This is a genomic window from Hyphomicrobium sp., from assembly GCF_003987855.1.
GTDB lineage: Bacteria > Pseudomonadota > Alphaproteobacteria > Rhizobiales > Hyphomicrobiaceae > Hyphomicrobium_B.
The window spans coordinates 115,781-173,451 of sequence record NZ_RXIZ01000013.1; the positions used below are offsets into that span (position 1 = coordinate 115,781).

A 57,671-nucleotide genomic window follows, 5' to 3' on the forward strand; every position below is an offset into this window, starting at 1 on the left:
TTCCGCGCGAAATATCCCATCGATCTCCTTTTCCATTTTCAGCCCGCCAAGGAACGGACCTTCACGCTTCGGACATCCGATCGTCGTGCAGCGCTTGAACGAGTCAGGGTCGAAAGCGTCAAGTTCGACCAGGAGATGGAAGAAGCCCGCCGCCGACGAGATGCTGCTCCGAAAACGTCTCTAAGCAATCTTGAGATCGATCGCCTATGCGCAATCTTCCGGCACCGACTGTTGGACGAAGATGCCGACCTTCGTTTCGGGGGCGCTGGGGACGAAGGTCTGTATCTGGCTGTGAGCAAACAAGTTGAAGCTGACGGCGGACTGGCCGTGTTCAGCGATGCCGAGGTCCGACGGTCGCCCGGAATGTCCGATCGCGAATTCCACAAGGCGGATGAGACGATCGAAACGCTCAGGCTGGAATTAAAGCCTGCGCTAGCCCGCGGAGACTCAAGGGCGGTCGCCGATGAAGTCGACGCGTTGCTGGAAGAGCAGGGCATTAGACTCGACACCGCGTCAGAAACCTATCGCACGCTCTCCGCTGCCATCCTTAAAGCTTATGTTGGGGCTCTTGAGGACCTTACTCGTCGCCATGCGGGCGATGTGGTCGAGACACCGCCCGAGCCATTGCCGCTTCTGGCAACCTCTTACACAACCCACAAAGACAACCCGCCGCTCTCAGAAGTCTTCGAGATGTACAAGAAGGAGAAGCAGCGGCAACTGTCGGTCAAGACGATCCAGGATTTCACTCCGAACATTCGCCGATTCGTCGAGCTTCACGGTGATTTAGGAATCAAAGATATCAATCGCGATCACATCCGATCGTTTAAAGAGGCAATGCTTCAAGTGCCCTCCAGACCCACATGGGAAGTGCGGGCTCTGACGTTGCCTCTAATTCTAGAACGAACGCGGGATGATGCGGACATCAAGCGATTAAGTCCCACAACGGTCAACGAGAAGGCGTTGGCGACGCTGAGCGCTGTCATCGGGTGGGCCGACGACCAGGGCTTGAGAGACGGTAATCCTGCGCTTGGCTTGAAGATCAAGTCTGGGAAGTTCAGCCGTAAACGCCGCGCTATCTACTCGATCGATGATCTCAACGCCATCTTTCGCCTTCCTGTCTTTTTAAATGGGGAACGTCCTAAGGGTGGGGCCGGCGAAGCGGCCAAGTGGCTTCCATTGCTTGCCTTGTATACTGGAGCACGCCTGGAAGAACTTGGGCAGCTTCGCGTACGAGATGTCAAACGATCTGCCGAGGGGATTTGGTTTTTGGACTTAATCACACTCGAGGAAGATCAACGATTGAAATCCGATGCTTCGCGCAGACGAGTTCCGATACATCGGCAGCTGATTGAACTAGGCTTCATCGACTACGCCGGAGAACAAAGAGAAGCTGGCGCGACGCTGGAGAATTGACAAAGCCAAGCTTTCAGGCTCGAGCAAGGGAGATCGGTCGTCAGATCATGTACTCTCAGCTTATCGAAGATAACGATCCTGACGCAGTTGAAAAATCTGAGAAGAGAGCGCTCGGGCACGGCAATCGCGCAATGTTGCTAGTCTTTCCCTACAATGTGCCAACCCAAACTATTACCGTCATACGCGAGGCAGGCATTGTCGACGGTGTGGCATGGCAACCTCTTTTGCGTCGACGAAAAAAGCTGTGAACCTCCATAGCTTGCTGCAGCGGAGCTGTCGCTCGAGGGTTATTTGCAAACGATATTGGGTGTCGGACCATGCCACTTTGTAATGGGTACGCCTCCTTGGCAGCTTATGGTCCTATCGTTTGCAGGACCACCTCTACTATCGAGTACATCAAATAGACCCGTCATGCCGGTCAGTGCCTACGGAGCTGCCTTTCGGGCCCGTCTGGACAATTCGAATCGTCGAGAATTCGGCGCCGACGCTGGTCTAGTTATTGGCGTCGTCTCGAAGTTCAATTCTCCGAGATCGAATTCGCTTGGTTTTGGTACACCTGACAGGTACACACTTCACAGGTGAGAGAGCAAAATATCCATAAGTTTGTGCGCCCTAACCGAGACAACCACGAGTCCTCTTCTGGGCAGCGGTAATTGTTCATAGCAATTCGCTCGACCCGTTTGTTCCATGTTACTGTGAAGGCCTCTCAGAGATAGAAGGTCATGAATGCAAAACGCAGTCGCGAAGCACTCGTGAGAAAGGAAAAGGATGTTAGAGGGAGCATTCACATGGTTGGCAGCTCTGTCGGCCGTGGGTGCGTCATTTCTTTGGTGGCACGCAAGTCGGGTGATGGTTCCTGCGCCGAAAGAAACGCAGGGCGTGGGAGCGCTGCTCGGCGGGCATCTGATTTCCGTGCTCGATGGTAAGCGCATCGATTTGCACGCAACGTTAGATCTACAATCTAAATGGAACGCGAGAGCAGCGAAATCTGCCGCTCTGTCTGCCATTTTCACCGGCTTTTCTCTTATTTGTAAGGCGCGGGGATGGTAGTGCCGCTCAATGCGGCCGATGATTGATCTTACACGCGAGAGTGTTTGTCTTTCGGCAATGGCTAGGTCCGGACGTCCCAAGCATTTAGACGGCCTATCGCTTCAAACATGTTTTCAACTCCTTGGTGGAGTGGGTCAGTCTTCAGCAGTCGTCGCTCCGCCCAAGTGATCCAGTCGGCCACTGTAAGCCCTGCGACCTGACGCTCCCAATCTATACATTTTGCTTTGATCGAATCTAGAAATGCCCTGAGGTGTTCGGCTTCACGACTTTGTTGTGAAAACTCCACAAACTTGCGCCATCTGTTCGCGTCGAGAGCTATTGCCTGCCGCTCTTCATGGCGTCTGATCTCGTCCAACTTCCATTGTCGCTGCTGTTCCTCCTGCTCTCGTCGCTGCTCAACAAGAAGAGGTACCGCCGCGGCGAATGTTGCGACGATATCCGGCAGCAAAACCTCCATTCTCTTTTTTTGGGTCTCGGCCCATTCCCTGCGAAGGTTTCGAGGCAAGTGTTTAATCGAAAATGCGAGGGTCCCGGTGGGTACGAGTTCCTGTCGCCAACCATTCGTCGAAAGCCATCGTTCGTTTTTATCCATTTGTCGCCGGACTTGCTTTTGCTTTTCTCGAAGCTGAAAGCGAATGGTTTCGCTTTGGACTGTCCAGATGAGTTCTTTTCGGTCTTCTCTAATCTCCCCTCCTTGCTTTTCGAGAACTTTGAACAACGTGTCCAATATTCGGTGTCGCCGTTTGTCGGTGTCGCTCCATTCGCCGGGATCGAGGAATTTTCTCCGGTGTGGATCTCGCTCTTGTCGCGCCCGCAGCCTTTTGCCTTCGTGCCTCTCTAACCAGTTTGCGATTACGGGATGGGGTCGGGAAAGCCGATCGGGAATAAGAATTGATGCCGTAGCTACCCGTGCCGTCTCGGCTAATACCTTGATGTCTTGCGAGAGTACTGTCGGTTTCGGAGCTTTAGGCGTCGGCGTAACGATGACGCTGAGTGGCGGCCGGTAGATATTTCGGTGGTTCCGAGCTTGTGAATTTTGGATTCACTGGAGCGACCGGTTCGGCGGGCAATTCACAGCAAGTACAGATCACCCATCTGGACGCGGTTACGGGCGCCGGCACTCATAGCCAATATGGGCTATTGTCTTCGATTGGCGATCGACCATTCGTTGATCAGACCGCATCTCATCTCGTAACCGCTAGCGGAAGTGCTGTCTTCGACACACATACCGGAATAACCACGCTGACCTCGGCGAGCAAATCGCAAGCGGGTGCGGTTTTTTCGGATGGCTTTATCGACCTAAAAGGCGATTTCAATCTCGGCTTCAGCTTCATGGCTGGTACAAAGGATTCGGGAGGCGAGGGACTGGCGTTCGTGTTGCAAAATGACCCTCTAGGAGCCCACTCGCGAGGGAGTGGTGGTGCATCGCTCGGCGCTGGAGGTATCGCGAATGGTCTTGGGATCGCGATAGACACCAAGCAGAGTGCGGGGGACATCAAAGCGGACCACACCAACTTCTTCGACACCGATGTTGGTACGAGCGCCGGCCGGATTTCCCCTCAAGTGTCCCTTCCAAATCTGGAAGACGGAAAATGGCATACCGCAATTGTTTCTTGGAATGCACAGAGCGAAACATTATCGTATTGGATCGATGGGAATGCAGGTGGCACTCTAACCGGAGATCTGGCAAACCAGTACTTTGGAAACTCTGAACTCGTCCATTTTGGGTTCACGGGAGCGACGAGCGCGAGTACCAACCTCCAACAAGTCAAAGTGACAGACTTTCACGGCACTCTGCTTAGTCCGGTCTATGCCGCCGACGGTCATATTCAATTTGACCCGTTAGCACATATTTAAGCCGAGAAATCTTGTGGCAGGCGCTAATTGCCCCCGCCGTTTCGGGCGAGGGTCTCATTACCTGCGCCTGCAACTTTTGCAGCTTATCCTGCAACGGTCATGTTGAACTTACCGACCCGGACCGGAGCCGGTACGATCCCGATCCGACGCGGAAAGCAGCAAAGTCTCGTAATTCAGGTCAACAAATATCAACGCCGTCCGCATCAGCGAGCGGATCATCAGGAACCCAAGATCCTGGCGAGATCGCCGTATCGCCGACCGGCACACCCGAGCCCGTCGATCAGATCGGAAGCTCCGTCACCGTTATCACGTCAAAACAAATTGAAGCACAGCAGCGGCGCACATTGCCCGATGTTTTGAAGATGGTGCCCGGCCTCAATGTCGTCCAGACAGGAGGTCCCGGCGGCCAAACGTCGGTCTTCATGCGCGGTACCAATTCCAATCACACAAAGGTGCTGATCGACGGCATCGACGTTAGCGACCCAAGCACGCCCAATCGTACTTTCGATTTTGGCCAGATGCTCGCGATGGACCTCGAGCGGGTGGAAGTTCTGCGCGGGCCGCAGAGCGGTCTCTACGGCGCCGATGCTTTGGGCGGCGTCATTCTTATCTACACCAAGCGGGGCAACGGTCCGCCGAAAGTCAACACGATGGTTGAGGGCGGTTCTTTCGGCACCTTTAATCAGGCGGCGAGCGTCAGTGGTGGGACGGATCGATACAATTACTACGTCAATATCTCGCATTTTCGCGCCGACGATATTCCGGTGACCCCGAAAGATCTTCTCCAGCCCGGCGAACCCAGGTTTGCCAATCGATATGACAATTGGACGTACTCTTCCAAGGTGGGTGTTGATGTCACCAAAGACGTCACCGTCAACCTCGTCGCGCGCTACACAGACGGCACGATACACTTCACCGGCGATTCCTATGACCCTTTCACGCACAGCTCGTTTCCAAGTCCCTATCAATCTGGCGCCGACGTCGACGATTTTTATTCGCGGAGCGAAGTGGTCTGGCGCTCACTTGGCGGCAATCTCACCAACTATTTCGGGATCAATTATTCCAATTCCCAGACGGACAACATCGATCATGTCGCCGGGAACTCTTATTATCAGGGTGATCGCGTTAAATACGATTGGCGTAGCGTCCTAAAAATAGCGCCGGGCTATGCGCTTGTCACAGGTGCGGAGCATCAGAATGAACAGTTGAACGGCCCTGACGTCTTCGCGGGAGAATGGAACAATGGCGTTTATTCTGAGCTCCAAGCAGAGGTTATTCATAACCTATTCGTCGCTACCAACGTCCGGTACGACGACAATGAAAACTTCGGGGGGCATACGACGTGGCGCGTTGCTCCTACGTATTTGATCGAAGCAACGGGAACCAAGATTAAGGGAAGCATCGGAACCGGCTTCAAGGCGCCGAGCCTCAGTCAAAGATTCCAGGATTATCCCGCCTTCTTCTTTTATGGGAATCCCGATCTTAAGCCCGAGGAAAACACCGGCTACGATGTTGGCTTCGAGCAGCAGATCTTTGGCGGCTGCGCTCAATTCGGTGCCACGTATTTTCGCAATGATCTCACGGATCTCATAGAGACCACCTACGATCCCACCACGTTCATCTCAACGTACGCCAACGTTGGTAAAGCAAAGACTGACGGTGTCGAAGCCTTTGTCGCTGCGGACCTTACGACAGACCTGCGCATGCGCGCCGATTACACCTACACCCAGGCGACCAATGAAGACAGCGGCGGATGGCTACTCAGGCGCCCGCATAACAAAGCGAGCGTAGCCCTCGATTGGACGCCGACAGACAAACTTCTCGTCACAGGCTCCGTCCTCTACTACGGCGATTCTCTCGACATCGATCGCGCGACGTTCGCAGACGAAATCCTGCCGAGCTTCACAGTCGTCAACGTCGCCGCCGACTATAAGCTGACCGATCGGCTCAGCGTCTACGGTCGCATCGATAACCTCTTCAATGAACACTACGAGATTCCCGACGGCTTCTTGGCGACCGGAATCGGCGCCTACGCCGGCATAAGATTTACAAACTAGAGGCTTCTCTGGCGGACGAGACGCGGTTGCATTCCGAACCACCTCCCGTCTGCAATGTGTTCGTCCGCCAGGGATCGTGCAACGCTATAAGGAGAAAGAGATGTCTTTTAAAACGAAGGTTGAAACGACTGCTAACGCTCGGATGGCAACGGGCATTTGGATTGCTTTGGTCGCAACGCTGAGCGTAGCAGGAAGTCTTGCGTTTGCCTGTGCTGCGCCGCTCGCGGCGATTGCCGCGCTGGCGGGAGCAAAGATGGACAGGACATCAGGCGTCGTCCTCGTATCTCTGGCGTGGCTGACAAATCAAATCGTCGGATTTACGCTGCTTGGATATCCGCAGACCGCAGATGCGTTTGCATGGGGTGCAGCAATCGGCGCAGCGTCGGTGGTCGCATTCCTTGCTGTGAAGAGCGTCACTGCTTCGCTGAGTTCTGGACCTGTCGGTCTTGTGGTGTCGTTGGCGGCATCGTTTACAGCGTATGAACTTTGCCTTGCCCTTGCTGGCGTTCTACTCGCGGGCTCGGCTGAGGCGTTTTCCCTCGATGTTATCGCTCGTGTCCTCGCCGTAAATTTCATCGCATTTATCGGCCTGCTCGCTCTCCATCATCTTGCTACCGCCCTTCTTGCGGGCGCAACGCCTGCCGAAGGCACGACGCGATGACGGCCATGCGCGGCTCCCCTACACAAGACGCCGATAGGATTGCGAGACAGCCGGTTGGGAGGTTTGAGTAGCTTTGCTGCACGAGTGATCGAGCCTTCAGCCAGAACGACGTGGAGCGTGGCCAGCAAGTTAATGTCGAAATTGCTGAGCTTCATAAGTGCTGCTCATTCGACAAGTTTACGAAAACCAATTTCGTGCAAAGAATGCAGTCTGGTCAATCCTCCGTCGGGAGTGCTCCGTTCGCATGCGTTTGTGCATTCAAGAGTCGCAACACTTTGATCGCCTCTGCGTTATCTCCGAAAGATGGCTGCTCACCTGCGTGGAAAACACACAAGCCGTATGAAAAACGTCTGATGCCGACCCCGATGAAGTCGTTCGACGGTATTCCCACGCTTGCCTTTGGACAGGACCGATCCATCGGGTACACCGATCCTGAGCGGATGTCGGAGGCATTGTCGCCCGGCGGTTCGCAGGTGATGAAGCATCGTGCATTCCGACCCGACGGCGCCTTTGGCGCCCGGACGGCAGTCCTAAAGACCCGAAGCTCGAGATCGGCCAGTACTCGGGCGACTTCACCGACACCGGTCTGCGCGGCCGTTTCAACTGGAAGTTCTGAGGTTGGTCGGCACCGAGCGTTCAGGCGCTGCCCCCGCATGATCCAGCGCCATGCCGAGGTTGCGCATCTCGATCAGGGGGCTGCACCCCGGCAGACGCAGTAGTGGTCGCCTCCCTGGCAGGGGTCCAACCTTGAAGCAGCTTCAGGGTATTGAGAAGTTAACCAAACCGATAGAATCATTTTTCCGCGACCTTTCACATTGTTTTTAAGCATGACCTTTTGAGACGTCAGCGCTAGCCTTGTTAAACAAGGAACGTATTCTCGAGGGTGATCATGAAAACGAAGATCGCAACGGGGCTCGCTGCATTCTTGGCGTCTTTTGCGCTAGCTTCCAACGCGTTTGCGGGCTGCTTCTTATTTATCTGCTGGCCGGACGGCGGCGGCAGCGGCGGCGGTTCGCCGGCAGCTGCTCCCGAGATCGATGCGAGTGGCGTGCTTCCCGTCGTTGCTATCGTGCTTTGCATGGCAGCTGTTTTGTATAGCCGCTACCGCAAGGCTTAAGAGAAGCAATTCGAAAATTTATCGCCCTCCGACCGCGCGTCGGGGGGCGTTGTGTTTCTGATGTTCCTTCACTTTCGCCGGGCTCCGTCGGCCGTCCCGTTCATGTTACTTGAGCGGCCCGTTGATCGCCCAGATTACCCCGAACGGATCTTTGATCTGACCGTAGCGGTCACCCCAAAACATATTCTCCAGTGGCATGATTGGGGTACAACCTGCGGCGGCCGCGCGATCAAACCAAGCATCGGCGTCGTCGACCTTCAGCATCACGCTGAACCCGGCAGGAGCGACAGGGGGATGTCCGTGTTCCGGATAGAAATCGCTCATCATCACTGATGCGCCGTTGATGTACACGTGCGCGTGCATCGTGCGGCCTTGGTCATCAGGCGGGATCAACGCTGCCAATTCGCCAGCAAATGCCTTTTGATAAAATTCAGCTGCTTTCACCGCGCCTTCTACGGATAGATAGACAACGGCGCCCCCTTTGACCGGAGGATTGGGATATTTGTAGTCGGACATGATCCTCTCCTGTGGTTTGCCTTCAAGGACGCCGCATCAGTCCGGGAGCCGACAGCCGATAAAGAAAAAATCTTCGGTGGGCCTCGCCGGTGACTTTGCAATACGATGGTTTGAAGCCGCAGCGTCAGAGCCGCTACGAGAGCGCGCAGCAGAAGCTGCGGAATGCGGAAATCCCAACATCTTTCGCCGCAAATGTCTCGGGAACTTAACCGCAAGGATGTTGTTGACTGATCCGGAAGCGGGTTAAAGCGATATCGAGGTGCATAATACATTGTGGTTGTCAGCGCAGTTGGCTCGAGCGAGAGACGGCAAAAACTTCTGAATTTTTTGCGCACCGCGTCGAGCGACCGGCTGCGCGCGCTGTATCAAGACATTGCTGAAATGACCGCTTGTCGTGCGGAGGCTGCTGTTCAATCCGAGCTGGCGGCGAGACTGGAAGCGGAGGAGCGACGTCTTGCGCGCATCGAAGCAGCCGTATCCTCTTCGACCTAGCCACTAATCTTGGGAGGGATGAACAAACTCTTCAAGAGTCCGATGAGCCCAGCGGCTTCGTAGGGCTTGCGGATAAATGGTGCGGCAACGGAATTGGGTGAAATGAGTTCGGCCTCGCCATAACCGGTGGCGAACACATACGGTATTCGCCTCCGTGTCAGCTCTTCCGCGACAGGCAACGATGTTCCATCGCCGAGGTTCACATCGAGAACGGCGCAATCGAAATCCAGCGCATCCAGGAGGAGGAGGGCATCTGCGGAAGATGCCGTCGGGGAAACGGAATGTGCCCCGTGCCTTAACAGAATATCCTCGGCCTCGAGCGCAATTAGAAGCTGGTCTTCGACGAGTAGAATGCGCAAACCCTCCAGCGCATTATTGGACTGCGACGTGGGCGCAGGGACACGCGAAAATACAGCCGTTTCTTCGCCCTTGCGGATAAAGCGGGCTGGAATGACCAGCAGCGCCTTGACGCCGGCTGGATCGAACTGAATGTCGCTTTTTCCTCCAAGATCAAAAGGAATGCTGCGATCGATTAGGATCGAACCGAATCCGCGCCTTAGCGGCGCTCTCACGGGTGGTCCGCCGCGTTCAATCCAACCGATCTTACACGACCCATCGGTCTGCAATGACCAGTTAACCTCCAGCGAAGTCCCTGACATGGAGAGCGCACCGTACTTTGCGGCATTTGTCGCGAGTTCGTGAAAGATTAGCGCGAGAACGGAATAAGCGCGTCCATCTAGATCAATCGACGGGCCAGAGAGATCGATTGAGGCTGTGTGCGAGTAAGGCGATAGTTCCGCGGTCAGAAGCTGCTTTATGGAGCCGCCGCCATCATGACGCACGATCTGATCGTGCGCCAACGCGAGCGCCATGATCCGTTCCTTCAAGGACGCCGCGTACGTCTCGATCGATTGGCTGGAATCGACGGGTTGCGATACGATCGATTTTATCAGGGCCAATACATTCTTGACCCTGTGGTTCAACTCCTCGTTTAAAACCTTCTGGCGAACTTCTGCTTTCTTCTTTTCTTCCGACAAAAGCTCTGCTTGTCGCAGGATCACCTCAAGGAGCGTTGTGCGAATTGCCTCTGCGATCTCCCGATCGGATTCGGACCACGGGAGAGATTGAAATTCGACTGTTTGCTTCCACATCGAGAAACTTTTTCTTGGCGTCAGCCGATCGCCAAATTGACCGACCGCATACTCCTTCTTCGGGTCTCCCGCCCATTCGATCGTCTGGGAGACTTCCTTGCGGTAGAACATCAGATAGTCGCCAGGTATCTGGGAAAGCGGTACCGCGAGAACGCCGCTGACAGCTATGCGATATTTTTCAGCGGCGGGCAGGCTGCCAGACAGCTCGTGTGTCGCCCAGATCTGTCCGTTGGTCACTTCGTTCAGAAAGCCAGCTAGTTCGTCGATACACGTGGATGGCGGCGTCGTGCCGAAGGCGTGGTAGGTGCCTGCTTGCCGAAGTCCCACTCCATCGCACTGAATCAATTGCGCGAACGAATGAAGATGGTTGCGCAACGGAGACGAGGAATCTTCGTTGAGAGAAATTTCGCTCAGAAGTTTATCAAGAGCCCGGCGTGCATGTCGTGCCGCGTTCAGCCGTTGCTCTTGAATAACTGCTTGCAGGTGGAGGGAGAAAAAGTCGCCAAAAACCTCGGCTGCGATACGATGTGCCAATCGCAATACGCGTGGCGTGTAGTGATGGCAGGCGAGGAGGCCCCACAGCTTTCCGCCAATGACGATCGAGATGGACATGGAGGCAGCCACCCCCATGTTTCTTAGATATTCCCTGTGAATGGGCGATACACTTCGTAAGTGAGCGTAGCTCATGTCGAGCGGTTCGCCCGATGCGTTCAGAACCGGATGAATCGGTATCTGCTCTGCAAACACATCGCTAATGATGCGAACGGTATTGCGCAAATAGAGTTCGCGCGCTTGTTTCGGAATGTCACTTGCAGGGAAGTGCTGGCCCAGGAAGGACTCGAGGTCACTTCGCTTGGCTTCGCTTATGACTTTGCCGCTGCCATCGTGCTCGAAGCGATACAGCATCACGCGATCGTATCCGAGGACGGCTTTCAAAAGCCGCGGCGCTTGCCGGAAGAGCGCGTCGATCGTTCGAGCTTCTCGCATGCGGGAGATGAGTTCGCGTGCGGGTTCCAAGGGGCTGTCCAAAAGGCCGATCTCGACCTTCTCGAATTCAAGAATTGACTGGCCCTTGAAGGCATGAACTGAAATGTCGCAAAAGAGGTCGGTGCTCAGAGGATACGCACTGAGAGTGGCTGGACGAGCAGGATTGATTGCTTGGCCAAAAGCATTTCGTAGATCGTGTGCGACTCGTGAACCGAATAGGTCCTCAACCTTCATGCCGACGATGTTGTCGATCTCTCGGTTGAAAAAGCCGGGGGCGTTCTGCGACTGACGCAGAAATGTCCGCAGTTGCCGATCCGCGACCAGCAAACAACCGTGGGGTTGGATGCTTCCCGGGATATGAATGGGTTCTCGATCGCAATTGGAAAGATCGATGGGCTCGCTCACGGCAATCGTCCGGGTCGCGACATGCGATGTAGCCTTGCTTTGAATTGTCTGGATAAAGGCTTCGCGGCCGAAATCGCACCGCTGCTTTGCCGACGGCTGGTCGCGCTTTCGCCAATTCAGCCGCATTGCCAACCGCACTGGCAGATGTGGTAACCCTTAACACCCCCCGCGTCTGCCGTCCGTCTACTAGTGGACGTTCGTCAATCTTGGCCAAACGAGAATTTACGATGATCGCGCCTGTCGTCGAGGAGCTTAGATCGAATGGGCTGCTGGCCCGGCTCCAGGAGGCCGATCGCATTCGGCTGCAACCCCACTTCACGGTGGTCGACCTGGCGCAGAACGATGTTTTGCAGAAGGCCGGAGAGGAAGTCGTCGATACGTACTTTCCGTGTGGCTCAGCTATGGCGAGCTTCAATGTCTGGGTCGATGAGGACAGACCGGGTATCGAAGTCGCTTTGGTTGGCCGAGAGGGTGCAATTGGAGGCATCGTCTCCAATGGCCGCGTGCCGGCGTTTGCCACGGCCTCTGTTCGCACAGCCGGACGCTTCCTGCGGATCAAGGTGGCGACACTCGAAAACCTCAAACTCGAGTCGATTGCTCTGCGCCACTGGTTCGCGCGTTATTCCGATTGTCTGATTGCTCAGGTCTTTCAAACGGCGGCATGTAACGCGACGCACACGATCCTGCAGCGTACCGCCAAATGGCTCATCGCAGCGGGCGCGCGCACGAGCAGCCCTGAGTTCGAGATGACCCAAGATCAATTGGCAGAGATGCTAGGGGTCGGGCGCACATTCGTAACGCGCGTGGTGCGGCAGTTGCGGGAGGAAGGCATCATCGATACCCGGCGCGGCATCTTCATCGTCAAGGACGAGCAGGCGCTGCGTGCAAAGTCATGTCTCTGCACGACGGCGATCGAAAATCACTTCGATGCGGTGCTGCACGGAATCTACCCTGCCGCGTGAGTCATGCCGAGCGGTCGGCGGTGGAGAACGTCGCTCGGTGGCGTTCTGATATTATCGCGCGGATGGACGCGGCGTTTGGCTCAAGCTACTGCTTTTCGAGCGCGGGATAATCTTGAAATGACATCAAAGTATGCGTCGCGGTAGCTAGGTTGTGTCAGGGCATGCTGGGTAGAATATGCGCGGTTGAGTGCGATACACGCGTCGTAATTTTTCTCTTCAAGGAAGTATTCGATCTTGCGGCGAATGTCGGCCGCTTCGTGCGGCACATCAACTTTCGATACGAAATCGGGCAGGCCGGCGTAGTAGCCGGTATCTGACACGAGCATAGGAATGTTCGCAAAGAGGAGGCGCTGGCAAACCGACGACGTCTCTCCGAAGGTTGGATGCCGCAACTGGATAGCGAGATCGACGTCTGCCATTTCCTGCAGAAACTGCTTTTGTGAAAGGCCCGGCTTGATGCTGCTTTTCAGGCCGTTCTTTATTTTTCGCAGCCGCTTATAGATGCGCCGCAGGTATCGCAAATCACCTTCCCCAACGATGTGGAATTCGATGCTTTGGGCATCAGTGAGTTGGCTCAGTGCTTCAACGATGTAGTCGATGCCCTTGTTGGAATGTACGAACCCGAACGTTCCGATACGAAACTTACGGGCGCGAGAGGTTCTTCGACGGGGCGGCATATCGTAGTAGCGCTGCTCGATGACTTCGCAGGGCTTATCAGGGAAATAGCGCGCCACCCGTTCGCGCAGGAAGTTACTATTTACAATGACGGCCTTCGCATATTGGATGACTTCGGCGATCGCGGTGATGGAGTAAGCCTGGTTTTGATCCCACCAGCCTCCGACAGCTTCGAGATATTCGCGAACCTCAGATCCGTACCAGTGCTCATAAATTTCAAAAAATTGCCGGCGTGTGATCTTTCCGCTTATCCATAAACCGACGAAGACGTGATTCAAAACGCCGTCGTGCAAGTGCGCGATTCCGCCATGCCGCTGCAGCACTGCCGCATAAAATTCCGCATGCCGGCCGTTGGAAACGACGGTGACAATTTCATCGTGAGGCGGGCGATCGACGTCGATCAAATCACGGATGTGCCGGGCATCCATCCCCGCGACGGGTATCGGATCCTTTGCCGTTGTATACAGGGTTACTTGGTGTGCTTGAGGCGGACCGTCAGCCAAGATGTTGAACGTTACATCTCCACAGCCGTTGATCTCGGGCGGAAAGTAAGAGGCGAACCCGATGTTCATACTAGTATCTAACGCTCCGCTCGATTTTGCGGAGGATCTTCACAACGCCGCGCCGAACCGGCCACGCGACCTGGAAGAGCGGCAATGGAAGTTTGAAGACCTGACGCAATGAACTCGACTCCAGCCGCGCAAGAGATGCACTTCCCGGCCTCGTCTCTTCGGCTGTTGTTGGCAGCAGTTTTCGAAAATCGATTTGCGTATCGCGCTGTTTGCGGGGCTCGCTGGCCCCCGTGAAAACAATCGGCGGTATGAGAGTTCCCGGCACAATGAACACGCCGTTTCTTCTAATTTGGCCGTAAAAATCATGAAGTAATCTGCTGCCGATCGGGAAGCGGTAGCAGAGCTTTATCAAGCGTGCCGCTATCTGGAGCTGATCCGGTGTAAGCTCCACAAACTCCCGAGCATCCTGGGTGCTTTCGTAGAATGCTCGAAAGGCCAGTGGTGTGACGCCGCTTAGATGCTGCAAGATCAGCATCTTGCAAAGTGTATCCTTCGTGATGATCTTAGCTAAAGCGCGGGGCCCCCGTTGATTGCGGACAAGAAGATCCCAATCGCAGGCTGCCCTGATCAGCGCGAGCGCCCGAGACGGCGGCGCCGCTTCAATCGCCATAAGAAATCTTTCTTGTATGCCGGGCGAAGCGCTTTGATCGGAACTCAGAAGTATCTAGAAGCGGCTTAAGCAATGTCGTTACACGCGTTGGAAAGTTTAGGCGCATCGCCTTCGAATGACATCATGATCACAGGGCGATCTTGTCTCATCCAGAAGCGATAGGTTCTGTCCCGACGGTTTGCAAACCCTTGAAGCGACAGTCAAGCGCCCTGTGCATTGGCGCAAGCGCCAGCGGTATGAAGGCTGCGACGCGAAAGATGTGGAGATCGACAGATGGAGATTGAGGTCCCTCCCCAGAGTCAGCAGGATTGTAAAATCCGTTTTCTGTGGGGAAGTTATGTTCGGCGCCGGACGAATGATCAAGTCGCTGGTCCGTGGATCTTGGAAACAACTTCGAAGAAAACGTACGGCTGCCATTTACGGCGCATGTCACGCCGTAGCACTACATAAAATTTTAAATAATCAGCCAGCCTTTGCCGAGCGATATGATCTCATTTGCCTACCCCCAAACTTCGCTCTGACCGACTCGCAGTTCTCACACATTTGCGAGAACGTTCTGCCGAAGTTGGACCTCTTCTTGTATCAACCCGTATCTGGCGAAGGGCGGCACTTTGCAACCGCCCCTATGCTCAACGCGCTTAGAAGGTGTGCGAAGAGCATACGCTTTTCATACATGCACTGCGAACTGTATCACCCATTCTCGAATTATCCGTCAGATTCCATGCCGGGTTATCATGGCGACTACATTGATTATGCAGTGGGCAAGATGTTCTTCGCCAGGTTGCCTCTGGACGAGGCATACTCGCGGGATCTGCTTATCCCTTATTCTGATGACATCTTGCGCTGGAACCTTCGTGAAATCCGCTATCGCGAGAACCGTGTTTTCGCTGGCGACAGACCGATAGATATTAAAATAGCGGACCTTATTGAGCGGCGCTTCAAGAAAGATCGGCTCTTCTTTACGATGAACCATCCGACTTCAATCATACTCAACCACGTAGCTCGCGCGATTTGCTCCGAGCTGGGGCTTGAGTATACGGAAAATATCGAAGAGGAGCCGCTTGGCTCAATTGTAGTGCCGGTACCGAGTTTCACGCGTAAAGCATTCGGTATGCAGTTTGCCGATGACCCGCTGCGAATGAGCAGCGTCGAAATCTCGTTCGACGAGTACGTTCGCCAGCAGATCGAATACTTCAAGACGATCGATCCGAGTATCTTTTTAACAGCGATCAAGGAGCTTGCCAGAAATCGTCCCTGGTTCGAGCGCATGGCCTTCTAGGAAAAGATGATCAGTTCGACCGATGTCGATTTGACGACAAACTTGCGATGTCGCGGCTGGCGTACTCTGTCTGATTGTCTCACGCTGTTGCACCGCATCTAAAGCTGCGTTAATAATAGTTCGGGGTGGCACCGAGGCGGAATTTTTTGGGTGCCGCGCGTGAGCGTTTAGCTCAGCTGAGGGGGACAATTTTCTGATGATTCCAGCGTCTTACCGCGACAAGAATGTGTGCATCATCGGTCTGGGCTATGTTGGATTGACCCTCGCGGTGGCGATGGCCGATTGCGGTCTTCGAGTCCATGGCGTCGAGATCAACAGCAAGGTGCTCGACGCACTCAAGCAGAAAAAAGCTCACTTCTCCGAGCGCGGCTTGAACGCCAAGCTCGCCGCGCATTTGGCCTCCGGCCGCTTCACATTCGGCGACAAGCTCCTGCCGAACGATCGGATCACCGTCTACATCGTGACTGTCGGCACGCCGGTCGGCGACGACAAGCGCGCGCGGTTCGAGGCGATTCACGGCGTCTGCGAGCAGATCGCCGGTGTGTTGAAGGACGACGATCTTGTCATTCTCCGTTCAACCGTGCGGGTGGGCACGACGCGCGAAATCGTCAAGCCGCTCCTCGATCGCACGGGGCGCTCGTATGACCTGGCGTTCTGTCCCGAACGGACGCTCGAAGGCAAAGCGCTGGTCGAACTCGGCAGCCTGCCGCAAATCGTCGGCGGCATCGACAATAACGCGACATTCCGCGCCTCCCAGCTCTTCTCATTCATGACGCCGTCCGTGGTGCGCGTGCGCGACACCGAAACCGCGGAGATGGCCAAGCTCATCAACAACACGCAGCGCGATTTCCTGTTTGCGTTCGCTAACGAAGTCGCGTCGATGTGCGAAGTTGCCGGCATTTCCGCCCACGAAGTCATCTCCGCGGGCAATATCGGATACCCGCGCGCGAACCTGCCGATGCCCGGCCCTTGCCTCGAAAAGGACCCCTATATTCTCGCGGAGGGCATAGAGAGATTTGGCTTTGCGCCTCAGTTGGCGTTGTCCGCTCGGCGCTGGAACGAGCAATTGCCGATCAAGAGCGTCTCTCGTATCTCGCGCCTCTGGCGGGCGAGAGCCAAGGGCGGGGTGCTTCCCGGGAAGATCGCGGTGCTCGGTTTGGCGTTCAAGGGCCGGCCGGAAACGGATGACCTGCGCGGATCTCTGGCGTTGCCGATCATTGAAGCTTTGCGCGGCGAATTTGCGGGCGTGAAGATCGACGGGTGGGATGCGGTCGTTCCGCAGGCTGACATCGAGAGTCTCGGTATTCATCCGGTCGCTAGTGTCGAGGACGCGTTTGCGGGCGCTGACATCGTCATCATTCAAAACAATCACGAATGCTTCGCGCAGTTGCCCTACAGCTCTCTGCTTCCATTGATGCGCAAGCCGGGTCTGTTGTACGATTTCTGGAACACCTACACCGAGAACTTCGTGGGCCCCGTCGATGGCGTCTACTGCACTGGGCTTGGCGAGCAGGTGGTCGGCGCCGACGTCGTTACCGCTATGAACCGCAGGGTTGGAGAAAAACCCGGATTGGCTGTCGTAACGGCAGCGGCAGCCGGGTGATCTGACGCGAGCGATTGACACGGATCGAGGGGTGCTGCGCGGTTTGGCAGCGCCCCTTGTCTTTTCGTGGCGACAAGCGGTCTTGAATGCGTGTCAGGGTCCGTGCGAGTGAGATCCCGCGGAGAGGTTTGGCGCTCAACAATTTACGAAGTAGGTGGCTGATGAAGGTTGTGGTGTCGGGAGCTGCGGGCTTCGTGGGTTATCATCTGGCTGTTGCGCTGGCGGATATGCCGGATGTGGAGCTCTTTTGCGTCGACAGCCACATTCGCGGCGAAGATGACGAGGCCTATCATCGACTGCAAGTCCGAGCGAACGTTCGCGCATTCAACATGGATCTCAACGATCGGGCTGCTCTCGATCAGTTGCCCGCCGATCCCGACTATATCTTTCATCTCGCAGCGTTGAACGGCACGCAAAACTTCTATGAGCGCCCGTTCGACGTGGTTCGGTGCTGCACGCTGCCGACAATTTTCCTGCTCGACCGCTATCGCGATTGCAAGTCGCTCAAACGTTTCGTCTATGCGAGCAGCAGCGAGGCGTATGCTTCGACAGTCTCGCGCTTCAACTGGCCGGTGCCGACCGATGAATCCGTTCCGCTCGGCATCGACGACGTGACCAACGTGCGATGGTCGTACGGCGGCTCTAAAATGCACGGCGAGATTGCTGTTGTCGCTGCGGCGCAGCAGTTCAAGCTGCCCTTCTCGATCATCCGGTATCACAACGTGTATGGCCCCCGTATGGGCGACAAACACGTCATGCCGGACTTCCTCATGCGCGCGCGCAAGGGCGAGTTTGTTCTCTACGGCCACAAGGACACACGGACATTCCTCTATATCGAGGACGCGGTGCGGGCCACGATCGATGTCTCTCGATTGGACAGCTGCAAAGACGAGATCGTGAATATCGGGGGAGGCCGTGAAATCGAGATGGGTGAACTCGGCAAGATCATGATGGATCTTGGCGGCTTCGAAGGCCAGATCGATCTGCAGCCGTCGCCGAAGGGGAGCGTCTCCCGGCGCGCCCCCGATCTTGCGAAGTTCAAGCGTCTCACGGGCTTCGAAGAGCGCTGGACACTGGAAGACGGCCTGAAGCAGACAATGGCGTTCTATCTGGCTTGATTGTCTCCTAGGTCTCGGGCCCGGTGAATCGGGCACGGGCCGCGTTGATACGCGTTGCTAGCGGTTGCACTCACATCACGGCGGCGGAAAAACTTTCCCGGCAGGCGCGGGAACAATTGACCGTTTGATATGAACCGTTTTTCCTCAAGTTTGGCGAGTCGGCGAAGTTTCAGCCGCTGCAACTCGCCGACTGGGGGGAATGATCAATGCTGGGGGTCAAACGCGCAGCGGCCGCCGCTACTGCGCTCGTGCTATTGAGCCTCCCCCAGTCCGCCCAGGCTCAGCAATCGGGCGGTACGGCACCGCCACCAAGTGCGCCAGCGGCTCCGAGCACCAATGCTCCTGCAGCACCATCCGGTCCTGCTGACGCGACGCCGGTTCCAGTGCAGCAGCTGCCGGAAGTTCAAGTCATCCAGGCCCAGCCCAAGCCCCCGGCGCCGAGACAGATTCAGCAGGCTGCGAAGCCGAAGCCAGTGGCGCCTGTTACTCAACCCGCCCCGATCGCTCCCATCGAGCAGGACACGAGCGGTGCCGAGCCGACGCAAGTGAAGATGTCGCCCGTCGGGGGCAGCGAAATTCCGATCGCAAAAGTTCCAGGGTCGGTGAACACGGTGTCGTCGTCAGACATCGCGCGCGGCGGCTTCACAGCCGTCCAGAATGTGCTCGAGACGCAAGTCCCGGGAATCATCGTCAACGATCTCCAAGGCAACGATTTCCAGACGAACGTCCAATTCCATGGTTTCGAAGCATCGCCGGTCAACGGCGTGCCGCAGGGCTTGGCGGTCTACGAGAATGGCGTTCGGATCAACGAAGCCTTCGGCGACATCGTCAATTGGGACTTCATCCCCGCAATCGCGATCTCCGACATTGCGGTCACGACGAATAATCCCGCGTTCGGTCTCAATGCGCTGGGTGGTTCCGTCAACATCACGATGAAGGACGGCTTCAATTTCCAGGGCGTAGAAACCGATTTCCGCGCGGGCTCATTCGGACGGATTCAAGGTTCGGTCCAGGCGGGGCAGCAGGCCGGCAACTATGCGGCATATATCGCGGTTGAGGACATCCACGACGATGGCTGGCGGCAGTTTTCTCCCGCGGATATCCGCCGCATGTTTGCTGACATCGGCTTCAAGAACCATGACGCGGAGTTCCACGCGAACTTCACAGGCGCCGACAATTTCGTCGGGGCCGTCGCCGCCTCGCCGGTCGAACTTCTCGACCAGAGCTATAGTGCGGTGTTCACGAACCCGCAGACGACGCAAAATGATATGGCGATGGGGTCGGTCAACGGCTCGGTCAATGTCACCGATACGCTCAAGGTGTCTGGCGTCAGCTACTACCGCAGTTTCCGTCAGCATCACGTTGATGCCAATGCCTCAGACGCTGCGCCGTGCTCGGGAGATCCCGCACTCCTATGCTTTGACGGCGATCCTCTCTTCGATCAGCGCGGAAATCCGGTCATCACGCCGGCTAACGGCGATCAGGCCGTGGGCGAGATCGATCGCATCTCGCAGCAAGCCGAAAGCTACGGCGGCTCGTTGCAGGCCGTTCAAAAGGCGAAGGTCTGGGGGCACGGAAACCAGTTCCTCGTCGGTGCCAGTATCGATCATGGTCGGGTGGGCTACCAGACCAGTGCTGAAATCGGCAGCTTCGGTCCGCAGTTCGTTGTCACGGGCGACGGGCAGATCGTCCAGAACTCGGACATTGAACCGGTCAACATCACCACGACGAATACCTACTACGGCGTGTTCTTCTCCGACACGTTCGATGTCACAGATCGCCTTTCGCTGACGGCGGGTGGACGCTTCAACTACGCGGATATCCGCCTGAAGGACAACACCGGCGAAGCGCCTGAGCTCAATGGCAACAACAAGTACCAGCGATTCAATCCGATGGCTGGCGGCACGTATCAGCTTGTCCCAGGCCTTACGCTCTACAGCGGATACTCGGAAGCAAACCGCACGCCGGTCGCTGCGGAACTTGCCTGCGCGGATCCGAACAATCCCTGTCTCATCGAGAGTTTTCTGACCGGCGATCCGCCATTGAAGCAGGTCGTGTCGCGCACGGCCGAAGTTGGTTTCCGCGGCGAATCCACGTGGCTCGACGGGCGGAAGATGACGTGGAGCCTTGGCTATTTCCACGCCATGAACAGTGACGATATCATCAGCGTCGCCTCGGCCATCAACGGCCGGAGCTATTTTCAGAACGCCGGCAACACGCTGCGAGAAGGCGTCGACGCGAGTATCGATTACCGGAACGACCGTCTCTATCTGTTCGCAAGCTACAACTTCACGGATGCTCGCTTCGAGAGCACGTTCGACGTGAATTCGCCGAACAACCCATTAAATCCCTCGCCTGGTAACGACTTCATAACGACAGTGCGCCCGGGCGACCGGATGCCGGGTGTCCCGCAGCACCGCTTCAAGGCGGGCTTCGACTATTGGATGACACAGAAGTGGAAGTTTGGCGGCGATCTCATTGCCGCCTCCGATCAGATCTTTTTCGGCGATGACGCCAATCAGAACGCGCCGCTACCGGGCTACGCCGTCGTCAATCTTCATACATCCTACGACGTGACAAAGAACGTTCAGGTCTACGCGCTCGTGAACAATATCTTCGACCATCACTACGCGACGTATGGAAACTACTTCAATATCGAAGACGCATCGGCGGCTTCGCTGGGCACGATCGATTTCACGGACGCGCGTACCGTCACTCCGGCAACGCCGCTTGCCGCCTATGGTGGTTTCAAGGTCAGGTTCTAGCGGATAGAAAAGCCCGAACGCGGTGGTCACGCCACGCACGCTCCGACCCACCTTGCCTCAGATTAATTTAAGCCTTCGACGCGGATGGCTCGGCCGTGATCTTGAATGACGTGAGTTCATCGGGCGTGAAAACGTGCAGTCGCTCCTTAGGCGTCTGCATCGCTTTGATCCAAGCTCCAGGATCAATCCCCATGCTTACGAGATATTCCTCACACTGCGCGGAAATCTGCTGAGCGGCGGAGATGCCATCGTGCCAGGTCTCTGTTCCCTGCGGGACGGCGTAGATTTGGTGCACGCCGAGAAGCGCCTGCTTTCCCGCGCGCCTAGTGACGCCTCCTGCGAACGCGAGGGGGCAGGACGAAGCGCAATACCCCTTGCCGGCGACTTCTGTGTTCAGCCCCCGTTTTCGAATACTTTTGCCGATGCTGATCGCGTCGGACACGGAGCCGCCGGGCGACAAGAAAAAAATCGTCTTGGCCTCGGCGCCGTTCTGCTCGAGGAACTTCTCGAAATCACCAGCGGTGCCCGGCTCAATGCGTCCGATGGCGGATATGCTGGCATTGTCTCCTTTGTAAAATGCCATGCGCTCAGCGACCATCTCTGGCGTCGGACGGGCCGGAACTCCGGGCATCATCGGGCTCTCTGATCCCGGCAGCACGGGCAGCGCTTTCGGGAAGTACGGCCGCTCCTGATCGGTGCGCGTCGGCGGCTGGAACACAATGCGCATCGTCTGCTCGGAATTTTGTTCGAGCGCCTTATCGACGAGGCTTCTTAAATCCAGGGCGAGGATGGCGCCACTCGCTACAAGCAGAAGAAAAAAGATCGAGCGGATGAGAGCGCCTTCGAGCGCTCCTTCTTCCCGCCACGATGCGCGCTTCTCCGCCATTTACCTACCGCTGGTAGCCAACAGCGGGTGTTATGGGCGCAACGTTTGTCGGGGGTTTGGCTGTCTCGGGTGGCGCGGGCGGTGCTGGCTCTGAGTTTCGTTGTTCATTCGGGACCTCACGCGCGGGCTGGAAGGCGTGCGTCTCGCGAGCTTGCATGTTGTTGTAGATTTTGAGCGCACGCATGATCTCACCAGCGGTCATGGCGTCCTCATCGCGCTCTTCTCCCTCTTCGCGGCGGATGGCGGCGAAAACAATCGAATGGATGAAGATGAGCACGGCGGGCATGAGGTCGAGCGAAATGGCGCCCGCCCAACTTGGAAGAAAATCCGGTGCATACCGAATGACGGCTTCCGCCGTCGACAGCGGCACAAAACGAACAGGCTTCACCTCCGGGCGGGCGAGAATGTCGTCGGCTGCCGTGGAAAGCGCTTGAGATTGCGATTTGATCGCCTGCTCGACCTTCGTCACGACTTGGTTTTGTCTGTCGACGAGATCGGCGGAACGGCCATCTGCGGCGGGTGCGATGAAGCTTTTCGACAAGTCGTCGGCGGTGCGCTTTACGGCCGGAGCGATTGAGGTTTGCTGCAGGTCGGCAATGAGGCCTGTCAGCGTCACGGTTTGCGCCGCGAATTCGTTGATCCGGTCTTCGACCGGTCCGGTACCGGATGTCAGCTGACGCATTTTCTCCAGCGTTTTCCCGCCAGATTCGAAAAGCGTCTTGATGCGCTCGCGGGACGCATCGATCTCGGTCGCCAGCGCATTCAGTTGGGACGACATCTGTGCGGTGAGTTGGACGACGGTCCCGCTTCCGGATGTGCCTGTCAGGGCTCCCGACTGACGCTCCTGATCGGACAGCAGTGAAAACCGCTGAGAGGCGAGCTGAATGTCGGGTAGTAGACCTTGGGCGGCAAGAGCGTTGCCGTGCGCTTGATCCAAGCGCTGCTGGTATTCGTCAGTCGCAATTGCCATGTGCTGCTGCAGGGCGGCCGAGCCGGCAAGCGCGGCAGCGTTCAGCCACGCCGACATCGCGAGGATCATGATGCCGCCGACGCACATGGCCAGATACATGAGGCGTCGAGAGGATGGCTGACGAATGTGCGGCAGGAACCGCATCAGATACGTCCAGAAGGCAAAGATGCCGACGGAAACTGCGGCCGAATACACGATGGCGGCGAAGAAAACCGCGATGGGAGAGCCCTCAAGAAGGCTGCGGACGCCGATGTAGGTGTAAATACCGCTGGCAAGGGCGAGCGTCGCGAGCGTAAATTTCGTCATCACTTCGAGACGAGCAATTCCGCCCCTAAGGACTTGGGACATCTAACGATCCTTGACGTTTGATGATGGCAGCCTGCGATAATGTAGGATGCACGTGCCGGTTTTAAAGCGAGCTGAGCTTTAAACCGGAAATTATGGGCGATTTCGCGGAAGACGGATCTCAGCCGTGTTGCTTTGCGTTCGCCGCCAACAATCATCAGCCGAGGATGCGCGCGTGGCCGAGCCTATCGTAATCACCATCCCACACCGCCTGTCCAAGGACGAAGCCATCCGCCGATTGAAGAATGGATTGGGCTCCGCAAACCTGCCCTTCTTGACGATCGAACGGGAGGAGTGGACGGGCGATCTTCTCGAATTCAGTCTTAAGGCAATGGGTCAGCAAGCGACCGGAACTGCACTGGTGCAAGACAGCGCCGTCCAACTCACGCTTGTGCTTCCCTGGTTACTGCACAGGTTCGCTGAGCTAGCCAGTGGAGCCTTGACCAAACGGACGAAGCTACTCCTGGAAAAGAAGTGAAGAGCCCGCCCGGCCGAGTTAACCGGGTACGCCCTTGGGCACCCACTCGCCGCCTTCCTTGACATAGGACCGCTTCACGGCCGCCCAGGCTATCCGGAAAGAGGCTTCCTCATCACCGCCGTATTCGTCGTAGGCTGAGTTAAATGCTGCCCGAAAAATGTCCTGGGCGTGTTCAGGCAAGTTCTCGCGAACGGAAGCGGGAAGATCATCGTTTGCTGCGTAGGGCACCGCGGACCTCTGATCGGCTTGAATGGCGAGAAGTCCAATTACTATGTGTCCGATAAAATAGCGGAGCAACTCTATAAATACAGACGCGCGATCGCCCCGGGAGGTTTCGCTTCCGGGGCGTTTTAGCGCCGATGGGTTGGCCTAGGAGCAAGCCATCAGTGTGCGGGAGACGTTTCAGCACGGCCTGAAGTTCCCAGCACGTAAAGACAAATTCAAAATTGTTCGCTGATCTCCAACGTGGAGCTGAAGGAGAGTCATACGCGGCTCTATTATGCATTTGCCTGGAACTACAAGGCTTTCCCCTCGTTTACAGGAGCTAGCATCATTGGTTCGGGGAAATGCAGAAAAAAGCGGCAGACGAGTGCGCGGTCACGATAGACGAAGCGACTGCCAGTCGGCGCATTGTCATCTCCCACATCGAACCGCAAGTTGACGACGGTCGCTACGCGGCCAAGTTCTGTGTCGGCGACACGCTGGCGGTGAGCGCGAACGTTTTTTCAGATGGGCATGTGGAGCTCTCCGTTGACCTGGAAATCAGGCCCCCTCGCGGAGCTCCGACGGTCAAGATCCCGATGCGGCTTCTTGGGAATGATCGGTGGGCTGCCGACTACCCGCTGACCGCGCGCGGAACATATTCGTTCGAGATCGTCGCCTGGCGCGACGATTTCGCGACGTGGCTTTCAGATGCGCGCAAACGCATGGCCGCGCGACAGCCCATGGAACTGGAGTTCGATCATGTCCGCGGACTGATCGACTCGGCGATCGAGAATGCTTCCGGTTCGCTCGTCGAGGACGAGTTTCGCGAGCTCGCAGCACGGTTCGCCGAGTGCAGCACGACTGAAGAGCGGATGGCGCTTCTCAACTCGACTGAGACCCAACGACTGTTTCGGACAGGGGGACCTCGTGCACACGAGGCGGCGAGCGAGCACGCTCTGCCGCTCATCGTCGAACGTAGGCGCGCGGGCTTTGGAGCGTGGTACGAACTCATGCCGCGTTCGCTTTCCAGAGTTGATGGACAGCATGGGACATTCGATGACGTTATCGCGCACCTGCCCTATGTGCGCGACATGGGCTTTGACGTGCTGTACTTCCCGCCCATCCACCCGATCGGCAAGACCCACCGCAAAGGACGGAACAACAGCCTCGTCGCTGAAAAGGGCGATCCCGGGAGCCCGTATGCGATCGGATCACAAGATGGCGGTCACGACGCCATTCATCCCGAGCTCGGCGATTTCGCCGACTTCAAGCGTCTCGTGACTGCGGCGCGCGAGGCCGGGCTTGAGATCGCGCTGGATTTTGCGATCCAGTGTTCGCCTGATCACCCGTGGATCAAGGCGCATCCGGAGTGGTTCAAGTGGCGATCGGATGGTTCGATCCGGTTCGCTGAGAATCCTCCGAAGAAATATGAGGATATCGTCAACGTCGAATTTTACGGCGCAGCGTTCCCAGGAGTGTGGCTGGCGCTGCGTGACGTCGTCCTTTTCTGGATCGAGCAAGGCGTAAAGATCTTTCGCGTCGACAACCCGCATACGAAGCCGTTTCCATTCTGGCAATGGCTGATCAGCGAGGTGCATGCGCACGATCCTGACGTGATTTTCTTGAGCGAAGCGTTCACCCGCCCAAACATCATGCAGCACTTGGCGAAGATCGGCTTCACGCAGTCCTATTCGTACTTCACGTGGCGCAATACCAAGGAAGAGCTCACGACGTACCTTACCGAGCTGACCACCGGCCCCTCGGCGGCGTTCATGCGGCCGAACTTCTTCGTCAACACACCGGATATCAATCCCTACTACTTGCAGACGGGTGGGCGCGCGGCGTTTCAGGTTCGCCTCATCCTCGCTGCATCTCTTGGAACGAACTACGGGATCTATAGCGGGTTCGAGCTTGCTGAAGCCGAGGCGCTTCCGGGCAGGGAAGAGTATTCGGACAGCGAGAAGTATCAATTAAAGAAACGCGATTGGGACCGGCCAGGTCACATCCGTGATGACATCACGCGGATCAATAATCTGCGTAAGTCCTCCGCTGCTCTGCACGAGTTCAAGAACGTCACGTTCTACAACGCGTGGAATGACAACATCCTCTATTATGGAAAGACGACCGCCGATCTGCGCGATTTCCTTCTCTTTGCGGTGAACCTCGATCCGAAGACGCCGCAGGGCGCGCACTTCGAAGTTCCCTTGTGGGAATTTGGTCTTAGCGATGATGCGTCGATCGAGGTGGACGACGTCGTCAGCGGGCAGCGCTTCACGTGGACGGGTAAGATCCAGCACGTCTATTTGGATCCGGCTCTCCAGCCCTATGCGATTTGGCGCCTTCATGCTCCGGGAGGCCGCCCGTGAGCGAATTGCAAACAGTCCGCGAGACTTTAAGCATCGAGGATGCATTGGCCCGGTTCGATCACGCCGCGCCGAAAGTGGATCGCGAGATTCGCGACTGGTATAAAGACGCGGTTATCTATCAGCTGCATATCAAGGCGTTTCGCGATTCAAACGGCGATGGCATTGGCGACTTTGGCGGCTTGATCGAGCACCTGGATTACGTGCAGCAGTTGGGTGCCACCGCGATCTGGCTGTTGCCGTTCTACCCTTCGCCCTTACGCGACGACGGCTACGACATTTCCGATTACACCGACGTCAATCCATCGTACGGCACGCTCGATGACTTCAAGCGCTTCGTGGATGAGGCGCACGCGCGTGGCATTCGAGTGATCACTGAACTCGTCATCAATCACACCTCCGACGCCCACGCCTGGTTTCAACGGGCGCGCCGTGCTCCGCCTGGATCTCCCGAACGCGACTTCTACGTCTGGAGCGACACCGAAGATCGCTACAACGGCACGCGCATCATCTTCGTCGACACCGAGTCGTCGAATTGGACGTGGGATCCGGTTGCAAAAGCGTATTTCTGGCACCGTTTTTATTCGCATCAGCCGGATCTCAACTTCGACAACCCACTTGTGTTCGACGAGGTTGTCAAAGCTATGCGGTTCTGGCTCGATCTCGGCGTTGACGGTTTGAGGCTCGACGCGGTCCCCTATCTCTGTGAGCGCGAGGGTACCAACAACGAGAATCTGCCTGAGACTCATGCGGTCTTGCGCAAAATTCGCGCTGAGATCGATGCGCGGTATCCCGACCGAATGTTACTCGCGGAAGCCAACCAGTGGCCCGAGGACACGCGCGCGTACTTCGGCGACGGCGACGAATGTCACATGGCATTTCACTTCCCGCTCATGCCGCGGATCTACATGTCGCTCGCGCAGGAGGATCGGCATCCGATTACTGACATCCTGCGACAGACCCCAGAAGTGCCGGAAGGTTGCCAGTGGGCGCTGTTCCTGCGCAACCATGATGAATTGACACTTGAAATGGTGACGGCGGAAGAACGCGACTATCTCTGGAAAACCTACGCCGTTGACCCCCGCGCCCGTATCAATCTCGGCATCCGGCGAAGGCTCGCCGGGCTGATGGATAATGACCGGCGCAAAATCGAACTTATGAATATTCTACTGCTCTCGATGCCTGGAACACCCGTGCTCTATTACGGCGACGAGATCGGGATGGGGGATAATTTTTATCTCGGCGATCGCGATGGCGTGCGGACCCCGATGCAATGGTCGGTCGATCGAAATGCCGGGTTCTCGCGTTGCGAGCCGCAGCGGCTCTACCTGCCGGTGCTGATGGATCCCATTTACGGCTACCAGGCGGTAAACGTCGAAAGTCAGCAGTCGGATCTTTCCTCGCTTCTCAACTGGACTCGGCGAATGGTTGGCGTCCGAAAGGCGCACCGGTCGTTTGGGCGCGGCAAGCTGACATTCCTTTATCCGCGCAATCGGCGTGTCATCGCCTTCCTTCGGGAGTTCGAAAACGAACGCATCCTGTGCGTCGCTAATCTCAGCCGGTCAGCGCAGGCGGCGGAGATCGACCTGCAAAGTTATCGTGGCGCGGTCCCGATTGAATTGACGGACGGATCAACTTTTCCGCCGGTTGGCAGTTCACCCTACATGCTGACGCTGCCGGCGTACGGCTACTTCTGGTTTCTTCTCGCCGAAGCTGCAGAGCTTCCAGCATGGACGATCCCTGCGCCGGAGCCGCTGCCGCAGTTGGAGACCCTGGTGATGAGTAACGGCTGGCCGAGCATTCTCTCCGGCCGAGAAGGAGCGTTTTTTGCAAACGATGTCATTAAGCGGTTTCTCCCGCGGCAACGTTGGTTTTCAGCAAAGAACGAGATCGTCGACGACGTGAGTATCGCATCTCTCGCGGATCTTGGTCAGGCCGGCGAACATCGCGCGGCCGTCGTCAAGGTGCGCTTCCGGGGCGGTAACGAACAGCAGTATCTGATGCCGCTTTCGTTGTTGCCGGGCCGCAGCGCGACGGCTCCAGACGAACCTATGCGACCGTACGCTCTCGGCATGGTGCGTCGTGGCGCGCAGATGGCACTTCTTGCAGATGCCGTCCACAATCCGGATTTCGCGCAACTCGTCGTCGATAACCTCAGACAATCCAGCGAGGTTGAGGGAGAAGGTGGCGGGCTCGTCTTCCGGGGGGCTCCGGCTCTCGCAGAGTGTCCGCCCAAGGAAGACACGATAAAGTTTGTCGGCGCCGAGCAGAGCAATGTTTCGGTCATCGTCGGCGACGTTGTCATTCTGAAATACTATCGGAAATTCGATCCTGGCGTTCAACCGGACGCCGAGGTCTCCGAATATCTCGCTGCGCAGGGCTTTTCACATACGCCGAAGTTTCTCGGCAAGGTCGATTGGAGGAGCAGCCACGACGAGACCTTCACGATCGCGGCCGCCTTCGAGTATGTGAGCAATCAGGGCGACGCTTGGTCCAGCGTCACGGAAGGGCTTACGCGCATCATCGAAGACTACGCGGTGAGCACGGTAGATGTGCAGACGCCGCAGCTTGCCTTCCCAGTTGGGATCGGAGCGCTTCTCGGCGAGCGCACAGCGCAGATGCACGCGGCATTCGCGTCACCGACGGCTGATGAGGCATTCAGGGGCGAGCCGGTCACTTCTGAGGATATCGCGCAATGGGTCGAGGAGGTCCGAGGTGAAGCGCATGCGACTTTCGACGCGCTGCGCAACGCTTCGTCAGACCTTGCGATTGGCGGGATCAAGGATTGCGTTGACCTCATTCTTTCGCGGGAATCTTCAGTGGGCAATCTGCTCGACCGCTGCGCGACGATCACGCCGTCTGGACTCAAAACCCGCATCCACGGCGATTACCACCTTGGTCAGATCCTGGTTGTGCAAGACGATCTGATGATCATCGACTTCGAAGGTGAACCCCAACGGCCGCTGGCGGAGCGGCGGCGCAAGGCAACGCCGCTCGTGGACCTCGCTGGGATGCTGAGATCGCTCGATTATGCCGCATGGGCGGCTGTCGATCGCATTCACGAAAAGGGCCTCATTCCGCCGGAGAGAGCGCGGGAACTCGCATTTTCATGGCGTGATCGGGCGGTTGCTGATTGCCACAGCGCTTATGCTGCGCGTGCCAAAGACATGCCGAGCTATCCGCAGGATGCGGAAACAGCTGATGCGTTGCTGCAACTCTATCTGCTGCGCAAGGCTTTCTACGAAATGCAGTACGAGCTTGCGAGCCGGCCAACTTGGCTATCGATCCCTGTCAGAGGCGTGATCGACATGCTTGCACGAATGGCAGGTGAGAAATGAGCAGCTCAGTGAAGAGAAGAAGCGTCGCCAACGATGCGTTCGAGCTGATCGTCAACGGTCGGCACGGAGATCCGTTTTCAATCCTGGGGCCGCACCGGGAGGGGAATGGGGAAATTGTCGTCCGCGTTTTTCACCCTGATGCCGCGCGGGCAGAACTCATCACGCGTACTGACGGCTCGGTCATCGCGGCTATGGAGCCCATCGATTCGAGGGGGCTTTTTTCAGCGACAGTGGCATCGGGTTTGGACGAAGGTTACCGTGTGCGCTTCGCCAACGATAAAGCGACATGGGAGGCTGAAGATCCCTATCGCTTTCCATCGTTTTTCGGCGAGCTTGATCTTTACCTGCTTGCCGAAGGCCGGCATCGGCGCGCCTATGAGAAGCTTGGCGCGCACGTATGCGATCATCTCGGCGTTCGCGGTACGCATTTCGCTGTTTGGGCGCCAAATGCCGCGCGTGTAAGCGTCATCGGTGAGTTCAACTACTGGGATGGGCGGCGTCACCCGATGCGGCGGCATCCTGGAGCGGGCATCCACGAGATCTTTCTTCCCGACATCGTCGAGGGCGCTCTCTACAAGTATGAACTTATCGACGCTCGGGGAAACCTGCTTCCGGCAAAAGCCGATCCTTATGGGCAGGCGCACGAGGCGCCGCCGCACACCGCATCCCGGGTTGCTAATCCAAACCGGCTCAACTGGAACGACGCAGAATGGTTCGACTGGCGTCGAGGTCGGAACGCGCGAACCGCCCCGATTTCGATCTACGAGGTGCATCTGGGATCGTGGCGGCGAGGGCCAGACAACACGTTTCTCAGTTACGATCGGATTGCTGACGAGCTCATTCCGTACGTTCGCGATCTCGGCTTTACGCACGTGGAGCTGTTACCGATCTCGGAATATCCATTCGGCGGTTCCTGGGGCTACCAACCAATCGGACTCTTTGCGCCGACGGCGAGGTTCGGGAGTCCGGGAGATTTTGAGAAGTTCGTCAACCGCTTTCACGAAGCCGGGATCGGCGTGATCCTCGATTGGGTGCCCGCACACTTTCCCTCGGATGCTCATGGGCTGGTTCGCTTCGACGGCACGGCGCTCTATGAGCACGAGGACCCCCGCAAAGGGTTCCACAAAGATTGGAATACGTTGATCTACAATTATGGCCGACGTGAAGTTGCAAACTTCCTGGAATCTAACGCCGCCTTCTGGCTCGATCGCTATCATGTCGACGGCCTGCGCGTCGACGCGGTCGCATCCATGCTCTACCTCGACTACAGCCGGAATCCCGGTGAATGGGTCCCGAACGTTCACAATGGCCGCGAAAATCTCGAGGCGGTCTCATTCCTTCAAGAGATGAACAAGGGGGTCCGCGATAGCTTCCCCGGAGCGATGACGATCGCCGAGGAATCGACTGCGTGGCCGCGTGTTTCGCGGCCCGTCGAAGATGGCGGTCTCGGCTTTAGCTACAAGTGGAACATGGGATGGATGCATGACACGCTGCAGTATATCTCGCTCGATCCCATTCATCGCCAGTACCACCACAACGAGCTGACGTTTGGTCTGATTTATGCTTGGGATGAAAACTTCATCCTGCCGATCAGTCACGATGAAGTCGTGCATGGCAAGAAATCGTTGCTCGGCCGGATGCCCGGGGACCGATGGCAGCGGTTCGCGAACCTTCGCGCCTATCTCTCCTTCATGTGGACGCACCCCGGTAAAAAATTGCTCTTCATGGGTTGCGAGTTTGCACAGGAGCGGGAGTGGTCACACGATCGATCGCTCGATTGGCACCTCGTGGCCGACGAGGCCCACCGAGGCATCCAATCGCTAGTTCGGGATCTCAATACGCTTTATCGCGAATATCCCTCGCTTCACGCGAGGGACTGCGAGTCCTCGGGCTTCCAGTGGATCGATGGCGGAAACGCGCGCGACAGCGTTCTCGCCTTCCTTCGCCTTGGTTATGAGCATGACCGTCCGGCGCTTGTCGTCTGCAATTTCACGCCAGTCGTGAGGCACGATTACATGATCGGCGTTCCCCATGCCGGTCGCTGGTTCGAGCGCTTTAATTCGGATGCTGCACAATATGGGGGCTCCGACGTCGGCAACGGCGGTGCGCTTCATACAGAGCGGCAATCCCATCATGGTCATCCCCAAGCGCTGCGGCTGACGCTGCCGCCGCTGGGAGTTCTCGTCTTCATTCTCGATCAAGCAGAGGGGCAGCACGCTTGAGCCGATCACGATACCGCGTTCAGGCGGGATCTCCCGCAGTTCTCGGCGCAAACGCCGATTCCCGTGGCGTGAACTTCGCGCTTTATTCTGCGAATGCATCGCGTGTTGAGCTTTGCCTTTTTGGTCCCGATGGCCAGCAGGAAACGGCACGCATTGCGTTGCCGGAATTCACTGATGAAGTTTGGCATGGCTACATTCCAGGCTTAAAGCCAGGACAGCTGTACGGTTATCGCGTCCATGGCGCATACAGTCCTGAGGAAGGACATCGTTTCAATCCGCACAAGCTTCTTGTCGATCCCTATGCGCGCGAACTCAGAGGCGACGTGCAATGGAACGATGCGCACTTCGGCTACGTCGTCGGCGGTGACGATATCGTCATGGACGAGCGAGATAGTGCCGACTTCACGCCGAAATGCGTGGTTGGGCCTAAGCCTCGGGTCAGATGGACGCCGAGGCTGCCGTTCTCGAAGCGCTTCAAGCCCAAAACTTGGGATCAGACGGTCATCTACGAAGCTCACGTAAAGGGCTTCACCAAGCTCAATGCTGAAATTCCGGAAAATCTGCGCGGTACCTTCGCGGGGCTCGGACATCCGAAAGCCGTCGATTATCTTGTGAAGCTTGGGATCACTGCGGTCGAGCTGCTGCCGGTCCAGTGCTTCTTCGACGATCGATATCTCGTCGAAAAGCAATTGAAGAACTATTGGGGTTACAGCACGCTTTGCTATTTCGCGCCGGCCTCACATTACCTGAGCAGCGGCGACCCCGACGAAATCAGGGTGGCGGTCGATGCGCTTCACGCGGCGGGTATCGAGGTCATCCTCGATGTGGTTTACAACCACACATGTGAAGGCAATCACCTCGGCCCCACGATCTCCTTCCGCGGGATCGACAACGCATCTTACTACAAGCTCGCGGATGAGCCGCGCTTTTATTACGACACCACCGGATGCGGTAACACGCTCAACGTCGGGAATCCGCGTGTTTTAGAACTCGTCACCAGCAGCCTTCGCCACTGGGTCGAGAATTACGGTATCGATGGCTTCCGGTTCGACTTGGCGACATCGCTGGCGCGCGACGGGCGTTCATTCAGTCCCGATAGTTCATTTCTATCGGCGGTTCGCCAAGATCCTTTGCTGTCGAACGTGAAACTCATCGCTGAGTCCTGGGACTTGGGAGAAGATTCGTATCAGGTCGGAAATTTCCCGCCCGGCTGGGCAGAATGGAATGGCCGATATCGAGACGACGTGCGCTCGTTTTGGTTGGGCACGGATGGGATGGCCGCGGCGGTATCAGGTGCGCTTCTCGGGTCTGCGGACCTGTTCGACAGACGCGGGCGCAAACCGTGGGCGAGCATCAATTTCCTGACAGCGCATGACGGCTTCACCCTCGCTGACCTCTATGCCTACAACGAGAAGCACAACGAGGCGAACAAGGAGGACAACAACGACGGTCATAACGATAACCGCAGCTGGAATTGCGGTCATGAGGGCCCGACAGACGACGAAAATATTCTCGCACTCCGGGATAGGCTGCGTCGCGCAGCCATGGCGACGCTATTGTTCTCCCAAGGCACGCCCATGATCCTGATGGGAGACGAGTGTGGCCGAAGCCAAGGCGGCAACAACAACGCCTATTGCCAGGATAACGAGACGACATGGCTAAGATGGACCGAGCGCAATCCGCACGATGAGGCGTTCCTGGAATTCACGAAGCGCTTGATAGCGCTGAGAGCGGACACGTCGCTCCTTCATCGCGACCATTTCCTTCACGGCTCGTCCGTGGGCAAGCAGATGAAGGACGTCATCTGGATCCGCGCAGACGGCAAGACGATGGAGCCGGAAGACTGGACGAATGATCTCGTTCGCAGCTTCGGACTAATGCTTTGTGATCGTAGTGGAGACGCGCTTCTGCTGCTCTTCAATGCGCATACCGAAGGCGTTTCGTACGAGCTGCCGAAGCTTGCGAAGAACGAGCATTGGAACATCGTCATTTACACCGATGTCGGGACGGAAGGTCCAGGAGAGGGCGCCGAACTAGACAAGGCTTTCATCATTGCGGGACGGTCTCTCTGTCTCATGAAGGGCCGGTGGAAATGACGTCCTACGCGTTTCGTACGTCATGGGGAGCGAACGTCGAGCAGGCAGGGGCGCAGTTCAGAATTTGGGCGCCAGGAGTAAATGCGATCGATCTCGTTGCGGCGGATAGCCTGAAGCGAGAGGCGATGCAGGCAATCGGCGGTGGTTGGTTCGCGTTGACGACGTCGCTCATTCCGTTAGGAGGCGGTTATAGTTTTCGACTACCAAATGGCCAACTCGTTCCCGATCCCGCTGCCCGAGCTCAGGTCGGTGACGTGCATGGGCCATCGAAATTGGTCGATGCAAAATCGTACGATTGGAAGACAGCGGATTGGCCTGGGCGGCCTTGGGAAAGCGCTGTCATCTACGAGCTGCATACGGGCACTTTCACAGCCGAGGGTACATTCGATGGCATTGCCAAGCGCCTCGACTATCTAGTGTCGCTCGGAGTTACAGCGTTTGAGATCATGCCGGTGGCGCAATTCGGGGGGACCAGAGGATGGGGTTACGATGGCGTTCTGCATTATGCGCCGCATTCGAACTACGGATCACCTGAGAGCCTCAAGGCTCTTGTCGACGCAGCTCATGCTCGCGGCCTGATGGTCCTGCTCGACGTGGTCTACAATCACTTCGGCCCTGACGGCAATTACCTTGGATCCTATGCGCCGCAATTCTTCCATCCTGAACTGCACACGCCGTGGGGAGCGGGCATCGCCTACGACAATCCTGCTGTTCGCCAGTTCTTTATCGACAACGCCCTTTACTGGCTCAAGGAGTACCGATTCGACGGACTTCGATTGGACGCAGTCGATCAGATAAGAGACCCGTCCGCGGTCCATTTGCTGAATGATATCGCGCGGGCCGTGCGAGAACGGATTACCGATCGTCGAGTTCACCTGACGACAGAAGACGATCGGAACATCGTGAGCTTGCATGGTCGAGACGCGTCGGGGATTCCGGAGCTTTTCACGGCCGAGTGGAACGATGATTTCCACCATGTCGTGCATGCGATGGCGACGGGCGAAAGCGATGGCTATTACGCCGACTATCACTCGGACTGCGCGCGTCATCTGTGCCGAACCTTGACCGAGGGCTACGTGTATCAGGGTGAACCCTCGCCTTTTCGCGAGGGAGAAACGCGCGGAGAGCCTTCAAGCGGCTTGCCGCCTGCCGCGTTCGTCAACTTCCTTCAGAACCACGATCAGATCGGCAATCGGGCGTTTGGCGAACGCCTTTCGACATTGATCGGCGCGGAAGAGCTAGAGGTGCTGACCGCGCTGCTGCTGCTATCTCCATTTACACCTCTGATTTTCATGGGTGACGAATGGGCCGAACGGCGCCCGTTCCTCTATTTCACCGATTTCGAGGGAGAGCTTGGTCGTGCGGTTCGAGAGGGTCGCCGCAACGAGTTTCGCAAATGGACAGCTTTCGGTGATCCAATCTTGCGCGAGAAGATCCCGGACCCAAACGATCCTGCGACGGCGCGCGCCAGCACAATCGACTGGTTGAACGCCAAACGGGACAATCCGCAGTTCGCGTTGGTGAAGAGTTTACTCAAGCTGCGCACGGAAAAGCTCGTTCCGCTCTTCAAGGATATCCGGCTTGCAGACGCGAGCGGTCGAGCGATCGGACCGAAGGCAATAAGCGTCGACTGGCGCACTTCTGGCGGCAGAACCTTGCGGCTTGATCTTAACCTCGGGGAGGAAGCGTGTGATGCGACTTCGGTGGCAGACGGTGCGGAAATCCTGTTTGTCTCAAGCGGTATCGCCGAGGCAAGCGTCGAAAATGGTTTGCTGCCGCCCAGAAGCCTTGTCTTGAGTTTGGTGCCCGGCTCTCATGAATGATCCGCTCTCAAGACTATCGGCGATATACGGGATCGAAGAATCCTATATCAGCGCCACGGGTGAGCATCGTGTTATCCCGGACGCCATCAAGATCAGTCTCTTGGAAGCCATGGGCGTCGATGCAGCGCACGACCTGGATCTCGATCACGGACAGCATCCCTCTAGCTCGGGTAGCCCGCAGCATGGTGGCGAGTGCTATGTTCCCGATTGGCTGCGAGAGGGTCGGATTTGGGGCGTCAGCACGCAGCTATACGCGATCTCCTCACGTCGAAATCAAGGGATCGGCGACTTCGTAGATCTTGCGAACTTGGCGGAGCTCGCGGCTGCGCGAGGCGCTGACTTCGTCGGCGTCAATCCGCTGCATGCATTGTTTTGGGACGATCCGAACCGTTGCAGCCCGTACTTCCCTTCAACGCGACAGTTCATCAATCCGCTTTATATCGCGATCGATGTGCTGCCACTCGGAGCCGAGATTCTCGCTCGCGAGGATCAATGCGTACAGTCGGTCCGCGAGAGCCGGACGGTCGACTACGGGACTGTGGCGAGGCTGAAGCATCGCGCTTTGCGTGAGATATTTTTCCGGTCCTCGGCACGCGATGATTTCGAATTTCGGAGTTTCTGTGAAGATCGCGGACAGCCTCTGGACAATTTCGCGCGATTTGAAACCCTGAGCGCGCTCATGGTGGAGCGAGGATTCCAATCCGGATGGCTCAAGTGGTCGCCCGAGTTTCAGGACGTTCACTCCTCCGCAGTTTTGGAATTGATGCGTGACCATCAAGACGACATTCTTTGGCACAAGTGGCTGCAGTGGACTGCGCACACGCAGTTAGCTGAGGCGCAGCGATGCGCGCTCGCGGCGGGGATGCGGGTTGGACTTTATCTCGATCTCGCTGTCGGCGTGGCGCCCGATGGTGCGGCGACTTGGGGCGACCCGGCACTGGTGACCGCGAAGGCGCGTATTGGATGTCCGCCGGATGAATTCAATGTGCTGGGTCAGGACTGGGGCCTGGCGCCGATCATCCCTTCGGCTTTGGAAGAGCGGGCGATGGGCCCGTTCGAAGAGGTGATCGCGGCCTCCGCCTGTTACGCCGGTGCCGTTCGGATCGATCACGCGATGGCATTAGAGCGTCTCTATTGGATACCGGAAGGCAGCGATGCTCGTGGGGGCGGATATGTCCGTTACCCTCGCGAAGAGATGCTGGACGTAGTCGCTCGTGTCTCCGAGAAATTCAACACGATCATCATCGGCGAAGACTTGGGCACGGTTCCCGCCGCGTTTCGAGATCGAATGTGGGAACGTCAGATTCATAGCTATCGCGTTTTCTATTTCGAGCGTGATGAGGCGGGTCACTATGTGAATCCAGAAAGCTATCCACAATTGGCGCTTGCGTGCATTGGCACGCATGATCTGCCGACGCTCGGCGGATGGTGGAGTGGAACGGATATCGAAACGCGCCGGAAACTCGGCTTGATCGCGGAGGGGTACATCGAAGCCGAGTTGGCCGCGCGACAGGGCCACCGCCGCCAACTTCTTGCCCTTCTAGCCCGTAACGGGTTCGCTCATGCAATTGACCACGCGTCCGCTACTGAACTTGCGGATGAGGTGGTCTGCGATCTGCATGCCTGCATTGCCAAGGTTCCCAGCCGCTTGTTCGTCGTGCAGCTTGAGGACATTGCCGGAGCACGGGATCAGATCAATCTTCCGGGAACGCACAAGGAATATCCGAATTGGCGGTCTAAGTTGCCAATGACGCTCGAAGAACTTTTCGATTCCCCCTTGGCGGCTCGAACGCTCGATGCCGTCGCGCGCGTGCGGCCGCGTCAGCCATGACGATCCCAATTGCGACCTACCGCTTGCAGCTGCGGAACGGATTCACGTTTGCCGATGCGACCAGGATCATTCCCTACCTTTCTCAGCTTGGCATCTCGCACATATACTTATCGCCGATATTCCGCTCGACGCCCCGTTCAACGCACGGCTATGACGCGTTGGATTTCAACGAGATCGAGCCATCTCTGGGCGGGCGTGCCGGTTTCGAAATGCTGGTGGCGGAATGCGACCGCTTCGGCCTGAAGGTGCTGGTCGACTTCGTTCCCAATCATATGGCGGCGCATCCCGATAATCCGTGGTGGCGCGATGTTCTCGAGTGGGGACCGCGGAGCCGATATGCGCAGCATTTCGATATCGATTGGTCGGCGCCAAAGTTGGTCATTCCTGTACTGGGCAAATCGTATTGGGACGTCCTCTCTGCAGGCGAACTCAAAATCGCGATAGATGGGGCACGCGGAGAGCTTGTCGCGAAATACTTCGATAATCAGTTTCCACTCAACCCGGAGGTCTATCCTGCTGTTTTTGCGTCCAGCTCAGACGCCGATCTCGCAAATTTTTCTGGAGCCGCTGCAGCATCGTCGCCGGAGACGTCCGCGCAGCTCAAAAGCGACTTCAAATCGCTCGTTGCCTCGAAGCGGGACGCAATCGATACGGTTCTTGGCCTATTAAACCAGCGGCGGCCCGAGCTTCATTCTATCCTGGAGCGTCAGGTATGGCGCCTCGCCTACTGGCGTACCGCTCGCGAAATGTTGACGTATCGTCGCTTCTTCGAAATTTCCGATCTCATTGGTGTTCGTGTCGAACTTCCCGAGGTATTTGCCGACGTGCACCGGTCTGTGCTCGACCTCGTCACGGCGGGTAAGATCGACGGGCTTCGTATCGATCATATCGACGGGCTGGCGGACCCGAAGGGCTATCTCGGACAGCTGCGGCGCGCGACGTCCGCCAAGCCGGAGATGTATCTTGTTGTCGAGAAAATCCTTGGCGAGGGGGAAGATGTTCGCACCGATTGGCCGGTGGATGGAACGACCGGCTACGAGTTCATTCGTGACTTGAGCGGACTTTTCGTTTCAGGCGATCTCGGCCGCTTGAGTGTGGGCTACCGCGACTTCACGTCCACCGCTCATGATTATGCGTCCGGGACTTTGGCGGTCAAACGACGGACGCTGTCGTTCAACCTCGCCGCCGAGTTGCGAAGCCTGGTTGCGATGGCCACGGCGGTCGCTGAGGCTGACTTGAGCACGCGTGACTTTGGCGCCGATGCTGTGCGCATGGCGCTTATCGAGTTTGCTGCGCACTTTACGACTTATCGCACGTATATCAGTCCGGGAGGCGTTTCGACCGTCGACTTAGACGTTCTTGAAGCCGTCGCTCATCGCGCCAAGGCCAGCCGAGAGATCGAAGATTCGGCTGCCATTGACTTCATTGTCTCGATTCTCACCGGCCGCGTGCCAGGATCGCAGAAGGAGCGGGCGGCAGCGTTCGTCACTAAATTTCAGCAGACCACTGGTCCACTGATGGCGAAGGCGGTGGAAGATACCGAATTCTACAGATTCAATCGGTTTATTGCCCTCAATGAGGTCGGCGGCGAGCCCGATGATGTTCAGGGCGGCATCGAAGCTTTTCACGAAGCAATGAAGCGCCGGCAGGCTCTCGCGCCTCGAGCGCTTAGCGCCACAGCGACCCATGATACCAAGCGCGGCGAGGACGCTCGTATTCGCCTTTATGGCATCAGTAAAGTGCAGGACGACTGGTGTTGCGCGGCCAATCGCTGGCGTGGCGTTCTAAGCGCAACTAACGTCATCACAAGCGACGAAGGACTCGATGACGAAGCGCAATGGCTCTTTTTCCAGGCTTTGGCGGGCGCTTGGCCAATGACCAGAGAGGATGGTGCTTCTGACGATTTTGTGGACCGCATTGAACAGTTCATGATCAAGGCGGCACGGGAGGCCAAGCTTCGCACGAGCTGGACGAATCCGAGTTCTTCCTATGAGGAGCGGGTGAGCACTTTCGTTCGCGCCGCGCTACAAGCGCCGAACCCCTTCCTCGACGATTTCATAAAGACGACCGCGCCGCTGGTACGTGCCGGTGCGGCTGCAAGTCTGGTTCAAACGGTCGTGAAGGTGTTCGCACCCGGTATCCCTGACATCTACCAGGGCACGGAGTTGTGGGACCTTTCGCTGGTTGATCCCGACAATCGCCGGCCGGTCGATTTCGACGCACGGGAACAGTTGAGCAATGCCGGCAGCGATGGCGAGGCGCATGGCGAGCAAGATTGGCGTGACGGCCGGGTCAAGTTGGACATGTTGCGGAAGAGTTTGGCTGTACGCCGCAGTATGGATCTGACATCTGCGGATTATGAGCCGCTATCTATCGAGTGCGGAGGCCAACGCGATTGCTTTGCATTCATGCGGCGTTCGAGGGAAAACATGGTCATTGTCGCCGGAGTAATTCCGAGCGCGACGATGTACAACGACAGCGAGGCTTTCGGCTTCATTGGCGCACCGTTCGGCGACGCCACCATAACGTTACCGCGCGATGTGGAACGGCAAAGCTTCGCTGAGTTTTTCTCGGGAAAGCATTTGGCCGTAGCCGACTGCCGGATCAGGATAGGCGAGGTCTTGCTATCTCGACCTATCGCTGTTCTTCTTCCTACCAGCTGAAACGTCCAAGCTCAGTCAGAGGGGATTTGTGCTCGTGGATATCAAGAGCAAAGACCAGGCTATTGAGCGCGAAATCGAAAATCTCAAAGAGGAGATCGTCAGGCATCTGCGCCATCAGGTCGGCGTGACGACAGAAGAAGCCGCGCCGCGCGATTGGCTCGTGGCTTGTTCGCTCGCGGTGAGGTCCTTGTTGGTGGATAGATGGCACGCGTCGACCGATAGCCGCCGAAAGATGAAGCAGGTCGGCTATCTATCGATGGAGTTCTTGCTGTCCCGTCAGCTTCAAAATGCTCTCTTGTCGTTGGGACTTGAGCGGGAGTTTTCAACCGCTTTGAGCGAACTCGGCATCGACCTTGACAAGATTGTCGATCTGGAAGCTGAGCCAGCTCTTGGGAATGGCGGTCTGGGCAGATTGGCCGCGTGTTTTCTTGATTCAATGGCGAATATCGGAGTGCCGGCGTACGGGTACGGAATCTACTTCGAGTACGGCATGTTCCGGCAAACATTTGCCGGTGGCTGGCAGATCGAGCAGCCCGAAGAATGGCTGGTGGGTGTCAATCCCTGGGACTTCATGCGCTCCGAACCCGCTTTCGAGATTGGATTCGGGGGACACGTCGAACACCGCGATCAACGAGCGATATGGACCCCAGCCGAACGCGTGATTGCGACAGCTCATGATCTGCTCGTGCCTGGGCACGACAATAAACTCGTGAATACGCTGAGACTCTGGTCGGCGAAGCCGCTCCATGGCTTCGATATCGCAACGTTCAATCGCGGACGTCATATCGAGGCTTTCGCAACGAAGATTCGATCGAAAACTTTGTCGCGTCTTCTTTATCCCGATGACAGCACCGAGGAAGGGCGCGAACTCCGCCTGAAGCAGGAGTACTTCTTCGCCGCGGCGTCCGTGCAGGATATGCTGACACGCTTCGTGAGGGAGTTCGGCAAAGATTGGACGCTGTTGCCGGACAAGATATCGATCCATCTCAATGATACTCATCCTGCACTCGCGCCGGTCGAATTGATGCGTCTGCTCGTCGATGAGCATGAGCTGGGATGGGACAAGGCCTGGATCATCACCAACTCGGTAATTTCCTATACCAATCATACATTGATGCCGGAGGCGCTCGAGACGTGGCGGCTCGATCTGATGAACCGCATCGTGCCGCGGCATTTGCAGATCATCGAGGAGATCAATCTCCGGCTCGTCAATTCGCCGGAGGTCACATCTAGCTCCATTCGCTCGAGCGAAGTTTCGATTGTCTCAAGCGATCAAACACCGATCGTGAACATGGGCCGTTTGTCTGCCTATGCGAGTCATCGGGTCAATGGAGTCTCTGCACTTCATAGTAAGCTCGTGCGGGAGGACCTCTTTCCGGACTTCGCCGCACTTTATCCCGAACGCTTTTGCAACGTGACGAATGGCGTCTCGCAAAGGCTTTGGCTTTATCAGTCGAACCCAGCTCTCTCCTCGCTCATCGATGACTTGGTAGGCGTCGACTGGCGCCAATCCTTTGATCCCTCTCCGTTGGCTCGCTTCGGCGATGACGCCAGGGTGCAGGACGCGATCGACGCGATCAAAACTCGCAACAAGGAGGCTGCGGCAGAGCGGATCAGGCGGCTTACCGACCATCGCATCAATCCGAGCGCGATGTTCGACGTACAGATCAAGCGGATCCACCAGTACAAGCGCCAGCTCTTGAACATTTTGGGCGTCATCGCCCGCTGGAACGCGCTGAAGGAAACAAAGGGGGCTTATCCCTCTCGCGTCGTGTTGATGGGCGGCAAGGCGGCGTCGAGTTATTGGCTAGCAAAGCTCATCATCAAGCTCGCGAACGACGTCGCAGCCAAGCTCAACGCTGATCCGGATACGAAAGATCGACTAACCTTCGTCTTCCTGCCGAACTACAACGTATCGATGGCGGAATGGCTTATTCCAGCGGCTGATCTTTCGCAGCAGATTTCGCTGGCCGGCACCGAGGCGTCGGGCACAGGCAACATGAAGCTCGCGATGAACGGGGCGCTGACGCTTGGGACGCGCGATGGAGCAAACATCGAGATCGCGGAGGCTGTCGGCGAGGAGAATACGTTCATGTTCGGCATGAACGTCGCCGAGGTCGAGACGTTGCGTGCGCAATATTCGCCGCACGCGGTGAGCGAAGCAGATCCTGTTCTCAAAAAAGTGCTCGATCAGATCGGCGGAGGCTTATTTTCGCCGGATGAGCCGGACCGTTTCCGGCCCATTCTCGATTCTTTGCTGGGACATGGCGATCGCTACATGGTGCTCGCGGATTTCGCGGACTACCTACGCGCTCAGGCCTATGTTGATCGCAATTGGCTAGATAAGGAAGCGTGGAACAAAAAAGTCATCACGAACATCGCAGGGATGGGGCGCTTTTCCTCAGATCGCGCGATCAGGCAATATGCCGAGTCCATTTGGACCACAGGATCCTAATAGCGCAAGGCTTCATCATCTAATCGGGCAAGCTGAAGCAGAGTTTTGCTCGGGAGTTTTCCAAGACGAGCAACGCGCGTTGGCTATGCGAACACAGCCGTATTCACAGCACCGAAATGACATGCCGTCGCTGCCAGCACGAAGGCGTGCCAAATGGCGTTGTGGTACTTAAGGTCGCGCCAAACGTGGAAAATCACGCCTGCGGAGTAGAGGATACCTCCAGCGGCCAGGAGGACGAGTGCGAGTGGGGAAACGGTATCGAGAAGGGGCCGATAGGCCAGCACGCCGACCCATCCGAGGAGAAGATAGATTGGAATATCGGCGCCTTTCCAGTTGGTCGTGATTAATTTCAGGCCAATACCGAATAGCGCCGTCGTCCAGACGACGGCGAGAAGCGCGTATCCTGCAAGTCCGCCCATCACAATCGCAAATGGCGTGTATGTTCCGGCAATCTTGAGAAAGATCGCAGCGTGATCAAGGCGCTGAAGCATGCTGCGCCATTTCAGCGAAGCGCTCATGTTATAGGCTGCGGAGCATGCGAACATCGCCACCATGCTCAACCCGTAAATAACTAAGCTGAGCGCCAATGCAGCGGGAAGATGCCGGGTCCCGGCGGCAATCATGGCGATGGCGGAGACCAGCCCGACGGTTATACCGATGATGTGGAGTACATTGTCTGCGCGGCGCTCTTCTCGCGTGTACATTTTTGAAGAACTCCGACCGGCTAAGATCACAAGCTTGCTCTACAGCATTGTGTTCCCGGATAATCCAAGCGGGGCAAGGGGTAGTTCAGCTCAAATTCCGCACATGCGCACCCGAGAAAACTGATCCTTCGGAACGCGCGCGTATTCAGCTGGTTTGCATCAGGAGTACTGCGTGGCAGGAGCGGGCAGTGCAGTGCAGACCGAGCAGCAGGGATAAAAGTTTCCGCGATGGTAGGGAATTTCGGAACGGGTAGGGCCCGGAAGCATTTCTTTCAATAGCGGGCAAAAGTCCTGCCAACAATAAATATGAGGAGACGACCATGCGTAAGATCATCGCCATCGCCGCGGCCTTCACGTTCGCGGGCGTTGCTGCGGCGGCCGCGGCCGATAGCACGACCGACAAGCTCAAGATGAACGATAACGGCGGCGTTACCAACCAGCCGGGTGGAAAGACCTCCGACAGAACGCCGAACACGGAGTCACCGGATCGCGGTGCAGGTGCTGGAACCTCAGGGGCTGCCGGAACAGGTGCAGCAAAGTCCCCGGAAGGCACCTCGACGCGCACACCGGACTCTTCCAAGCAGAAATCGATGGACTAACTCGATCAGGGAGCCGCGGTACGCGGCTTCCTCTTTTTTCATGGGGTACTATGGGAAATCCTCTCGACCCGCCAAGTGTACCGCAACCCACCCAAGAGCCTGGTCAGCTGCCGCCGTTGCCGCCGGAGCCTACCGAACCGCCGCATCCAGCTCCCAATCCTATTGAAGATCCAGGCAAGGATGATCGCTAACTCCTTTAAGTAGGGCTTTCGCGACTAACCGTGGATTCAGTCGTTGATGCTGTGCAGAATTTTGTCGCGTTCTGACACACCGCGCGATCCGCAAAGTGATATATTCAAGACAGACAGACCACTGTATCGCCCAGCCGATAGTCGCGCGCCTTCGTGTGCATGGTTTGACAAGGCTAGCAAGTCTAGCCACCTTCCATTATGGACACCGGTGTTGGATCACGTCCATTGGAGGCGATCGTGGACATTGGCGCCGGGGGGCCGTCGCAAATCGCTGTTCCCATCTCGACAAGCTTCGCGTGGACGGTTCGCCGATGGTCTCTCCGACATCTTTGGTATCGGGGTCGCTTACGGCTCCGGCGAATGAAAAGGCGAGAGAACGGCGCGGCGGCAGCGCAGCGTTACGAGAAAGATCCAGCTGTCCAGTTCTCAGATGGAGTCAGTGTTGTTTTTGCCGATCTCTCTGGTGACAATGGCCTTTCGCGCGCTGCGATTTATGATCTCGTCGAAATCAGGAAGCGCCACGCGCACGTCGTCACCATTGATATTCGTGATGCGATCTCAGGCCGAAAGCTAGATAGTCCCATCTATACCGACCTCGTTTCGAACGCCTATTTTCTCTGTCAACCCGACATGTACGAGCGCGTGCTTCCGTTGATCGCGCCTGAAGCGATGGCTGGAGCCTATCGTGTCGGGCGTTGGGTGTGGGAGACGCCGAAGTTTCCACGCGCCTGGAATTTCGCAAGCTCTCTTATTCACGAGGTTTGGGCGGCATCGGAGTTTTCAGCCGAGGTCTTTCGTCGCGGAGTGGGCATCCCCGTGCGCGTCGTCATGCATGCGGTGCAGCCGCCGCCACCATCCTCGGTAAATATTCGCGCGCAGTGGGGAATTGATCAAAAGACCTTTCTCGGCCTCGCCATCATGGACATCAGGTCGTGCCCGGAGCGAAAGAATCCGTGGGGACATGTGCTGGCTTGGAAGGCCGCTTTCGGGAACAATCGTGATGCGTTGCTGATCTTGAAAGTCCGAACGAGCAAGCGGACGCGCCTCGTGCGTCAAGAGTTGCGAGAGCTCATCGGCGAAGCCGACAACATCAGATTGATGGATACGCAGCTGTCGGAAGCGGAGTTGAGTTCCCTGCAGCGCTCTTGCGATGTCTTCCTGTCGCTTCATCGGTCGGAGGGTTACGGCCTCAACATTCACGAAGCATTATTGTGTGGAAAACCCGTGGTTGCCACACACTGGTCGGCCAACGTCGAGTACGGGCCGCAGTATCCAGGGTATCATGCGGTGCGGCATCAGCCGATAAAATATAGAGATTGGACAGGTCATTACGAGGATAAAGAGTTCTTCTGGGCGAATCCCGATATTGCGCACGCAGCGGACTTGCTTTCGGACATCTATGTCCGTACGCAGGAAGCCAAATTGACAAATGAATTTTAGCGGGAGAGCGCACGATGAAATCGGTCTGCGAATTGGTTTTTGATAATTGCCCGACAATCTCCCAATTCGTTCAACTGAACGCTTTTACACTCGCTTGACAGGCACTTTGAGGTATCGTTTTGGCACGGATCGTATTTGCTTCTCCCGCGCCTCCGATGAAAACGGGAACAGCCCGGTATCTTTCTCTCTTTTTGGAGGAATGCGGCGATATTCTCCGTGATCACCAGCCAGTCATCGTGGCTCCTTCAGGGCTGGGAGCACCGAACCCTTCTCTGAGGGGTATTCCGATTGTTTCAGATCGAGATTATTGTCCCGCAGAAAACGACGTACTATTTATATTTGTCGCCAATAATCGATTTCATAAGTTCGTTTTTTCGATTTTAGAGCGTCGCAAAAAGAGTTCGCGAGTCATCTCGATAATTCATGATCCGCAGAGTTTCATGAATGTGGATCATATTCAGCGCAATTTAGGTCGCAAATATGATCCGGAGGGAATGGTCAAAGATTTAAAATTCGAAATTCCTAATCTTCGGGAATGGATCATGTCTCGCTGGCAGCAGGCTGGTTTGCCGCAGATACTGAAATTCAACTTGATGGCGCAATCGCGCATTATCGAAGCTTCCGATGTCATGGTTGTCCATAGCTATTACGCGGCTTTGAAGCTCCTCCTCGAGAGCGGGCACGGCGTAGAGAGGATGCCTCCGATACTGGTTATGCAACATCCTAGAGATCCATCGATAGAGGGTCATCCTTTGTTGCCTAGGGGCCGAAAGTTTGTCGTCGGCTGCTTCGGATGGATTTCGCAAGCCAAAAGGCCGATCCCGATTATTTCTGGGTTCTCGCGCTCTCTTTCCAGCCTGCCGGCACATGAGCGGGAAGCCGTGGAGCTCAAGTTTGTAGGGGAACTAACCCAGAAATCGCTAGATCCAAGTGTTCTGGCACAAGCTTACGGGTGTGAAAAAAACTGCGTGCACCTTGGGCATGTTTCGGACGAACGGTTTCTCAGAGAAATGTCGACCGTGAACATCATGTTCAATCTGCGGTTTCCGTCTTGCGGGGAGACGAGCGGTACGCTCAATCTCGCAAAGGAGATGGGAATCCGCGTCGCGATGACGAACTATCAGGCATTCAAAGAGGAGAACGCGGACTTTCTCATTAGCCTTGCTCCGGATAAAGAGGTGGACGAAATTTGTGCGGCCATAACTGCCGTCTACCGCGATTGGATTGCCGGGAACGCAACAACGAGCAGGGCGCCTTCGCCGCGCTACGCGTTGCCAAAAAAATTCGACGCGCGCCAGGCGTTGCAGTGGGTCTTGAGCCAAGAGGCGGCGGCATGAGCGATTTTAGAACGATGCTGAAGTTTTGGGTGCCGTTCTTTGGAACCCGGCAGCTTCTAAAGCGCATCGAAAAGCTCGAGCGTGAAGTGCATGAGCTAAAAAGCGGAGACGCGTCGTCGCTAACGCTTTACTATGAGGCTCGCATTGAGGCTTTATACGACGCGATATGTCAGAGAATTTCTCTGGACAGTCCTGTTTTCGAAGGCGGAAAGATTCATCTCTCGCCCGATCATGTTTCTCCCGGAGTGAAATCCGCGAATAGCGCACGAGACGGTTCGCCGACATCACAAGATCAGATGTGATTGGTTCTCGAACGTGGCTGAAAGCGAGTTGATGTGGACTTGCTGAAGGTTGCTGCTGGCTGAGGTGCCGCCGGTGAAGCCGAGATAGGCGTAGTGCGATCCGCCCTCGTAAGTGGCGACGATGTCCTGGGTGAGAGTTCCCTTCTGAACACCGTCGAACCAGTAAGTGAGGGTGTGGTCTGTGGCGTCCCAACTGACGAGGACGTTGTGCCATTTGCCGTCAGTTACGTTGCCGTTGCCCAATCCCAGTTGATCGCTGATGCGGCTCGTCGCCACCGGCGCGCTGGTGTTGAAGAAATCGGTATGGTCCTGAGCAACATCGCCGTATGGCTTGTTTTGCAATGTGTCGAAAGCGATGCCCAAGCCGTTCTTGATGCCGACGGCTCCGTAGTTGGCGCCATTTCCGCCACGGGCGAAGCCGCCGCGCGGATCGCTCTGCAGAACGAATGCGACACCATCGCCGCCTTTGATCTTGGTGCCGAGATAAATATCGAACGAAACTTGGAAGTCGTAAGAGAGATCAACGCGCTGGTCGAGCATGACGGCACCAGCTTTCTTGGCAGCATTCGGAGTCAACGTGAAGGTGTGATGGATGCTATCGTAGGTGGCTGCTCCACTGCGGTAGGCTTTATTTGACAGAGCGATAGGATCTTGGATGTTGGCGTAGTTGCTGCTGACGTGATCGAAGTAGGCATCTACTGCGGTGACTCGCACCTGCTGAAGGTCGTGCGAGTTTCCGGCCGCGGCGGTAAAGCCGGCAAAGGCGGTGCTCTGGCCACCGAGATACTGCGAAACGATGTCGCCGGCGAGTGTACCGCTTAGAGTGCCATCAATCCAATAGCGAAGCGTGTGGGCTTGGGAATCCCAGGTGACGCCGACCTGGTGCCAGCCGCCATCAACGATGTTGCCGATATTGGTCGGAGAGGTCAGCTGATATCCGCCAGCATCGGTATCAATGATGCCTGTGTGATTGTAAGCGGGCTCTTGAAGCGAATTGCGATAGGTATCGAACTCGATGGCGAGACCGTTCTGAATGCCGATCGCACCAAGGCTGCCGCTGATTCCCGTCCCAAGAGCGTTGGCTCCGCTGGGATCGTTGTGAAGGACGAAGGCCAGCCCGTCTGCCGGTTGCCCTGGTCCCATGTAGATATTGAAAGCGATGTTGAAGTCGTGCGTGAGATCAATCTTGTCGTTGAATGTTGCGCCGCCCGTCTGGCCGACGGAATCGGGCGTGAGGGTCAGCGTGTGGTAGGCGTCGCGGATAGTCGCTGAACCGTTGAGCGTCATGTGCTGCGCGATAGAGGAAACTTCGAATATGCTGCCGTCGTGGGGATGCGGCGTCCCGGGAGGCGGTCCGACCTCGAGGGTGCCCGATAGTGAATTGAATTGTACCTGATGGATGCCGCTGATGCCGCCCGACGCGCCCGTCATGCCGAAATAGGCGAAGCTCGATCCACCGAAGTAACGCGCAAACTGCATAGAGGTGAGTTGGAGATAGCCAACCTGCGCGCCATCGTACGTGTATGTCAGCGTGAAGGACTGCGCGTTCCACGCGACCGCAACGGAATGCCACTGCCCGTCGGTAAGATTGGCGATCGGTGTTTGACCGCTCAATCGATACGCGCCCGCATTGGGGTCCGTGGCGATTATCCCGGTATGGGGAGCGGCAATATCGCCGAGCGGAACGTTCTTGTATGTGTCGAATTGAATGGCGATACCGTTACGCAGTCCGGATGCACCAAGGCTGCCACCTCCACCGCCTATAGCATCGTTGCCGAAGGCGTCGTTGTGGAGAACGAACGCCATGCCATCGCCACTGATTGCCTTCGCGCCGAGATTGATGCTGAAGGACAGATTAAAGTCGTGTGTGAGGTCAATGCGCTTGTCGCTCATCACCGCTCCGGTCTGCCCCGGGTTGTCGGTGTTGAGGGTATAAATATTGCTGCCGAAGGCGTGCGAAGCCGTTCCGTTCAGCATAAAGTTTGTGTCCGGTATGCTGGGTGCGGTCGTGTCCACTCCGAATTGGCTGATCTTGATCGTCGCAGCGACGGATGGGGTGCCGTTCTCGTTGTTCGCGAACAGCATCCAGTAGCCATTCGTCAAGGCGTTGACGTTTGGCGGAAGCGTAACTTGAAGCGTATGCGCATCGATGTGCGTGAAGGTGAGGCTGAAGGAGCGTTGCTCGGCATCGAAATCGTGCGTGGTTGAGCCGAACTTCACGAGTTCGAGCTTCTGAATCACATCGGCGTTGTCGAGTGAGATGGTGAAGGTCTGGCCTTGTTGAAGTGTCTTGGGCGCTTCCGTGATCACGGGACGATCGGTGCGCAGCGTGCCATCGGCGTTGAGAAGATAGCCCGGCGTATAGATTTCGGAGTTGAGGTTCGTTAGCGGCCCTGGCGCCCCGCCGCCGGCCGAGAGCACGGTGCCGTCGGCGAGCAGGATTGCGGTCGAGTGGTAGAAGCGTCCGACCGCCGCGTTTGCGTCATTCGTCCAGTGGCCCGTTTCCGGGTTCCAGATCATGGCCTGGTTGGTTTGCGTGGCGACGCTGCCGACACCGCTGGCTCCGAGACCATTGCTGCCGCCCGTGAGTAGAATGGTTCCATCGGCAAGGTTGGTCAAGTTCGACCAGGCGCGGTTGGAGCCGACACCGTCCGTCTGCGTGAAGGTCGGCGTGCCGCTGCTGATATCCATGATCCAGGCGTTACCGAACTTATCGATCGTGAGGATCTTGTCCTGCGCGAACATAGTCGCAGGATCGTAGGCAACGGACTCAAAAGGCGTGTGGCCGAGTTGCGTGATGGTGCCGCCCCCGGTGGTGGTGATCTTGAAAATTGTTCCGGCGTTCTGGCCTTCGTTCTGGGCGGAGTAGCCAACCACCGAGCCATCGCTCGCTAGCCAAGCCCGCGGATAATACCAGTTGTTCGCGATGTCAGCGCTGGCAAGCCCCGGCATCGTTTTCCAACCGGATCCGGTCGTGTAAAGCTCTGGCGTGCCGACGCCACGGTGTTTGGCGTCCGAGCCGCCAAGCACGAAAATGGTGCCGTCGCCGAGCGTGAGGGTCGTGGCGTACCAGCGCGAGTACTGAAGCGGTTGCGCCTTGTTGAGCGTCAACTGATCCGTCTGATAATCGAAGGTGTGCACATAGGGAACGCCACCATTGAAGTTCCCGAGCGTGCTCGCGTCGCCCCCGGTGATGATTATATGATCAGTAACCGGATCGATAACACAGCACGAGCAGAAGATGTTCGTGTTCTGGACGTAGTTGAGGGTGGTGTGAGTTCCCGTCCCCGGATCCCAAAGGTCGTAGAGCATGTGGCTGCCCTGCGCGCCGGCGCGGTCCGTACCGAACGTCAGGATCTTACCATCCGGCGTCATGAGGGAATGGATCGCCACGATGGGCCACGGCGAGACTTGGCTCCAACTTCCTGCGCTCATATCGTCAGGTTCCTGCTATCGAAATGGGATTTGGCCGCTAGCGATTTGCCGTCGGATGCGATGGCCCGCGCGCTTACGCGTTTCATTTTGGGTCAGAAGAAAATTATGTGTCGATGACGTTTCTAACGCTGCTCGGCTTCGACTTGAAGGAGGGCAAGCGGAAATGATTGCATTTTAAGTTAAGTTGAACCGTCACGCGCAGATGTTGATCTCGACTGTCTGTCGAGACGAATGCGCGCGATTAACTTCAAATTGAATCCGTAATTGAAGCAAATCGGCAGAAAGATAATTCTACTTACCCGCGCCTCTTGATGCTTCCGCGGAGGACAATCGGAGTACCGTCGCATGCTGAGCAATGAAGTGGTCGCGAACAATCGTCCGGCGAGCGCAGGCATCGCGCCTCAAAACTCAGATGAAGCGATGCAGGGGCGGCGAGCGATCATGAACTCATCGATGGCATTGGCTCAAATCGTAAAGCTCATGCTGCAGTCGCCGAACCACCGCAACTTTAGCTTATCCGATCTGGAATGGATGGTGCTGCCGGCATTGAGCACGGGGCAACTCGCGATGGCCGAAACGCGGCCTGACGACGCCGGTATTCGCCAGCCGTTGGCCGTGTTGTTCTGGGCGTCCGTCTCGCCCGAGATCGATCAGCGACTGTCGGCGAATCTCGATGCGCCGGTGCGTTTGCGCCCGGATGAATGGCGATCCGGCGATATCCTTTGGATCACAGACATGATCGGCGACATGAGCACCGGTCATGCGCTGGTAAAGAATGTCGTCGATAGCATCCTCGCGGGCCGCACAGTCAAGGTTCGCTCGATGGACAGCGCAGGAAAGCGCATCGTCCTCGAAATCAATTCGGCCGGCGTGAAGGTTCTCGCGCCAGCTTCGTCGGAATGCTGCAGCAGCCATTCCGGCTCATTTCCTCCGAACGGCGTGCTTTGTGCATCCTGCGTCACGACCGGATGCACGGGCCGCTGCCGTCAGGGGAAGACTGCCGCGGGAAGTCATCCTGCAAATCATTAGGGCGCTCGCCGGCAGCAGCTGGTACGACGCGCATGGGAGTTTACCGCGGTGTCGTATTCGGAGTGTCATCGCATCCTGCCGAGCACGTGGCGCTCTTCGCTGACCGAGGGCGTAATTAGCCTATTTAGCCAGCTTTCAGCTCATGCAGTCTGTGTTGTCGCCGCCTTTTTGAATCTTGTCATCGGTGGCGTTTCTTTCGCCATCGGTCATGATTTCTGGTCGACCCTCCTGCTCGGCACAACGATATATCTGACGTCTGTTGCGTTGCGTTGGCTATGGAGCGGAGATGCCCATCTTCCGAGCTTCGCCATGGGCGCGCTCGGACTTGGCATCGGTGTGCTCATTGCCTCGGGCATCGATGCAGCGCAGACGCAAAGCATATCGGCTATCTGGCGCAGGACGTCCAACTTCTGGACGGCACCATTCGTCAGAATATCTCTCGCTTCCAAGCGGACGTTTCATCAGAGGCCGTCATTGCGGCGGCCGAACTGGCGGGTGTGCACGAGCTGATCTTGTCGTTTCCTGATGGCTACGAAACGGTTGTCGGCTCCGGTGGTATGATGCTGTCGGCGGGTCAGAAACAACGCGTGGGGTTGGCGCGAGCCGTCTATGGATTGCCGTTCCTCGTCGTGCTCGATGAACCCAATGCGCATCTCGATCGTCACGGAGAAGATGCCTTGGGTCTGGTATTGCGCAAGCTGCGCGCTGCGGGTTCGATCGTCGTCGTTGCCGCGCATCGTTCAGCGATACTCTCCGAAGTGAATAAGATGCTGCTTCTCGAGAACGGTCAGCCCGGCTTCTTCGGAAGCAAGGATGACGTGCTCGCACAACTCGCGGCGGCTACACGAAAACAAGCGGATCGAGGTCTTCATGTCGTTGGCGCATAATCTTGAGAGTGCCGTCAAGAGCCTCAACCGGCACGCAGGGCTCGGGATTGCCGCCACGTTATTGGTCGTCGGCGCAACTGCGAGCTGGGCATCGCTCGCGCAAATCCAGGACGCCGTCATCGCTCAGGGAACGGTGGCTGTGAACTCGCAAAAAAAGCGAGTCCAGCATCCCGACGGCGGAATTGTTTCGGAAATTAATGTCGACGATGGATCGCATGTGGAATCGGGGGCGATCCTTTTCCGGCTCGACGGCAAGCAGCTTTCTGCCGATATGGGCACCTTGCGGCGGCGGATCTTCGAACTCGCCGCGCGGAGGTGGCGTTTGCAAGCGGAGCGCGACGGCAAGGGTGCACTTCCTGACTGGCTTCCTCCCAAGGAGGCTGGGGATGAGACGGGCGATGACCCGGACTTGAAGGCCGTGGCTGATGGACAACGCCAACTCTTCAGTACGAAGCTCGAGGTTATTAAGCAGCAGAAGGCTCAGCTCCGCGAGCAGATCAATCAGCTGCAACAACAAGTTGTCGGTCTGAACTACGTCGAGGAGGCCCGCAACAAGCAGCTCGGCATCGCACGGCAGGAAATGGCGAAGCTTTCAGAGCTGGCGAAGACAGGACTTGTTCCGCTTACGCGCTGGGGCCCAATTCAACGCGAGGAGGTGGGCCTCGTCGGCGAGGTCGGACAGGCGCATTCGGAAATAGCAAAGGCCAAGGGGCGCATTTCTGAATTGGAACTCAGGCTGATCGAACTCGAGCAGGATTATCGGAAGGAAGCTCTGGTTGATCTGCAAGCCGTGGAGGGCGAGCTCAGTCAACTTGCTGAGAAGCGCAGCGCGATCCAGACGAAACTTCAGCGCCTGGATGTTCGCGCGCCGGCAACGGGTCGTATTCATGAACTCGCTGTTCACACTGTTGGCGGCGTTGTCGGCGCTGGTGATACGCTGGCCTACATCATCCCGGACAACGACAAACTCATCGTCGATGCGCTCGTTCCTCCCAAGGATATCGATCGTGTTCACAATGGTTCGCTGGCGCGTATTCGTTTCACGTCGTTCGATCGCACGACGACCCCGGAACTAAGAGGCACGGTGCTATGGATCTCTCCGGACCAGGAGCTGGTGGGAGAGTACAAGCGACCAGCCTTCCGCGTCCGCATCGACTTAGATCCGGAAGAAGTCGCACGGCTCAAGGATGCGAAGATCGGACCCGGCATGGAAGCGGAGGTCATGCTCACGGGCAGCGAGAGGACCGCTCTGAGCTTCATCATGAAGCCGATGACCGATCAGCTTCATCATGCGTTCCGCGAACGTTAGCCCCAGCGATGATCACTTAGCGGTGGCCTGTGCGGTTTTTATCTGATCGAGCGCCTTTTGAATTTGTGGGTCTAGTGGTGTGAGCTTACGCGCGGCCTCATACGCGCTTATGGCTTCAGTCAGCATCCCCATGTTGAAGTACGACCAGCCCAGCATCTTCCAACCGTTGACGTCGTCAGGTTGCTTTTCCAGGCGCGCGGCAAGTTTCGCAATCATCGTATCGACATCGGGCAGCGCAGTGGATTCTGGGCGCGGTTCAGCAGGCTTCGATTGCGTATTGCCTTCAAGGTTGTCCGCATAACTGCGGAGCGCATCGAGCGCCGCCGCATCATCCGCAACGGAGCTGTTTTCGTCGGCGGACGTTGTGTTGAGCTGTGCGTTGCGGCCGGCGATCTCGATCGAGCTTCTTCCAAGATTGTTCTTGCTTTCGGCAAACAGCGCGAAGCATGACGCGGAGACTGCGGTGAGAACAAGCAACACGCTGACCGAGGTATAATTGCTCGTCGCCGCCCACCGCCTTGCCAACGCCAATGCTGGATGGCGTCCGTGGAACTTGATCCGAAACGACAGGAGGGCGACCGCGAGGAATAGCGCAAGGGTTCCAACAGCGACGGAAAACTCAATCTGCATCCTCTCTGCTCCTTATTTATTCCCGCTCATCATCAAAATCAGCGAGCTTGCGAACTCGAGCCGAAACACACCTTATGGACCTGGGATCTTGGTTTCTGTGATTGGAGTGATCACCCCGTTTACGTGGTACTTATGGCAAGTCGTGCACTCCTGACGCACCAGGTTGGTGGCATGGCAGGACCGACAGGTTTCTTTTTTGATCGGAGCAAAGCCGGAGACAAACTTGTCGGGATTGCCTTGATCGTAGCTCGCTAAATACGGGCGCGATTTTTCGAGTTCATGGCATGTCAGGCAACCGCGTTTATCGAGCATCCGAAAATGCGGCTCATGATTGAAGGTCGTAAAGCGGCCGTGCTTTGCAGCGCCGTTGATTTGCGTGAAGTTCACAAGCCGCGTTCTACCAACCTCGTCGATGCTATGGCACTTGGTGCAGGAGCCTTGGGCGTCTTTGTTCGTGAGCACTTCAAACACCTTGCTTGACGGCGTGTTGCTGCCCGTCGATGCTTGTGGCCCCGTAAGTTGAAGCCACGCGTAGATGAAGCGGTCCTTGTGCCCTGTGGGACGGTAGTAAATCGTATAGTCTTGTGCGTACCAACCGCCGAACTCTGCCCAACTTTCGGCATCGACATCGCTTCCCATTCCTCCGATCTGCGTCCCGGATTGTGCTGCAGAACCCGCTTTGCCGGGCGGTTCCGGAAGCGCGCTTCCCACACCGGCATTTGTCGCGTGCGCTTTGATATCGCGAATTTCGGCCTCCGTGGGCGACAACAGGTCATCCGACTGGGCGTTTTGCGTCGGCTCGGTAGTTTCCACGTCTCTAAGTCCCGCATGCATCGCTTGGGGGAGCGGAACAGTGGAAGCGTTCTTTCGGGGCGTATTTTCGGTTTGTGGTGGGGCATTTGTCTCTTCGCCGCTCGAACCGGGTCCGACAATGCACTGGCCCAGGATGCGCAACGCGCAGGCCGGTGGATCGCGTTTGACGAGTTTCTTTGGTTCGCTCTCTGCGGCTGCACCTGCCGATGCCGCGGGCGACTCATCGCGAGCGGAGGCAGAATCGTCATGCGATGCACTGGGAGCATCTGTCTTTAAGCTGGCGCTCGTGTTCTGGTGCTGATCGCTTGTCAGCTGCGCGTCGACGAATGGCCCGTCGGAAATCTCCTTACTCAAATGGGGCAGCCACTGCCTCTGCGCGCTCAGGATGACTTCGCGGGGCAAGCCCGCAGCGAGATCAGCTCGGGAAATTGCGTTCACATGCGAACTTCCGCTAACGGTTAGATCGGGCAGAACGTCGGATGCTTTGGCAGCAATGAGCGTGTTGAGCAGGCGCTTGATCTCCCATGCCAGTTCGACCACCACTTTGAGTTGATCATCGTTGGCCTTGTTAAGATCCTGTAGGTTCAGGCCGCTGGTAGAGGCTAAGAGCGAGCGGCCTCGGGGGGTACGGCTCAGGATTATTCGCATGAACGGCGTGATCTCTGCTTCCGAAGCATCCGGCCATTCACCGAGCGCAACCTTCCTTTCTTTTAAAGTTTGAACGTCGAGTCCGGGTAATGTCAGGAACGCGATGCCCTTCGGTCCGCTCGCGCGCTCTTTGCCTTTGATTTGATCGAGATGGCACGAACTGCAGGTTTGCTCGAAAGGCGCGACGGACATTATTGATTTGTCACCGCGACCCTGATGACATGTCGCGCAGGTGGCAGGGATGCTCTTGGTGCGGTCTTTCTTTGCCACCTCGGGAAAGTGCTTATCGAAGTGGGCGGCGTGATCGTAGATGATTGGCGTTCGGCGGACGAAGGGATAATTCTCGAACTGCGGGTGGTTTCCCTCGAAGCTGTCGAACTTGACGACATGGCAGGACCGGCACTGCTCGTTCGCAACGTGCATGAGATTGGAATGTGCGCCTTGGTGTTCTTGATGACACGTCGCGCATCCGATGCCACCCGCAGCGGCGTCATGGGTCGGAAACAGCTTGCTTTGAGCACGAGCAACGAGAGGTGATGGCGTTCTTGACGCGACCTGCAGCAACTTCTGGGTGCTCTGCTTCAAGAGATCGGATGTGGCGCCGTGCGGGTTAAAAGCCGCATCCGGCATTTGATGACATGCAAGACAGGCTTTACCGTCCGAATGCGGGCTTCCCGCTACAAGACCGCGAAGCCAGCTCACCTTGCTGCTGCCGCTGCTGGTGTGACAAGTGCTGCAAGCCTTTATAGCGCTGTGCGCGCTTGTAAGCGGGCCCGGCATCAGAAAGCGCGTGTCCCGTGCGAGGGCGAAAATCGCAATGAGGCTTGCAGCGGTCAGCACCGCGACGAGACGCGCGATGCGATCGCGCAATGCGGACGGAGAGACGTGGTTGGGACCCTCTCGACGCCAGAGCGGCTGCCACATCACAACGAACCTGATGAAAAGGAATAAACTAAAAGGATGTGCAGCGCGACGAGAACGATCAAACCGTAGGTGACCGGCACGTGGACGAAAAGCCATGCGCTTCGCAGCCAAAGTAGGATTCGCCCCCCATCAAGACGATCCTTTTCGACGACAATCGCTTTAATGACTCTAAGCACCTCCTGATGCTGCGCATCGACATAGGGAGATAGCGCATCGATCTCATTCGTCATGCGCCTCAGACGCGCGCCGGATCCGATGCGATAGAACGGAAAGCTTCGATCGCTTTCAATGAAATCGCGCAGACGTTTATGGTAGAGGTCGGCAATCCAGCTGCTATGCGGCAATTGGGGAAGGATCTCCGTGCCGACCTGGTCGTCGAGTGCAGCGATAAGGTCTCGGGCATTGCTCGCAAGTTTGGTACGGCGCGCGTTTAGATCGCCGGATAACACATCATCATCT

General features: G+C 56.9%; 39 protein-coding genes (1 of these 39 cut by a window edge). 26 read left to right on the top strand and 13 right to left on the bottom strand.

Annotated elements, in window-relative coordinates; translation table 11 throughout:
• Positions 1–231: 231 nt before the first annotated feature.
• A complete protein-coding gene (locus EKK30_RS11760; protein ID WP_290985087.1) occupies positions 232–1,413 on the top strand; it encodes a hypothetical protein in 1,182 nt (393 codons plus the stop codon).
• A 1,111-nt stretch (positions 1,414–2,524) separates the two neighbouring features.
• Here EKK30_RS11760 and EKK30_RS11765 read toward each other — a convergent pair.
• Positions 2,525–3,181, bottom strand: a complete 657-nt coding sequence (locus EKK30_RS11765; RefSeq protein WP_290985090.1) for a hypothetical protein — start codon at positions 3,179–3,181, stop codon at positions 2,525–2,527.
• A gap of 275 nt (positions 3,182–3,456) precedes the next feature.
• Here EKK30_RS11765 and EKK30_RS11770 point away from each other — a divergent pair, with 275 nt between their 5' ends.
• The 4 genes from EKK30_RS11770 to EKK30_RS11785 all read left to right on the top strand — a co-directional run bounded on the left by EKK30_RS11770 (position 3,457) and on the right by EKK30_RS11785 (position 8,155).
• Complete coding sequence (locus tag EKK30_RS11770) at positions 3,457–4,320, top strand: L-type lectin-domain containing protein (RefSeq protein WP_290985093.1); 864 nt, start codon at positions 3,457–3,459, stop codon at positions 4,318–4,320.
• Positions 4,321–4,331: 11 nt separating this feature from the next.
• Positions 4,332–6,377 (top strand): TonB-dependent siderophore receptor, encoded by a 2,046-nt coding sequence (locus EKK30_RS11775; protein WP_290985096.1) that lies wholly within the window; start codon positions 4,332–4,334, stop codon positions 6,375–6,377.
• A 100-nt stretch (positions 6,378–6,477) separates the two neighbouring features.
• Positions 6,478–7,038 carry a hypothetical protein gene (locus tag EKK30_RS11780; protein ID WP_290985099.1) on the top strand — a complete coding sequence of 187 codons (561 nt, stop codon included), beginning with the start codon at positions 6,478–6,480 and terminating at the stop codon, positions 7,036–7,038.
• 889 nt (positions 7,039–7,927) lie between these two features.
• Complete coding sequence (locus tag EKK30_RS11785; RefSeq protein WP_290985102.1) at positions 7,928–8,155, top strand: hypothetical protein; 228 nt, start codon at positions 7,928–7,930, stop codon at positions 8,153–8,155.
• Positions 8,156–8,260: 105 nt separating this feature from the next.
• On the opposite strand, the gene EKK30_RS11790 is transcribed toward EKK30_RS11785, so the two are convergent.
• Positions 8,261–8,671 (bottom strand): glyoxalase/bleomycin resistance/extradiol dioxygenase family protein, encoded by a 411-nt coding sequence (locus tag EKK30_RS11790; protein WP_290985104.1) that lies wholly within the window; start codon positions 8,669–8,671, stop codon positions 8,261–8,263.
• A 488-nt stretch (positions 8,672–9,159) separates the two neighbouring features.
• Positions 9,160–11,706, bottom strand: coding sequence for an HWE histidine kinase domain-containing protein (locus EKK30_RS11795; RefSeq protein ID WP_290985107.1), 2,547 nt, complete (start codon positions 11,704–11,706; stop codon positions 9,160–9,162).
• Between the two features lie 227 nt (positions 11,707–11,933).
• On the opposite strand from EKK30_RS11795, the gene EKK30_RS11800 reads away from it, so the two are divergent.
• On the top strand, positions 11,934–12,668 hold the full coding sequence (locus EKK30_RS11800) for a Crp/Fnr family transcriptional regulator (RefSeq protein WP_290985110.1): 735 nt from the start codon (positions 11,934–11,936) through the stop codon (positions 12,666–12,668).
• 80 nt (positions 12,669–12,748) lie between these two features.
• Here the strand turns inward: EKK30_RS11800 and EKK30_RS11805 are convergent, their stop codons facing one another.
• Positions 12,749–13,915 (bottom strand): glycosyltransferase, encoded by a 1,167-nt coding sequence (locus EKK30_RS11805; protein ID WP_290985113.1) that lies wholly within the window; start codon positions 13,913–13,915, stop codon positions 12,749–12,751.
• 1 nt (position 13,916) lies between these two features.
• The gene (locus EKK30_RS11810) at positions 13,917–14,390 is read right to left on the bottom strand and encodes a hypothetical protein (protein WP_290985116.1); all 474 of its coding nucleotides are present in this window, start codon (positions 14,388–14,390) and stop codon (positions 13,917–13,919) included.
• A gap of 490 nt (positions 14,391–14,880) precedes the next feature.
• Here EKK30_RS11810 and EKK30_RS11815 point away from each other — a divergent pair, with 490 nt between their 5' ends.
• From EKK30_RS11815 to EKK30_RS11830, 4 genes are all read left to right on the top strand, one after another.
• Positions 14,881–15,804: a WcbI family polysaccharide biosynthesis putative acetyltransferase gene (locus EKK30_RS11815; protein ID WP_290985119.1), complete on the top strand. Its 924-nt coding sequence runs from the start codon at positions 14,881–14,883 to the stop codon at positions 15,802–15,804.
• A 196-nt stretch (positions 15,805–16,000) separates the two neighbouring features.
• Positions 16,001–17,407 (top strand): nucleotide sugar dehydrogenase, encoded by a 1,407-nt coding sequence (locus EKK30_RS11820; RefSeq protein ID WP_290985122.1) that lies wholly within the window; start codon positions 16,001–16,003, stop codon positions 17,405–17,407.
• Positions 17,408–17,568: 161 nt separating this feature from the next.
• Positions 17,569–18,525: an NAD(P)-dependent oxidoreductase gene (locus EKK30_RS11825; protein WP_290985123.1), complete on the top strand. Its 957-nt coding sequence runs from the start codon at positions 17,569–17,571 to the stop codon at positions 18,523–18,525.
• Positions 18,526–18,731: 206 nt separating this feature from the next.
• A complete protein-coding gene (locus tag EKK30_RS11830; protein WP_290985126.1) occupies positions 18,732–21,290 on the top strand; it encodes a TonB-dependent receptor in 2,559 nt (852 codons plus the stop codon).
• Positions 21,291–21,357: 67 nt separating this feature from the next.
• Here EKK30_RS11830 and EKK30_RS11835 read toward each other — a convergent pair whose 3' ends face one another.
• A complete protein-coding gene (locus EKK30_RS11835) occupies positions 21,358–22,176 on the bottom strand; it encodes a hypothetical protein (protein ID WP_290985128.1) in 819 nt (272 codons plus the stop codon).
• 4 nt (positions 22,177–22,180) lie between these two features.
• Positions 22,181–23,494: a hypothetical protein gene (locus EKK30_RS11840; RefSeq protein WP_290985131.1), complete on the bottom strand. Its 1,314-nt coding sequence runs from the start codon at positions 23,492–23,494 to the stop codon at positions 22,181–22,183.
• Positions 23,495–23,666: 172 nt separating this feature from the next.
• Here EKK30_RS11840 and EKK30_RS11845 point away from each other — a divergent pair, with 172 nt between their 5' ends.
• Positions 23,667–23,969 carry a polyhydroxyalkanoic acid system family protein gene (locus EKK30_RS11845; RefSeq protein ID WP_290985134.1) on the top strand — a complete coding sequence of 101 codons (303 nt, stop codon included), beginning with the start codon at positions 23,667–23,669 and terminating at the stop codon, positions 23,967–23,969.
• Positions 23,970–23,987: 18 nt separating this feature from the next.
• Here the strand turns inward: EKK30_RS11845 and EKK30_RS11850 are convergent, their stop codons facing one another.
• The gene (locus EKK30_RS11850; RefSeq protein ID WP_290985136.1) at positions 23,988–24,197 is read right to left on the bottom strand and encodes a ChaB family protein; all 210 of its coding nucleotides are present in this window, start codon (positions 24,195–24,197) and stop codon (positions 23,988–23,990) included.
• A gap of 338 nt (positions 24,198–24,535) precedes the next feature.
• Between EKK30_RS11850 and EKK30_RS11855 the strand changes: the two genes are divergently transcribed.
• The 8 genes from EKK30_RS11855 to EKK30_RS11890 all read left to right on the top strand — a co-directional run bounded on the left by EKK30_RS11855 (position 24,536) and on the right by EKK30_RS11890 (position 42,964).
• Positions 24,536–26,539: an alpha-1,4-glucan--maltose-1-phosphate maltosyltransferase gene (locus tag EKK30_RS11855; RefSeq protein WP_290985139.1), complete on the top strand. Its 2,004-nt coding sequence runs from the start codon at positions 24,536–24,538 to the stop codon at positions 26,537–26,539.
• A gap of 74 nt (positions 26,540–26,613) precedes the next feature.
• Positions 26,614–29,874 carry a maltose alpha-D-glucosyltransferase gene (gene treS, locus EKK30_RS11860; RefSeq protein ID WP_290985305.1) on the top strand — a complete coding sequence of 1,087 codons (3,261 nt, stop codon included), beginning with the start codon at positions 26,614–26,616 and terminating at the stop codon, positions 29,872–29,874.
• Between the two features lie 8 nt (positions 29,875–29,882).
• Complete coding sequence (gene glgB, locus EKK30_RS11865; RefSeq protein WP_366927334.1) at positions 29,883–32,096, top strand: 1,4-alpha-glucan branching protein GlgB; 2,214 nt, start codon at positions 29,883–29,885, stop codon at positions 32,094–32,096.
• On the top strand, positions 32,093–34,192 hold the full coding sequence (gene glgX, locus EKK30_RS11870) for a glycogen debranching protein GlgX (RefSeq protein WP_290985145.1): 2,100 nt from the start codon (positions 32,093–32,095) through the stop codon (positions 34,190–34,192). The genes glgB and glgX overlap by 4 nt, the downstream gene beginning before the upstream one ends.
• A complete protein-coding gene (gene treZ / locus EKK30_RS11875) occupies positions 34,189–36,015 on the top strand; it encodes a malto-oligosyltrehalose trehalohydrolase (RefSeq protein WP_290985148.1) in 1,827 nt (608 codons plus the stop codon). The genes glgX and treZ overlap by 4 nt, the downstream gene beginning before the upstream one ends.
• Positions 36,008–37,846, top strand: coding sequence for a 4-alpha-glucanotransferase (gene malQ / locus EKK30_RS11880; RefSeq protein WP_290985151.1), 1,839 nt, complete (start codon positions 36,008–36,010; stop codon positions 37,844–37,846). Before treZ ends, malQ begins: the two co-directional genes overlap by 8 nt.
• Positions 37,843–40,509: a malto-oligosyltrehalose synthase gene (gene treY / locus EKK30_RS11885; protein WP_290985154.1), complete on the top strand. Its 2,667-nt coding sequence runs from the start codon at positions 37,843–37,845 to the stop codon at positions 40,507–40,509. Before malQ ends, treY begins: the two co-directional genes overlap by 4 nt.
• A gap of 34 nt (positions 40,510–40,543) precedes the next feature.
• On the top strand, positions 40,544–42,964 hold the full coding sequence (locus tag EKK30_RS11890) for a glycogen/starch/alpha-glucan phosphorylase (RefSeq protein ID WP_290985157.1): 2,421 nt from the start codon (positions 40,544–40,546) through the stop codon (positions 42,962–42,964).
• Positions 42,965–43,047: 83 nt separating this feature from the next.
• Here EKK30_RS11890 and EKK30_RS11895 read toward each other — a convergent pair whose 3' ends face one another.
• Complete coding sequence (locus tag EKK30_RS11895; protein WP_290985160.1) at positions 43,048–43,668, bottom strand: hemolysin III family protein; 621 nt, start codon at positions 43,666–43,668, stop codon at positions 43,048–43,050.
• Between the two features lie 320 nt (positions 43,669–43,988).
• On the opposite strand from EKK30_RS11895, the gene EKK30_RS11900 reads away from it, so the two are divergent.
• The 4 genes from EKK30_RS11900 to EKK30_RS11915 all read left to right on the top strand — a co-directional run bounded on the left by EKK30_RS11900 (position 43,989) and on the right by EKK30_RS11915 (position 47,537).
• A complete protein-coding gene (locus EKK30_RS11900) occupies positions 43,989–44,267 on the top strand; it encodes a hypothetical protein (protein ID WP_290985163.1) in 279 nt (92 codons plus the stop codon).
• A 551-nt stretch (positions 44,268–44,818) separates the two neighbouring features.
• Positions 44,819–45,898, top strand: coding sequence for a glycosyltransferase (locus tag EKK30_RS11905; RefSeq protein WP_290985166.1), 1,080 nt, complete (start codon positions 44,819–44,821; stop codon positions 45,896–45,898).
• Between the two features lie 119 nt (positions 45,899–46,017).
• A complete protein-coding gene (locus EKK30_RS11910; RefSeq protein WP_290985169.1) occupies positions 46,018–47,235 on the top strand; it encodes a hypothetical protein in 1,218 nt (405 codons plus the stop codon).
• A complete protein-coding gene (locus tag EKK30_RS11915) occupies positions 47,232–47,537 on the top strand; it encodes a hypothetical protein (RefSeq protein WP_290985172.1) in 306 nt (101 codons plus the stop codon). Before EKK30_RS11910 ends, EKK30_RS11915 begins: the two co-directional genes overlap by 4 nt.
• On the opposite strand, the gene EKK30_RS11920 is transcribed toward EKK30_RS11915, so the two are convergent.
• A complete protein-coding gene (locus EKK30_RS11920; protein WP_290985175.1) occupies positions 47,520–50,972 on the bottom strand; it encodes a galactose oxidase-like domain-containing protein in 3,453 nt (1,150 codons plus the stop codon). The genes EKK30_RS11915 and EKK30_RS11920 overlap by 18 nt on opposite strands.
• Before the next feature lie 345 nt (positions 50,973–51,317).
• Between EKK30_RS11920 and EKK30_RS11925 the strand changes: the two genes are divergently transcribed.
• From EKK30_RS11925 to EKK30_RS11935, 3 genes are all read left to right on the top strand, one after another.
• Entirely contained in the window at positions 51,318–52,001 is a 684-nt protein-coding gene (locus EKK30_RS11925) for a toxin-activating lysine-acyltransferase (protein WP_290985178.1), read from the top strand.
• 275 nt (positions 52,002–52,276) lie between these two features.
• Positions 52,277–52,888 carry an ATP-binding cassette domain-containing protein gene (locus tag EKK30_RS11930; RefSeq protein ID WP_290985181.1) on the top strand — a complete coding sequence of 204 codons (612 nt, stop codon included), beginning with the start codon at positions 52,277–52,279 and terminating at the stop codon, positions 52,886–52,888.
• Positions 52,872–54,197, top strand: coding sequence for an HlyD family type I secretion periplasmic adaptor subunit (locus tag EKK30_RS11935; RefSeq protein WP_290985184.1), 1,326 nt, complete (start codon positions 52,872–52,874; stop codon positions 54,195–54,197). The genes EKK30_RS11930 and EKK30_RS11935 overlap by 17 nt, the downstream gene beginning before the upstream one ends.
• A gap of 12 nt (positions 54,198–54,209) precedes the next feature.
• Here EKK30_RS11935 and EKK30_RS11940 read toward each other — a convergent pair whose 3' ends face one another.
• From EKK30_RS11940 to EKK30_RS11950, 3 genes are all read right to left on the bottom strand, one after another.
• Positions 54,210–54,827, bottom strand: coding sequence for a hypothetical protein (locus tag EKK30_RS11940; RefSeq protein ID WP_290985187.1), 618 nt, complete (start codon positions 54,825–54,827; stop codon positions 54,210–54,212).
• Between the two features lie 72 nt (positions 54,828–54,899).
• Positions 54,900–57,212, bottom strand: coding sequence for a hypothetical protein (locus EKK30_RS11945; protein ID WP_290985190.1), 2,313 nt, complete (start codon positions 57,210–57,212; stop codon positions 54,900–54,902).
• A protein-coding gene (locus EKK30_RS11950; protein ID WP_290985193.1) for a hypothetical protein crosses the window boundary here: on the bottom strand, positions 57,212–57,671 show its 3' portion. 356 nt of this gene lie beyond the right edge of the window; the window shows 460 of its 816 coding nt (coding positions 357–816); its start codon lies off the right edge, out of view — the gene reads right to left on this strand; it ends in the stop codon at positions 57,212–57,214. Before EKK30_RS11950 ends, EKK30_RS11945 begins: the two co-directional genes overlap by 1 nt.

Coding starts and splice junctions, on each gene's coding strand:
- EKK30_RS11920 (WP_290985175.1), bottom strand. CDS start 50,972: ATGAGCGCAGGAAGTTGGAGCCAAGTCTCGCCGTGGCCCATCGTGGCG.
- EKK30_RS11820 (WP_290985122.1), top strand. CDS start 16,001: ATGATTCCAGCGTCTTACCGCGACAAGAATGTGTGCATCATCGGTCTG.
- EKK30_RS11935 (WP_290985184.1), top strand. CDS start 52,872: ATGTCGTTGGCGCATAATCTTGAGAGTGCCGTCAAGAGCCTCAACCGG.
- malQ (WP_290985151.1), top strand. CDS start 36,008: ATGAATGATCCGCTCTCAAGACTATCGGCGATATACGGGATCGAAGAA.
- EKK30_RS11780 (WP_290985099.1), top strand. CDS start 6,478: ATGTCTTTTAAAACGAAGGTTGAAACGACTGCTAACGCTCGGATGGCA.
- EKK30_RS11940 (WP_290985187.1), bottom strand. CDS start 54,827: ATGCAGATTGAGTTTTCCGTCGCTGTTGGAACCCTTGCGCTATTCCTC.
- EKK30_RS11790 (WP_290985104.1), bottom strand. CDS start 8,671: ATGTCCGACTACAAATATCCCAATCCTCCGGTCAAAGGGGGCGCCGTT.
- EKK30_RS11830 (WP_290985126.1), top strand. CDS start 18,732: ATGCTGGGGGTCAAACGCGCAGCGGCCGCCGCTACTGCGCTCGTGCTA.
- treY (WP_290985154.1), top strand. CDS start 37,843: ATGACGATCCCAATTGCGACCTACCGCTTGCAGCTGCGGAACGGATTC.
- EKK30_RS11895 (WP_290985160.1), bottom strand. CDS start 43,668: ATGTACACGCGAGAAGAGCGCCGCGCAGACAATGTACTCCACATCATC.
- EKK30_RS11835 (WP_290985128.1), bottom strand. CDS start 22,176: ATGGCGGAGAAGCGCGCATCGTGGCGGGAAGAAGGAGCGCTCGAAGGC.
- EKK30_RS11840 (WP_290985131.1), bottom strand. CDS start 23,494: ATGTCCCAAGTCCTTAGGGGCGGAATTGCTCGTCTCGAAGTGATGACG.
- EKK30_RS11900 (WP_290985163.1), top strand. CDS start 43,989: ATGCGTAAGATCATCGCCATCGCCGCGGCCTTCACGTTCGCGGGCGTT.
- EKK30_RS11800 (WP_290985110.1), top strand. CDS start 11,934: ATGATCGCGCCTGTCGTCGAGGAGCTTAGATCGAATGGGCTGCTGGCC.
- EKK30_RS11925 (WP_290985178.1), top strand. CDS start 51,318: ATGCTGAGCAATGAAGTGGTCGCGAACAATCGTCCGGCGAGCGCAGGC.
- EKK30_RS11945 (WP_290985190.1), bottom strand. CDS start 57,212: ATGTGGCAGCCGCTCTGGCGTCGAGAGGGTCCCAACCACGTCTCTCCG.
- EKK30_RS11905 (WP_290985166.1), top strand. CDS start 44,819: ATGAAAAGGCGAGAGAACGGCGCGGCGGCAGCGCAGCGTTACGAGAAA.
- EKK30_RS11815 (WP_290985119.1), top strand. CDS start 14,881: ATGATCAAGTCGCTGGTCCGTGGATCTTGGAAACAACTTCGAAGAAAA.
- EKK30_RS11810 (WP_290985116.1), bottom strand. CDS start 14,390: ATGCTGATCTTGCAGCATCTAAGCGGCGTCACACCACTGGCCTTTCGA.
- EKK30_RS11855 (WP_290985139.1), top strand. CDS start 24,536: ATGCAGAAAAAAGCGGCAGACGAGTGCGCGGTCACGATAGACGAAGCG.
- EKK30_RS11930 (WP_290985181.1), top strand. CDS start 52,277: ATGGAGCGGAGATGCCCATCTTCCGAGCTTCGCCATGGGCGCGCTCGG.
- treZ (WP_290985148.1), top strand. CDS start 34,189: ATGACGTCCTACGCGTTTCGTACGTCATGGGGAGCGAACGTCGAGCAG.
- EKK30_RS11915 (WP_290985172.1), top strand. CDS start 47,232: ATGAGCGATTTTAGAACGATGCTGAAGTTTTGGGTGCCGTTCTTTGGA.
- EKK30_RS11805 (WP_290985113.1), bottom strand. CDS start 13,915: ATGAACATCGGGTTCGCCTCTTACTTTCCGCCCGAGATCAACGGCTGT.
- EKK30_RS11825 (WP_290985123.1), top strand. CDS start 17,569: ATGAAGGTTGTGGTGTCGGGAGCTGCGGGCTTCGTGGGTTATCATCTG.
- EKK30_RS11785 (WP_290985102.1), top strand. CDS start 7,928: ATGAAAACGAAGATCGCAACGGGGCTCGCTGCATTCTTGGCGTCTTTT.